Source organism: Pseudomonas sp. REB1044 (assembly GCF_038813925.1).
Taxonomy (GTDB): Bacteria; Pseudomonadota; Gammaproteobacteria; order Pseudomonadales; family Pseudomonadaceae; genus Aquipseudomonas; species Aquipseudomonas boreofloridensis.
Genome location: NZ_CP046139.1, coordinates 1,490,152 through 1,541,956, shown reverse-complemented (window position 1 = coordinate 1,541,956; position 51,805 = coordinate 1,490,152). Strand labels below are relative to the sequence as shown.

General features: G+C 61.7%; 72 protein-coding genes (2 of these 72 running past the window's edge). 25 read left to right on the top strand and 47 right to left on the bottom strand.

Annotated features, from left to right (window positions below):
- From GKC70_RS07330 to GKC70_RS07225, 22 genes are all read right to left on the bottom strand, one after another.
- Positions 1–499 carry the 5' portion of a hypothetical protein gene (locus tag GKC70_RS07330; protein ID WP_342650927.1) on the bottom strand. The gene continues 86 nt to the left of window position 1, outside the view, so only the first 499 of its 585 coding nucleotides appear in the window; its start codon is at positions 497–499; its stop codon lies off the left edge, out of view.
- A gap of 55 nt (positions 500–554) precedes the next feature.
- Positions 555–3,779: a phage tail tape measure protein gene (locus tag GKC70_RS07325; RefSeq protein WP_342650926.1), complete on the bottom strand. Its 3,225-nt coding sequence runs from the start codon at positions 3,777–3,779 to the stop codon at positions 555–557.
- Between the two features lie 56 nt (positions 3,780–3,835).
- Entirely contained in the window at positions 3,836–4,162 is a 327-nt protein-coding gene (locus GKC70_RS07320) for a hypothetical protein (protein ID WP_342650925.1), read from the bottom strand.
- Positions 4,163–4,463: 301 nt separating this feature from the next.
- The gene (locus GKC70_RS07315; RefSeq protein ID WP_342650924.1) at positions 4,464–4,802 is read right to left on the bottom strand and encodes a hypothetical protein; all 339 of its coding nucleotides are present in this window, start codon (positions 4,800–4,802) and stop codon (positions 4,464–4,466) included.
- A 12-nt stretch (positions 4,803–4,814) separates the two neighbouring features.
- Positions 4,815–5,309, bottom strand: a complete 495-nt coding sequence (locus GKC70_RS07310) for a hypothetical protein (protein ID WP_342650923.1) — start codon at positions 5,307–5,309, stop codon at positions 4,815–4,817.
- A gap of 54 nt (positions 5,310–5,363) precedes the next feature.
- Positions 5,364–5,750, bottom strand: coding sequence for a DUF3168 domain-containing protein (locus tag GKC70_RS07305; RefSeq protein ID WP_342650922.1), 387 nt, complete (start codon positions 5,748–5,750; stop codon positions 5,364–5,366).
- Positions 5,743–6,243, bottom strand: coding sequence for an HK97 gp10 family phage protein (locus GKC70_RS07300; RefSeq protein WP_342650921.1), 501 nt, complete (start codon positions 6,241–6,243; stop codon positions 5,743–5,745). The genes GKC70_RS07305 and GKC70_RS07300 overlap by 8 nt, the downstream gene beginning before the upstream one ends.
- A gap of 3 nt (positions 6,244–6,246) precedes the next feature.
- On the bottom strand, positions 6,247–6,429 hold the full coding sequence (locus GKC70_RS07295; protein ID WP_342650920.1) for a hypothetical protein: 183 nt from the start codon (positions 6,427–6,429) through the stop codon (positions 6,247–6,249).
- Positions 6,430–6,437: 8 nt separating this feature from the next.
- Complete coding sequence (locus GKC70_RS07290; protein WP_342650919.1) at positions 6,438–6,764, bottom strand: phage head closure protein; 327 nt, start codon at positions 6,762–6,764, stop codon at positions 6,438–6,440.
- On the bottom strand, positions 6,764–7,240 hold the full coding sequence (locus tag GKC70_RS07285; protein ID WP_342650918.1) for a head-tail connector protein: 477 nt from the start codon (positions 7,238–7,240) through the stop codon (positions 6,764–6,766). The genes GKC70_RS07290 and GKC70_RS07285 overlap by 1 nt, the downstream gene beginning before the upstream one ends.
- Positions 7,241–7,243: 3 nt before the next feature.
- Positions 7,244–7,633 carry a hypothetical protein gene (locus tag GKC70_RS07280; protein ID WP_342650917.1) on the bottom strand — a complete coding sequence of 130 codons (390 nt, stop codon included), beginning with the start codon at positions 7,631–7,633 and terminating at the stop codon, positions 7,244–7,246.
- Between the two features lie 36 nt (positions 7,634–7,669).
- Complete coding sequence (locus GKC70_RS07275) at positions 7,670–8,890, bottom strand: phage major capsid protein (RefSeq protein WP_342650916.1); 1,221 nt, start codon at positions 8,888–8,890, stop codon at positions 7,670–7,672.
- 19 nt (positions 8,891–8,909) lie between these two features.
- A complete protein-coding gene (locus GKC70_RS07270; protein WP_342650915.1) occupies positions 8,910–9,779 on the bottom strand; it encodes a head maturation protease, ClpP-related in 870 nt (289 codons plus the stop codon).
- 13 nt (positions 9,780–9,792) lie between these two features.
- Entirely contained in the window at positions 9,793–11,193 is a 1,401-nt protein-coding gene (locus tag GKC70_RS07265; protein ID WP_342651479.1) for a phage portal protein, read from the bottom strand.
- Positions 11,190–12,887 carry a terminase large subunit gene (locus tag GKC70_RS07260; protein ID WP_342650914.1) on the bottom strand — a complete coding sequence of 566 codons (1,698 nt, stop codon included), beginning with the start codon at positions 12,885–12,887 and terminating at the stop codon, positions 11,190–11,192. The genes GKC70_RS07265 and GKC70_RS07260 overlap by 4 nt, the downstream gene beginning before the upstream one ends.
- The gene (locus GKC70_RS07255; protein ID WP_342650913.1) at positions 12,884–13,357 is read right to left on the bottom strand and encodes a terminase small subunit; all 474 of its coding nucleotides are present in this window, start codon (positions 13,355–13,357) and stop codon (positions 12,884–12,886) included. The genes GKC70_RS07260 and GKC70_RS07255 overlap by 4 nt, the downstream gene beginning before the upstream one ends.
- 172 nt (positions 13,358–13,529) lie before the next feature.
- On the bottom strand, positions 13,530–13,868 hold the full coding sequence (locus tag GKC70_RS07250) for an HNH endonuclease (protein WP_342650912.1): 339 nt from the start codon (positions 13,866–13,868) through the stop codon (positions 13,530–13,532).
- Positions 13,868–14,026, bottom strand: a complete 159-nt coding sequence (locus GKC70_RS07245; RefSeq protein WP_342650911.1) for a hypothetical protein — start codon at positions 14,024–14,026, stop codon at positions 13,868–13,870. Before GKC70_RS07245 ends, GKC70_RS07250 begins: the two co-directional genes overlap by 1 nt.
- A gap of 12 nt (positions 14,027–14,038) precedes the next feature.
- Positions 14,039–14,269, bottom strand: coding sequence for a hypothetical protein (locus GKC70_RS07240; RefSeq protein WP_342650910.1), 231 nt, complete (start codon positions 14,267–14,269; stop codon positions 14,039–14,041).
- A 15-nt stretch (positions 14,270–14,284) separates the two neighbouring features.
- Complete coding sequence (locus GKC70_RS07235; protein ID WP_342650909.1) at positions 14,285–14,515, bottom strand: hypothetical protein; 231 nt, start codon at positions 14,513–14,515, stop codon at positions 14,285–14,287.
- Between the two features lie 3 nt (positions 14,516–14,518).
- The gene (locus GKC70_RS07230) at positions 14,519–14,731 is read right to left on the bottom strand and encodes a hypothetical protein (RefSeq protein WP_342650908.1); all 213 of its coding nucleotides are present in this window, start codon (positions 14,729–14,731) and stop codon (positions 14,519–14,521) included.
- Positions 14,732–14,781: 50 nt separating this feature from the next.
- Entirely contained in the window at positions 14,782–15,114 is a 333-nt protein-coding gene (locus GKC70_RS07225) for a phage holin, lambda family (protein WP_342650907.1), read from the bottom strand.
- Positions 15,115–15,271: 157 nt separating this feature from the next.
- Here GKC70_RS07225 and GKC70_RS07220 point away from each other — a divergent pair, with 157 nt between their 5' ends.
- Together GKC70_RS07220 and GKC70_RS07215 are read left to right on the top strand one after the other, a co-directional pair.
- Positions 15,272–15,454 carry a type II toxin-antitoxin system HicA family toxin gene (locus GKC70_RS07220; protein ID WP_016715573.1) on the top strand — a complete coding sequence of 61 codons (183 nt, stop codon included), beginning with the start codon at positions 15,272–15,274 and terminating at the stop codon, positions 15,452–15,454.
- 34 nt (positions 15,455–15,488) lie between these two features.
- Positions 15,489–15,890, top strand: a complete 402-nt coding sequence (locus GKC70_RS07215) for a type II toxin-antitoxin system HicB family antitoxin (protein ID WP_342650906.1) — start codon at positions 15,489–15,491, stop codon at positions 15,888–15,890.
- Positions 15,891–15,902: 12 nt separating this feature from the next.
- On the opposite strand, the gene GKC70_RS07210 is transcribed toward GKC70_RS07215, so the two are convergent.
- The 18 genes from GKC70_RS07210 to GKC70_RS07125 all read right to left on the bottom strand — a co-directional run bounded on the left by GKC70_RS07210 (position 15,903) and on the right by GKC70_RS07125 (position 25,423).
- Positions 15,903–16,070: a hypothetical protein gene (locus GKC70_RS07210; protein ID WP_342650905.1), complete on the bottom strand. Its 168-nt coding sequence runs from the start codon at positions 16,068–16,070 to the stop codon at positions 15,903–15,905.
- A 114-nt stretch (positions 16,071–16,184) separates the two neighbouring features.
- Positions 16,185–16,733, bottom strand: a complete 549-nt coding sequence (locus tag GKC70_RS07205) for a hypothetical protein (protein WP_342650904.1) — start codon at positions 16,731–16,733, stop codon at positions 16,185–16,187.
- Positions 16,730–17,029 (bottom strand): hypothetical protein, encoded by a 300-nt coding sequence (locus GKC70_RS07200; protein ID WP_342650903.1) that lies wholly within the window; start codon positions 17,027–17,029, stop codon positions 16,730–16,732. The genes GKC70_RS07205 and GKC70_RS07200 overlap by 4 nt, the downstream gene beginning before the upstream one ends.
- Positions 17,026–17,583: a hypothetical protein gene (locus GKC70_RS07195; RefSeq protein WP_342650902.1), complete on the bottom strand. Its 558-nt coding sequence runs from the start codon at positions 17,581–17,583 to the stop codon at positions 17,026–17,028. Before GKC70_RS07195 ends, GKC70_RS07200 begins: the two co-directional genes overlap by 4 nt.
- Positions 17,580–19,457 carry a replicative DNA helicase gene (locus tag GKC70_RS07190; RefSeq protein ID WP_342650901.1) on the bottom strand — a complete coding sequence of 626 codons (1,878 nt, stop codon included), beginning with the start codon at positions 19,455–19,457 and terminating at the stop codon, positions 17,580–17,582. The genes GKC70_RS07195 and GKC70_RS07190 overlap by 4 nt, the downstream gene beginning before the upstream one ends.
- Positions 19,454–20,254 (bottom strand): ATP-binding protein, encoded by an 801-nt coding sequence (locus tag GKC70_RS07185; RefSeq protein ID WP_342650900.1) that lies wholly within the window; start codon positions 20,252–20,254, stop codon positions 19,454–19,456. Before GKC70_RS07185 ends, GKC70_RS07190 begins: the two co-directional genes overlap by 4 nt.
- Entirely contained in the window at positions 20,235–21,044 is an 810-nt protein-coding gene (locus tag GKC70_RS07180; protein ID WP_342650899.1) for a helix-turn-helix domain-containing protein, read from the bottom strand. Before GKC70_RS07180 ends, GKC70_RS07185 begins: the two co-directional genes overlap by 20 nt.
- Positions 21,041–21,466 (bottom strand): GIY-YIG nuclease family protein, encoded by a 426-nt coding sequence (locus tag GKC70_RS07175; RefSeq protein ID WP_342650898.1) that lies wholly within the window; start codon positions 21,464–21,466, stop codon positions 21,041–21,043. Before GKC70_RS07175 ends, GKC70_RS07180 begins: the two co-directional genes overlap by 4 nt.
- Before the next feature lie 3 nt (positions 21,467–21,469).
- Positions 21,470–21,700: a hypothetical protein gene (locus tag GKC70_RS07170; RefSeq protein ID WP_342650897.1), complete on the bottom strand. Its 231-nt coding sequence runs from the start codon at positions 21,698–21,700 to the stop codon at positions 21,470–21,472.
- Entirely contained in the window at positions 21,697–21,987 is a 291-nt protein-coding gene (locus GKC70_RS07165; RefSeq protein ID WP_342650896.1) for a hypothetical protein, read from the bottom strand. Before GKC70_RS07165 ends, GKC70_RS07170 begins: the two co-directional genes overlap by 4 nt.
- Entirely contained in the window at positions 21,984–22,316 is a 333-nt protein-coding gene (locus GKC70_RS07160; protein WP_342650895.1) for a hypothetical protein, read from the bottom strand. The genes GKC70_RS07165 and GKC70_RS07160 overlap by 4 nt, the downstream gene beginning before the upstream one ends.
- Positions 22,313–23,107 (bottom strand): phage antirepressor KilAC domain-containing protein, encoded by a 795-nt coding sequence (locus tag GKC70_RS07155; RefSeq protein WP_342650894.1) that lies wholly within the window; start codon positions 23,105–23,107, stop codon positions 22,313–22,315. Before GKC70_RS07155 ends, GKC70_RS07160 begins: the two co-directional genes overlap by 4 nt.
- The gene (locus GKC70_RS07150; protein ID WP_342650893.1) at positions 23,104–23,547 is read right to left on the bottom strand and encodes a hypothetical protein; all 444 of its coding nucleotides are present in this window, start codon (positions 23,545–23,547) and stop codon (positions 23,104–23,106) included. The genes GKC70_RS07155 and GKC70_RS07150 overlap by 4 nt, the downstream gene beginning before the upstream one ends.
- Entirely contained in the window at positions 23,544–23,831 is a 288-nt protein-coding gene (locus GKC70_RS07145) for a hypothetical protein (RefSeq protein WP_342650892.1), read from the bottom strand. The genes GKC70_RS07150 and GKC70_RS07145 overlap by 4 nt, the downstream gene beginning before the upstream one ends.
- The gene (locus GKC70_RS07140) at positions 23,828–24,076 is read right to left on the bottom strand and encodes a hypothetical protein (RefSeq protein ID WP_342650891.1); all 249 of its coding nucleotides are present in this window, start codon (positions 24,074–24,076) and stop codon (positions 23,828–23,830) included. Before GKC70_RS07140 ends, GKC70_RS07145 begins: the two co-directional genes overlap by 4 nt.
- Before the next feature lie 17 nt (positions 24,077–24,093).
- Positions 24,094–24,411: a hypothetical protein gene (locus GKC70_RS07135; RefSeq protein ID WP_342650890.1), complete on the bottom strand. Its 318-nt coding sequence runs from the start codon at positions 24,409–24,411 to the stop codon at positions 24,094–24,096.
- Between the two features lie 197 nt (positions 24,412–24,608).
- Complete coding sequence (locus tag GKC70_RS07130; protein ID WP_342650889.1) at positions 24,609–25,148, bottom strand: KilA-N domain-containing protein; 540 nt, start codon at positions 25,146–25,148, stop codon at positions 24,609–24,611.
- Positions 25,145–25,423 (bottom strand): YdaS family helix-turn-helix protein, encoded by a 279-nt coding sequence (locus GKC70_RS07125; protein ID WP_342651478.1) that lies wholly within the window; start codon positions 25,421–25,423, stop codon positions 25,145–25,147. The genes GKC70_RS07130 and GKC70_RS07125 overlap by 4 nt, the downstream gene beginning before the upstream one ends.
- Before the next feature lie 124 nt (positions 25,424–25,547).
- Between GKC70_RS07125 and GKC70_RS07120 the strand changes: the two genes are divergently transcribed.
- The 17 genes from GKC70_RS07120 to GKC70_RS07040 all read left to right on the top strand — a co-directional run bounded on the left by GKC70_RS07120 (position 25,548) and on the right by GKC70_RS07040 (position 39,661).
- The gene (locus tag GKC70_RS07120; RefSeq protein WP_342650888.1) at positions 25,548–26,312 is read left to right on the top strand and encodes a helix-turn-helix transcriptional regulator; all 765 of its coding nucleotides are present in this window, start codon (positions 25,548–25,550) and stop codon (positions 26,310–26,312) included.
- A gap of 120 nt (positions 26,313–26,432) precedes the next feature.
- The gene (locus GKC70_RS07115; RefSeq protein WP_342650887.1) at positions 26,433–26,819 is read left to right on the top strand and encodes a LuxR C-terminal-related transcriptional regulator; all 387 of its coding nucleotides are present in this window, start codon (positions 26,433–26,435) and stop codon (positions 26,817–26,819) included.
- Positions 26,820–27,040: 221 nt separating this feature from the next.
- Positions 27,041–27,886, top strand: a complete 846-nt coding sequence (locus tag GKC70_RS07110) for a hypothetical protein (protein ID WP_342650886.1) — start codon at positions 27,041–27,043, stop codon at positions 27,884–27,886.
- 20 nt (positions 27,887–27,906) lie between these two features.
- Positions 27,907–28,614: a hypothetical protein gene (locus GKC70_RS07105; protein WP_342650885.1), complete on the top strand. Its 708-nt coding sequence runs from the start codon at positions 27,907–27,909 to the stop codon at positions 28,612–28,614.
- 80 nt (positions 28,615–28,694) lie between these two features.
- Complete coding sequence (locus tag GKC70_RS07100; RefSeq protein ID WP_342650884.1) at positions 28,695–29,117, top strand: carbon storage regulator; 423 nt, start codon at positions 28,695–28,697, stop codon at positions 29,115–29,117.
- Positions 29,107–29,334: an Arc family DNA-binding protein gene (locus GKC70_RS07095; protein ID WP_342650883.1), complete on the top strand. Its 228-nt coding sequence runs from the start codon at positions 29,107–29,109 to the stop codon at positions 29,332–29,334. Before GKC70_RS07100 ends, GKC70_RS07095 begins: the two co-directional genes overlap by 11 nt.
- Positions 29,321–29,884, top strand: a complete 564-nt coding sequence (locus GKC70_RS07090) for a hypothetical protein (RefSeq protein WP_342650882.1) — start codon at positions 29,321–29,323, stop codon at positions 29,882–29,884. Before GKC70_RS07095 ends, GKC70_RS07090 begins: the two co-directional genes overlap by 14 nt.
- Entirely contained in the window at positions 29,881–30,021 is a 141-nt protein-coding gene (locus GKC70_RS07085) for a hypothetical protein (protein ID WP_342650881.1), read from the top strand. Before GKC70_RS07090 ends, GKC70_RS07085 begins: the two co-directional genes overlap by 4 nt.
- 394 nt (positions 30,022–30,415) lie before the next feature.
- On the top strand, positions 30,416–31,150 hold the full coding sequence (locus tag GKC70_RS07080; RefSeq protein WP_342650880.1) for a hypothetical protein: 735 nt from the start codon (positions 30,416–30,418) through the stop codon (positions 31,148–31,150).
- Complete coding sequence (locus GKC70_RS07075; protein ID WP_342650879.1) at positions 31,147–31,467, top strand: hypothetical protein; 321 nt, start codon at positions 31,147–31,149, stop codon at positions 31,465–31,467. Before GKC70_RS07080 ends, GKC70_RS07075 begins: the two co-directional genes overlap by 4 nt.
- Positions 31,464–32,198, top strand: a complete 735-nt coding sequence (locus GKC70_RS07070) for a metallophosphoesterase (protein ID WP_342650878.1) — start codon at positions 31,464–31,466, stop codon at positions 32,196–32,198. The genes GKC70_RS07075 and GKC70_RS07070 overlap by 4 nt, the downstream gene beginning before the upstream one ends.
- 133 nt (positions 32,199–32,331) lie before the next feature.
- Positions 32,332–33,066, top strand: a complete 735-nt coding sequence (locus GKC70_RS07065; protein WP_342650877.1) for an ead/Ea22-like family protein — start codon at positions 32,332–32,334, stop codon at positions 33,064–33,066.
- 187 nt (positions 33,067–33,253) lie between these two features.
- The gene (locus tag GKC70_RS07060) at positions 33,254–34,444 is read left to right on the top strand and encodes a tyrosine-type recombinase/integrase (RefSeq protein WP_342650876.1); all 1,191 of its coding nucleotides are present in this window, start codon (positions 33,254–33,256) and stop codon (positions 34,442–34,444) included.
- A 36-nt stretch (positions 34,445–34,480) separates the two neighbouring features.
- Complete coding sequence (locus GKC70_RS07055; protein ID WP_342650875.1) at positions 34,481–36,268, top strand: N-acetylglutaminylglutamine amidotransferase; 1,788 nt, start codon at positions 34,481–34,483, stop codon at positions 36,266–36,268.
- Between the two features lie 4 nt (positions 36,269–36,272).
- Complete coding sequence (gene ngg / locus GKC70_RS07050) at positions 36,273–38,015, top strand: N-acetylglutaminylglutamine synthetase (RefSeq protein WP_342650874.1); 1,743 nt, start codon at positions 36,273–36,275, stop codon at positions 38,013–38,015.
- Positions 38,016–38,116: 101 nt separating this feature from the next.
- On the top strand, positions 38,117–39,301 hold the full coding sequence (locus tag GKC70_RS07045) for an osmoprotectant NAGGN system M42 family peptidase (RefSeq protein WP_342650873.1): 1,185 nt from the start codon (positions 38,117–38,119) through the stop codon (positions 39,299–39,301).
- 123 nt (positions 39,302–39,424) lie between these two features.
- Entirely contained in the window at positions 39,425–39,661 is a 237-nt protein-coding gene (locus tag GKC70_RS07040; RefSeq protein WP_029611959.1) for a YheU family protein, read from the top strand.
- Here the strand turns inward: GKC70_RS07040 and csrA are convergent.
- Complete coding sequence (gene csrA / locus GKC70_RS07035; RefSeq protein ID WP_029611960.1) at positions 39,649–39,849, bottom strand: carbon storage regulator CsrA; 201 nt, start codon at positions 39,847–39,849, stop codon at positions 39,649–39,651. The two genes, GKC70_RS07040 and csrA, sit on opposite strands and share 13 nt — an antisense overlap.
- Before the next feature lie 133 nt (positions 39,850–39,982).
- Positions 39,983–40,795, bottom strand: coding sequence for an SDR family oxidoreductase (locus GKC70_RS07030; RefSeq protein WP_342650872.1), 813 nt, complete (start codon positions 40,793–40,795; stop codon positions 39,983–39,985).
- Between the two features lie 224 nt (positions 40,796–41,019).
- Between GKC70_RS07030 and GKC70_RS07025 the strand changes: the two genes are divergently transcribed.
- Positions 41,020–41,172, top strand: coding sequence for a DUF3309 family protein (locus GKC70_RS07025; RefSeq protein ID WP_009682861.1), 153 nt, complete (start codon positions 41,020–41,022; stop codon positions 41,170–41,172).
- 73 nt (positions 41,173–41,245) lie between these two features.
- On the opposite strand, the gene GKC70_RS07020 is transcribed toward GKC70_RS07025, so the two are convergent.
- The 3 genes from GKC70_RS07020 to GKC70_RS07010 form a co-directional block, all read right to left on the bottom strand.
- Positions 41,246–42,910 (bottom strand): cation acetate symporter, encoded by a 1,665-nt coding sequence (locus GKC70_RS07020; RefSeq protein WP_342650871.1) that lies wholly within the window; start codon positions 42,908–42,910, stop codon positions 41,246–41,248.
- The gene (locus GKC70_RS07015) at positions 42,907–43,218 is read right to left on the bottom strand and encodes a DUF485 domain-containing protein (protein ID WP_029611961.1); all 312 of its coding nucleotides are present in this window, start codon (positions 43,216–43,218) and stop codon (positions 42,907–42,909) included. The genes GKC70_RS07020 and GKC70_RS07015 overlap by 4 nt, the downstream gene beginning before the upstream one ends.
- A gap of 183 nt (positions 43,219–43,401) precedes the next feature.
- Positions 43,402–44,262: a glycine betaine ABC transporter substrate-binding protein gene (locus GKC70_RS07010; RefSeq protein WP_342650870.1), complete on the bottom strand. Its 861-nt coding sequence runs from the start codon at positions 44,260–44,262 to the stop codon at positions 43,402–43,404.
- Positions 44,263–44,471: 209 nt separating this feature from the next.
- On the opposite strand from GKC70_RS07010, the gene GKC70_RS07005 reads away from it, so the two are divergent.
- On the top strand, positions 44,472–46,028 hold the full coding sequence (locus GKC70_RS07005; RefSeq protein ID WP_342650869.1) for a beta (1-6) glucans synthase: 1,557 nt from the start codon (positions 44,472–44,474) through the stop codon (positions 46,026–46,028).
- A gap of 22 nt (positions 46,029–46,050) precedes the next feature.
- On the opposite strand, the gene GKC70_RS07000 is transcribed toward GKC70_RS07005, so the two are convergent.
- Positions 46,051–46,827, bottom strand: a complete 777-nt coding sequence (locus GKC70_RS07000; protein ID WP_342650868.1) for an IclR family transcriptional regulator C-terminal domain-containing protein — start codon at positions 46,825–46,827, stop codon at positions 46,051–46,053.
- A 121-nt stretch (positions 46,828–46,948) separates the two neighbouring features.
- Here GKC70_RS07000 and GKC70_RS06995 point away from each other — a divergent pair, with 121 nt between their 5' ends.
- Positions 46,949–48,373 (top strand): amidase, encoded by a 1,425-nt coding sequence (locus GKC70_RS06995; protein ID WP_342650867.1) that lies wholly within the window; start codon positions 46,949–46,951, stop codon positions 48,371–48,373.
- A gap of 91 nt (positions 48,374–48,464) precedes the next feature.
- Positions 48,465–49,781, top strand: a complete 1,317-nt coding sequence (locus GKC70_RS06990) for an MFS transporter (RefSeq protein WP_342650866.1) — start codon at positions 48,465–48,467, stop codon at positions 49,779–49,781.
- 19 nt (positions 49,782–49,800) lie between these two features.
- On the opposite strand, the gene GKC70_RS06985 is transcribed toward GKC70_RS06990, so the two are convergent.
- Entirely contained in the window at positions 49,801–50,181 is a 381-nt protein-coding gene (locus GKC70_RS06985; RefSeq protein WP_342650865.1) for a hypothetical protein, read from the bottom strand.
- Positions 50,182–50,405: 224 nt separating this feature from the next.
- Between GKC70_RS06985 and GKC70_RS06980 the strand changes: the two genes are divergently transcribed.
- Entirely contained in the window at positions 50,406–51,704 is a 1,299-nt protein-coding gene (locus tag GKC70_RS06980; protein WP_342650864.1) for a serine/threonine protein kinase, read from the top strand.
- Positions 51,697–51,805 carry the 5' portion of a VacJ family lipoprotein gene (locus GKC70_RS06975; protein ID WP_029611966.1) on the top strand. It continues 707 nt past the right edge of the window, so only the first 109 of its 816 coding nucleotides appear in the window; its start codon is at positions 51,697–51,699; its stop codon lies beyond the right edge, outside the window. Before GKC70_RS06980 ends, GKC70_RS06975 begins: the two co-directional genes overlap by 8 nt.

Sequence of the window (51,805 nt, the reverse complement as noted above, 5' to 3'; positions counted from 1 at the left end):
CGCAGTAGGGGTTTCGGTACTCGACAGCAGAGCCAATCGGTATGGTCTTGCGGATACGCTTGTTGACCTGGATCGTGGCGGCGCCAGCGGCGTCACTGTCGACGTTCTCCACCACTTCGAACATCTCGCCGAGGATGGTGATGTGGTCGCCGCGGCTGAACACCCTGGTGCTGGCGGTCATCCCGCGCAGCTGGATGCGCGTAGCCTGGGCAATCGCCGAAGCCACCACCGGCACCCCGATGTTGTCCGTCCTGGTCCGGGTAATCGACGGGATGTTCACCGTGCCGAACATGCCCTGCAGGCGACCCAACAGCGAAGTCAGCTCGCGCTCATCCTCTTCGTAGAGAACGCCGAAGTTGAGCGTGCAGGTCCAGTACGCACCAGCATGGGAAGCGATCTGCTGCGCGTTGGTCAGCGATGAGGTGAACGCCCGATTGTTGTAGACCACACCCCAGGTCATGTCAGTGGGCTCCAAGTCTTCGGGCCATGCTTCCGCCATTTGGCAGCTCCAATGAAAAACCCGCCGAAGCGGTTTGTGTGCTGTGAGTGCCGAGTTATCGCTTGGACAGCAATTGCCGCCCGGCACCGTTCGTTTTGAAGTCGCGCAGCATCATCTGGTAACCGTCATTGGTTGCCTGGCGCGTGACCCTGGCCAGATCTTCCTTGCTCACACCGTCAGGGCTGCCGTTGAAGTGGAAGTGCTGGGTGATGTTCCCCATGGTGATGGGCGCTTGATCGCCGCTACCGTTCCCGGTGCCCATCGATACCACACCAAGCGAACCGTCCGGGCCGCGCGCCAGCGGCATGATCGCCTCAGGCCCTGCCTCGGCAAAGATGCCCGCGCCCTTGGCAAAGGCGAACATCTGCGGCGAGTCGTGAACCTGGTTCGAGAATGACGACAGACTGGGCGAGTCGTAGACGCCGCCCTTGGCATTGGCCACGAAAGAGCCCTCGCTGAAGCCGGTCATGGTGCCCTGCCCCAAGGCCGAGCCTCCGCCACCCAAGAAACCAAATGCCGAGCTGAGGAAACCTGCAGCCGCTTGACGCACCTGAATGCGGATCAAGTCCTCGATGACCGCGTCAGCGAAATCCTTGAACTCGAACTTGCCAGTCTTCACGAACTGGACAACCCCATCCTCCAGGTTACTGAACGCATTCGCGAACAGTTCCTGTGTCTGACCCGCCACGTCAGCCGCGCTGTCGAGGTAGTTCTCAAGCGCAGCCGATGCACCATTACTCCAGTCAGATTGGGCCGCATCAATCTTGCTGAAGGTCTCCTCCTGGACCTGCACCAGCTTCGCGCCGTATTCCTGCCTCAGTGCGATCTGCTTCTCGAGCTCCTGACGTTGCTTCTCGTTCGAAGCGGTGGCCAGTTCGTCGCGCAGCGCAAGAATCTTGCTGTTGTTTTCCTGCTCAAGCGCGAGACGCGACTGAGCGCGGCCGGCTCGCTTGTCGCCCATTCCGACCGCTGCCGCTGCGGCATTACCTTGCTGCTGAGCGATCGCCAACTGACGCTCAAGGTCGGCCTGGTACTTCATGGCCTGGGATAGGCCGGTGGAAGCCTGCACCGCCTGGTTGAACTGACCGGCCAACGCGGCTATCGCACGGCCGTAATCTTCGGTGGTGATCTTCTTCTTGCTGAGCAGCAGATCCAGGGCCTGAGTCTGCTTCTTGAACTCGTCAGCTGCTGCGCCAACAGGATCGTAAACCTTCTTCAACTGCTGGTAGGCGGTCTCCGCTTCTTTCAACTGCTGATTCAGCTTGGTCTGTGCTGAGGTGGCGTCTTTGGTTTCCTGCTTTGCGCCTTGGTTGGCTTTCTTCTGAGCCTCAATGGCGTGGGCCGCCGAAAGAGCGGCTTGCCGATCCGTCTCTGTCAGCTCGGTGTGCTCAGCCAGGTACCGATTGACGACCTTGATCATATCGCCGTTGTCTTGCAGACCCGCCAGCTGCTTCTGCAGCGTATCTAGGTAGGTCTGGCCGGCAGTGCTCATCCCCGTCTTCGCCGCGTTGTTGGCCTGGGTCGACGCCGTGTTGCGATCGGTTTCGCCGGTCAGCTCCGCCAGCTTGGAGCGCAGGTTGACCAGCTCGACGCCGAGGCCGGATGCTTTGATCTGACCGGTTTCGATCGCCTGGGCCATGGCCTCGGTGACACCTGGCATGACACGTACCTGATCGGCCACGGCCTTCCAGTCGACCACCGCACCCGTAGCGGCCTGGTTCGCCGCCTCTCTTACCAAATCGAGCGCCGTCTGCGCCTCCTTCGGCATCGGCGCCAACGCGGCGATGAAGCCATCGACACCCGCGGCGCCCATGCCGCGCAGGTCGTTCTCGAACTTGTCAGCGATCGCGCCCGTAGTCTGGCTCAGTTGGCTCTGTAGGTCATCGACCTTGCCCTGCAGTTCCCTCAGCGCCACCGCCTGGGTCGCCCTGTTCAGCTTGCCGAAGCGCTCCACCAATTTGTCGAGCGGATCGCTTAGGTCGCCGAGTTTCTTTTCGAGTGAGTCGGAGTTGTCCCTCAGCAGCAGGAAGCTTGCTGCAGCTGTGCCAGCGAGCAGTGCCAGCCCCATCGGCCCGCCCAGGGCCGAGAGCAGGCCGCCCGTGGCCGCCCGCGTGAGATTCGCCTGGGCGATGGTCAGCGCTTCGGTTGAAGCAGTGAGCGCCGCCTGCTTGGGCAGAAGCTGGGTCTGTACCAGTGACAGCCGCTGCAGGCCCGTGGCAGCGGCGACAGAGGCCTCTGCCTGCTGAACCTGCGCCTGAGCATAGATCCTCTGAGCCTCTGCTCCGCGCAGCGCTGCGCGTGCATTATCCAATTCTGCTGCGCGCTGGACCAATGCTGCCTTTGCCGCTGCATACGCTTTCGCAGCGTAGATTGTCAGGGCTCCTGCGCCGGCTGCTCCCATGGCAGCGGCGACTAGGTCAATGTGTTCGGCCAGGACTAGCAACAACTTGGAGAGGCCTGCTACAGCTCCCGTTTCATCCTCGAGCCCGCCCAAGAAATTGCCGACTGCATTGCCGATGTTGTTCAATGCGTCCTGGACGCTTGTCGACATATCGGCTGCGGCTTTTCGATTTAATTCGACCGATTTGAGCAACCCAGTGTTGAGATCATCAAGTGACAGCTTTCCAAGCACTCCAAGATCACGAATCTCTTTCGCGCTCTTACCTGTAGCTCTTGCGATTGCATCCACAATAGTCGGCATCGCGGTCTGGATTGAGATCCATCCATCCGCATCGACTTTTCCGGTTGCGAGAGCCTTAGAGTATGCATCAAGAGCCGAGCCTGCCTTGTCGGCGGACGCAGCATTGGTAACAAGAAGGAAGCTAAAACTATCGGTGATGTCCAGAGTTTGTTGGGTATTGAACCCCAGAGTGCGCATTACATCGGCGGTGCGAATATAGAGCTCTTGCGCCTCGGCAAGAGGTCGGTAAGTTTCTTGGGCGGTCTGTAGAAGGTGCTGTTGAACCTCTTGATATTCGCCAGCACTGCCCGCCGCCGCTTTCATCCGGTCGGACATCTGACCGTAGGCATCTACCTGCTTGATAATGCTGCCAATCAGCCCGGCGCCGGCAACAGCCGCAAATGCGCCACGAATCAGGGTTCCCGCTTGCTGCGCCGCGCCGCCGGCGCGATCAAAGGCCGAGTCAACAGTAGCCAGGTTGCGGTCAATCGCCTGACTGCTGCGCGAAACTTGCTGTTCGGCACTGGCCAGCTCACGGCGCAACTGTGCCGTGGTAGCCTCAATCTGGACGAGCATTCCTTGAATTTGTTGATCAGCCATTTCATCGCCTACAAAAAAGCCCGCTCAAAGCGGGCTTTAACAAGTTGGAAGGGAGGTCAAATACCTTTCTTTGAGCAAACTTGTCCAGCAGCCTCCCCCACATCAATAACAAGGAACTTACCGCTAGAGAGTTTAACCGCCATGAAAGGCTCGAATCCAACATAAGCACCATATGAATTTTTTGAATTCACAAGACCGCAAGTTGCTTTATCTTTGCCAATCCTGACATTTTTTAGCTTTGCACTATCAGCGTCCTTCAAACGATCTTCCATCGCTACTTTCAGTGCCGCCAGTTCATCATTTGATGCCGGGGTGCCGGCGGCGGAGGCGAGCGAAATAACGGCGCACTGGGCAAAAACTCCCAAGACAATCTTCCTGATCACGGCAGGCTCCTCTCGAAAAATGACTACCATACCAAGAAGACGGTCAATGCGCTTTGTTAGCAAGACTGTCTCCCAGTCAGAGCATGACGCAGCTTGTCGGCCACTGCCGAGGGCTTGGGCTTGCCGCCCTTCGTCTCAGCCTTGGCGCCGGAGGCGAATGGGTGGGTCATCCTAGCCCACTCCACTCGCGCATCCATGGCCAGGAACAGCTCAGGAAGCGGCGTGTTCCAGGCGACCTCAGGGGGCCAGCCCAGCCAGCCCACGGCCACCGAGTACATCCGGTCGACGTAGCTGCCGTCCTCTACGGCGCTGACTCCTTCTCCGCTTTCTCCTTTCCCGGTTCGCCGCCTCGTGGGTTGTAGAGCGCGCTCAGGAAAGCAATGGCGCTGGGCGTCAGTTGGGGAGCGCCCTGGTGCCACACTTCTTCCGTGAACGCCTCAATATCCTCGCCCTCGATACCCGCCCCCGCGGCGATTACAAGCGCTACCGCTTCTACGCTCACCGCATGGAGGCTTTGGGAGGCCGCTCGTAAGCCGCCGAACCGGCTCTCGATGAAGCGCACGGCCTTGAGGGTTGGCTTTAGCACCAGGGTGCGCTTACCTACCTGTACTTTAGCGGTACCGTGAAGCGTCTTGCTCATGGTGACCCCCTATCAGGCAGCGGCGGCCGGCAGCAGCTCGAGGATGTCCGAGTTGATGCCGATGGTGACGTTGCGGCGCACGACGTTGTCGGCGGCACCCGGGGCGACGGTGTTGTTCATCACCTTGCCGCGCATGTAGAACGTGGTGGGCTTGATCGCCGGCGTGGCCGTTGGGTCGCCATCGTTGAGGGTGATCTTGATGTTGTAGTCGCCCTTGCTGCGATCCTTGTGGGCGGTCTTGACGGCCTTTTGGCCCGCATCGCCGTTATCGAAGCCAACGGTCAGGGTGAGGTCGCCAGCGTCGGCGGTGCCCTTGTACTTGCGCACGCGGCCATCCTTGAGCGACGTGAAGGTCACGCTGCTGAAGGTGTCGCCGAACTCGCCCAGGTCCTCGATCTCGCCGACCTCCACGTAAGTGTCGGCCTCATACAGGGCCTGGGTGTCAGCGCCAGTTTTACCGCCGAGCCAGAATCGGCAGCCGGCGGCGGTGTTCAGATTGTCGGTCATGGGTGTTCCTCCAAAGGCACATTGGATTGAGCCGCTGGGCGGCCGGTAGGTGAATCAGTGGGTGGTGATGACGCGGACGGTGATCGATCCCTGGTACGTGACGCCATCGGCATCGCGCTGGGCGTCGGACTGGATCACGCGCACAGAGACCGCGCGGCCAACCGTCAGCGCCAGCGGGCGCTCATCCAAGGCGGCGATCACCTCCCCGTTCAAGCGCTTTACCTCAGCCTGGCCAACCGCATCAGACCAGACCGACAGGTACAGCAGGCGCTGCTCGCGCTTGCGGCCCGAGATCGGGCTGACGTTGACGGAGACCTCGCGGTCGATCGATACGTAGGGCATTGGCTCGTTGACGCCCGCCCCATCAAGAATCGGGCAGCTGACCTCGGCGCGGAGCCTGGCGAACAGCGCCTCCTGCAGCGCGACCGAGGGGTCAGCCATCGCCCACCCCCTGGCTTGCCTTGCGCAGGGTGCGCCGCACTGCCGTCTCGATATCGGCCATCACATACTCGCGGTTGACATCGATGGAGGGCCGAAGCCACGGATGCGCCGGACGGGCCGGAATGTCCGGGTACTTGCCGAAGAAGTGCTCGCCGTCGCTCTTGTTGGTGGCTTGACGGTTACGGTTGCCAGCGCGCTTGCCGCCGATGTAGCCCTTGGTGCCGTACTCGATGAAGCGCAGGTAGAAGAACTTGCGGTTGTCGCGCTTGCCGCGAATGCCGATCTGCGCATCCAGGCCGCTGGGCGCGACGTAGATCTTCAGCGCGGCGGCGGCGGCACCCGTGTCCTTGGGCATCATCTGCTGCTGGGTGGCCAGCACCCGCTCAGCGGCCTGGCGCATGGCCGGGGCCAGTTCGTTGTCCATCGTCTTGTGGATGTTGCGCAGCGTTCGCCGAAGGCGGATATCGCCGCGCATCTTCGAGCGGCGGGCCATGGCCTACTCCTTGGCCTGATCGGCCTTGCCTGGCTTCGCAGCAGGCGCAGCTGCAGCCTCGGTCACTTCCTCGGCATAGCCTCGAGCGATCAGGCCCTCGCCGTAATCCTTGGCCACGGTGAATTCCTCACCCTTCTCGCGTTCGCCCGAGGCGCCGGACAGTGGACCCAGTGCACGGATTTTCATGTTTCACCTCATGGGTTGGGGACGCTGGAGCACAGTAGTCGCAGCATGTCCCGTTCGTTGTTGAGCAATGCGGCCTCGACCTTGTAGGTAATGCCGGTGCGCTTTTCGGTGACCCGCCAGCCGGCAGCGATATCCTTTCGCGGCCGGATGCGGATCTCGGCAGTGACTGTCGCCTTCAACTGCTCCGCTACGGGCATGACCCGACCGGTTGGCATGGCCACCTCTGCCCACACCTCAGCCACTGCCGGCCAGGTCTCCTTGAAGCCGCCGGTGCTGTTCTGCTCGCGCACAGACTTGGCCAGGATGCAGCGGTGACGCAAAGGGCCTGCCCTCATCACACACCCATCCTGACGCGATAAGGCATCAGCAGGTGCTGGGAGGCCAGCGGCAGCTCGGTGGCCGAGCCAGTGGTGACCACCTCCTCGCGATTGGCATACAGGTGGCCCAGCTTCAGCAGGCACGCGGCCTGTATCGCTGGATTGAGCACCATCCCATAGGCTACCGCGTCGGCCCGGTCGTAGGCTTCGGCCAGGGCCTGGCGGGCGTGCTCGTGCAGACGGCAGCGCAAGGTATGGTCTTGCTCCGCATCGGCGGCGGTCGCCTCTGCGGCATTCGCCGTCCTGGCCTGCTGCATCGTCAGCTGGACACCCGCACGGGCCTGGTCAAGTGACACCTGATCCAGGTAGAAACGGCGATTCAGGAACTCCATCGCCGCCTCCTCTGCCGCGTCGAGTTGTGACTGCACCAGTACCTGATCGTCAGGGTCAGCCCGCAGGTGGTCCATGGCGATGTCGATTGCAATGACTGACATACGCTACTCCTGCTCAGGCTTGACCTGGGCAGCCAGACGATCCATCTCCTTCTGGGCTTCAGCCTTGTTGCCCAAGAATTCGCCGACCTGGTTGCCGTCTTCGCCGACGACGATCCATTTGCCATGCCCCTCTTGCTTGAGACTGAGAGGCCCGACTACACCAAGCGGGACGGGCGGCGGAGTCAGAACGTTCAGGCTGCTGGAAGTCAGCACGCCCGCGCCGACCGCATCTTCCTGCGAAATGGTCACCACCACCTCGCCATCCGAGTCGTCCAGTTCGGCATAACCTTTCTGGATCAGTTCGCGGCCGTGCTGCTCGATGGTCTCGAAAGGCGTGCTGGCGGCCAGCGTCTGGCCGCCCAAATACAGTGGTTTCAAGGTCTTCAGTTTCATGAATGCCTCCGGGGCCGCCACGAGAGCGGCCAGCACTTAGGATTTCGGGACGACCGGTGCGGCGAAATCACCGAAGATGAATGCCTCGGGGCGTTTCACCGCCAGGGCTGCACGCTCCTCGCAGCGGACCGAGATCAGGTTCTTCTCGAAGTCGTCGGCGTTCTCGGTCGAGATGACCACGTTGGCGTCTTCACGGTCGAACAGCTGAGCGCCGGTTTGGAAAGCACCGGTCAGGAACTTGCCCATGAACGCGGCGACCTCGGTGGCCACCACCGGCAGGCCCCACAGCACAGGGCCTGCCAGGCCCAGCGGGTTGGCCAGGATGTAACGGCCCAGGGTGTCCTTGGTCAGTTCGATCTTGGCCCAGTCCATGAAGTGCAGGACGTGACCGGAAGCCGGCAAGCGCGCCAACTGGGCTTGCAGCATCGCCAGGCGCAGGTCATCGATACCCGAACGCTCGTCCACCTCGAACGCCGGCACATACTTCGAAGCCTGCGGGACGATGCCATGCAGATGCACGCCGGTGCCGTCACCGAACAGGATCTCCTGCTCTTCGACGTACTTGAGGCCGTAGCGCATCTCGACGTCGATGGTCGAACCCAGCTGCGCGAAGTCGTCCAGGATCTGCTTCGAGGCCTTGAACATATGGGCGATGGTCGACACAGCGGTGAGCTTCGAAGCGAATTCGATGCTCGAGTACGGCTTGGCGGTGCCCTCGGCCACGACCTTGGCAGCGTTGGTGAAGCCGGTCTGCTGCACCCAGAAGATGGCCGGTGCGGTGGTGCGACCCGGCGCGATCAGATCACGGATGAACAGGCGCTGCTTCGGCGCGGTGTCGATGCCGGGCAGACGCTGAGGCTCGACGATGCCGGCCGGAACGTCGGTGGACAACAGGGCGGCACTGACCGGAATGTTGACGCGCTTGCCGCCTTCGATGCTGGCGGCAAACTGCTTGAGCGCTTCGCTTTTGATCACAACCCCGCCCAGGCTGTCCTGGGTCTGCGGGGAGCCAGCCGAAGGCAGGCGCGCGAACTCCTGTTCGAGCTCGCCCAACTGTGCTTTCAGTTGCTTTTCAGCCTCGGTCAGGCTGTTGAACTTGGTCGCCATCTCATCGACGGCCGCCTTGGTTTCTTCGGACAGGCTGCCGGCCTTCTTGGCCTCGGCCAAGGCGTTTTCGGCCTGCTTGCTGAAATCGCTGGTGGCCTGTTTGAGCTCGGCGGAAACCTGCTTGAGCAGGTCAGCGGTATTGTCTGCCATGGGATTCTCTCCGGTTACTTTAGGGCTGCTGCCGAGAACCGCGACATTGCGGCCTGTAGATCGGCAAAGTGGTTGGCCAAATCGGCCGGGGTTTCGGCAGCGCTGCGCGTACCGGTGGGGGCAGCGCCAGGCGTGCCCCCTTGAGTTCTTGAATCAGGGATCGCCGCTCGGAACGGGGCATGCCCTGCTTCGCCAGAATCGCGTCCAGTCTGCGAGCGGCGATCTGGTGGGGCGCCTTGGCCTGCGGGTCTTCCTGCGCGGCGTCTGAAGGGAGAAGGCCGTCGGCGAAACCAGCCTCGACGGCCGTGCTCCCACCCATCCAGGTTTCGACATCCATGAGGGCACGCATCGCGGCGGCCTCATCGCCGGTTCTGACCGAGTAAATCTCAGCCAGAGTGCCGTCGATCTGGTCGAGGAAATCAGCGACCTCCGCGAAGTCGTTCCGGTCACCTGCTGCGATGGTCCAAGCATTGTGGATCATCATGAAACCGGCCCGGGCGATCTGGATTTCATCGCCGGCCATGGCAATGAACGATGCAGCAGATGCGGCCAGGCCCAGCACCTGCACGGTCACCTTGCCTTTGTGCTCGCGCAGCAGGTTGTAGATAGCCAGGCCTTCAAACACATCGCCGCCTGGGCTATTGATCTTCACGGTGATGTCTTTATCGCCGATGCTGCGCAGCGCTGCGCTGACGCGCTTGGCGGTAACGCCCTCGCCCGTCCACCAGTCCATGCCGATCGGGTCGTACATGGTGATGGTGGTGGAGTCGTCCCCGGTAGCGGCCTTGATCGCTGGGTTCCAGCGCTCCATCGCCTTGGGCAGCAAGTCGGATTCGACGCGCGCGTGCGGTCGCACCGCCGGCGCCGCCGGTAGTGTCTTGAGAGTCATGGGTTACTCCAGGTCAGGCCGCTTTAAGCAGCGGCATCGAGATCAGCGCGTGGGCCATCATGGGGCCGTCCGGATTGCCAGTTTCTAGGGCCTCGGAGGCCAGCTCGACCGCTTTGTTGATGGCCTCTCGGTCGTCGTTGTTGCGCGCCGAGATCAGCCTGAGCATGAATGCCGAGGCTGCCGGCGACACGCCTGCTGCCGGTTTGCCGAGTTCCTGCAAGGGCACGAGTGCGGACTGGACAGTGTAGGTGTCGCCGCCTGGGATCGGCGGATAGTTCTCAAGGCGCCGCACCTCGTTGCGAGACATCCAGCCGTTTTGCAGCGCGGTGTTGTACCAGGCTGCGCGACCCGCGTTGTCAGCGCGCAGCAAGCCGTCTACTGCGAACTCGGCATAGTAGTCGTCGGCATCGGCCTCGCCGATCAGGCAGCGCGTGATCTCCTGCTCGATGTTGACCAGCAATGGCCGCAGGCTGTTGGTGAGGAAGTGCAGATTCTGCGCCTCGACCGAGGCCGCCCAGCTGGACTGCTTGTCCATGTGGCCAACCATGAACGGCGGAACGCGGAACCAGCGGCACATTTCCTCAATCCCGAAGGACCTGGACTCCAGCATCTGTGCAGCTTCAGGGTTCATCGTGATGCCCTGGTACTTGAAACCGGCCTCAGCGACCATGATCTTGCCGGCGTTCTTCGAGCCCATGAATGCCTGCATGCTCTTCCGCAGCTGCTCGCGCTGCTGCGGCGTGATCTTGGCATCGCTGCTCAGGATGCCGGACGCCTGCATGCCCTGTGCAAACACCTTCGCCGCGGCCTCCTCGATCGCCATCGCCGAGCCGAAAATCTCACGCCCGGTGGTGACCGGGAGCATCCCGCAGACCCCATCCAGGCCGAAGCCACGAATGTGCATCAGGTTCTTCTCGGGAATGTCGCGATCCACGCCATTCTCGGTGTACGTGTACTTCAGGCGCCCGTTGTCCTGGCGCTTCACCCTCATGCACTGAGGCAGAAGCGGTACCAGAGCGATGATCCTGCTGCCGATCATCTTCTTCTCGATGAAGGCGTTACCTCGAAGGCAAATGCTTGCCACCACCAGCAGCATGAAGCGCTGCGGGGTCATCTCGGCGTTGGGGATGCGACACAGCACGCGGTACAGTGGATGGTCTTTGGCGACCTCACGAGATCCATCAGGGAGGCGCCGGTACAGCTTGAGCGGAAGTGTTGAGACGGATTCCGACAGCAATCTCACGCACGCCCAAACAGTGGACAGCTGCATGGCCTTGTCGACCGATACATGCTTTCCAGATGCGGAGCTGCCGAACCACTCCTGCCAAAATGCGCCATCTTTCAGGCCGATAGGCACACCGAGCCAGTTTTGCAGCGCAGCCTTCACCCGGCCAGGTTTCTTGTCGGCCATCAGATTCCTACCATGATCGGGTTATCAAAGAAGCCCTGAAGGTCACCAGAACCTTCTGGATTCAGGGCCATCAGGGACACAGCGTCGAACGTCGACATCAGAGGGTCGATCTTTGCCGAGCCGCTGGCCTGCTTTGTGATGGTGATTGCGTTGCCTTGGGGGACGATGCGCGCATTGCCGACACACCAGTTCATCATCGCGCTGCCGCAGTGAACGATTTCACCGCCGGCCACCTTGCGCTCGGTGGTCTTGATGGCGCCGTTGAGTTTCCAACCCTGCGAGACCGCCACGATTTGCTCCATGGTGATGCCGCGCTCTTGAGTCGTCAGCTCGTCGACGATGTCACCGATGCCGGCCGCATCGACGCCGATAGCCAGTTTTTCAGGAAGCAAGCCACGATCCCTGATGTCGCAGATGATGTCAGCAATCTGCTGAACATCGTCGCCTGGTCGATCAACAACTGTCAGGTCGCCGGCCTTCTCGAAGTCCATCAGCACGCTGGCGATATCCTTCCGCCGCTCGAACACGATGTTGTGCGCCCAGGCATGCGACCAGTGAAGCCACCGACGGGATACGGGCTCTCGGCCAAGTACGGTCAGACCGAGCAAGTCGTCAAGGCCACCGCCGTCGATGCCTACCGTCACTACCTCGGAGCGTTCCAGCAGACCTTCTAGGCTCAGTCCTGCCTCCGCTGCAGACTCCCAGTGATCAGAACCCGCCCAGCGGTCTGACCGCAAATCAAGGCCGATCTCGACATTGAGATGCTTGGCCAGGAAGCCGCGAACAGCACTCTCGCCCACTGCCTGAGCTTCCTGATACTTCTGCTCGATCACCTCTTGGTCGACAGAGAGCCCCCAGTTGGGATTCGTTACATGAGCGTTTTCCAGATCGCGGTGCTCGTTCCGATCAATCATGGCCTTGGGGAATTCGTAGATCACAGGCAGGAAACGCCGGTCTTCGATTTCGCCGTCGCGCACTTTCCGCGCGTAGTGCAATTTGTCCTTAAAGGCACCAGCCGGAGGCTCGTCAGATTGAGTTGTGCAGTAGAACACGAATCCTTCAGGACGAGACGCCAGGCCTCCAGTGGCCTCGACAAGCATCTTCGCCGACTTGGCTTGCTTGCCGAACTCCCAGAGCTCGTCGATGAACACGCCGGTGGCCTTCTTGCCGGTTACGGTAGCCGAGTCAGCCGCCACCACCTTCAAAGTCGCCTTGTTCAGATTGTCGGTGACGATCCGGTTGTACTCCTGCACATGGAACCTGGCCTGCAGGTCCTCATCGGCATCAATCATGTCTCGGATCGGCTTGAAGGCGTTGTCAGCCGCTTCCTTCGTCGGCGCCAGGATCAGGAACTCGCCAGAGGGTCGGGTGTTCAGGATCAGAGCCGTGAGCATGATGCCCGCAGCAATCGTCGACTTGCCGTTCTTCTTGCTGACCATCAGGAAGTAGTTCGTGATCAGCCTGCGACCGGCCTCGGCGTCATACGCGCCGAACAGCGCGCCAACCACGTCTAGCACCCAACTACGACAGGTTTCACCCATCAAGGGGCTGCCGTCAGCATCCACCATGCGAAGGTTGCCAAACACATCAAGCGCGTCTTCTGCCTGCTCTGGGAAGATGGGTTCAAGCGGGACAAGCGACTGTCCGCGAACGATTCGGCTTTCCCAGTCAGGGCATGCAGTAGTCCACTTGATCATTTGACAGCCTTCAAATGACGTTCACGCAGCGCGAAACGGTTGCCGCTGGCCCCCACCTTAGCCGCGTCTTCGAGCTTCTGCTCTTTCTTGCCAAGGCTCGACTTCTTGCCGTGACAGTAGGGCAGCGCCGCCTGGGCAGCATTGCGGCGGTCGAAGACTTTAGCCTCCGAATTGTTCATCAGAGCGATCAGCCAGAGCAGTGGATCTTCGGTGCAGGGCAGGTTAACCAACTCACCGGACGATTCGTCCGCCGGGGCTGGATCAGCGTCTTCACTCTCGAGCTCGGGTTTAACATTTCGGCCCGACTTTAACTTTTCGAGGGCAGCAACCACCTCAGGGTCTTTTGCGAGTCGAGAGCCTGCCGCCGATGCGCTGCCCGCCGCGTATCCTGCGGCCTCAGCCGCTTCGCGATTCGAGGCACCAGATGCCTTGGATTCGACAAAACGGCGTTTTTTGGATGTTAACGCCATTAACAAAAACCTCTGAAACGGGGAAAAAATTCACACGTGGGGGCAAGGGTGGTCTAGCTAGGTGAGATTCCCTAACATTTATCCCACCCTCCCCCTGCGGCACGCCACTGACGTGCTTCGACCCCTCCTGCAGCACGCCTCTGACGTGCTTCACAACCCCGCGGGTACCTCTTCACACCGGCTGCCCGGCGCGCTCCTCGGCCTGCTTGACCGACGAGTGGCAATGGGTGCACAGCGAGACCCACTGGCTGCGGTCCCAGAAGACCTTCATGTCGCCGCGATGTGGAGTGCTGTGGTCAACGACAGTCGCCGCAGTCACGCGCCCCTCACGCTGGCAGTACACGCACAGCGGATGCGCCTCGAGCCATGCAGCTCTGGCGACCTGCCACTTGTACCCGTACCCACGTTGGGCTGCTGTCCCCTTCGCTGCACGCCAGGAGTCAGGGTTGACAGTGGCAAGCTTCGAAGGCTGGGCCTGCACTGCTGGCTTCAACGACTTGAGCCTGGCCATCAGCGCACCTCGGTCACGATGCCGCGCTCGATCCAGCGCATGACGCGAGCCAAGTTCGGTTCGCGACCCGTGATGTGGGACATGGCCATGACGCCGGCCAGGTAGTACTTCAGCCACCAGCGATGGCGGCAGACGATCGTGGCGTAGACCTTAGCCATGGCCGGTGCTCCTCATCTCTTGTACCAGGTCAGCTGGTAGCACCGCGCATCAGGCGGCACCTCAGCGATCGGCCAGCGCAGGCAGTCCATGTGCTTGCGCACGGGCCGTGTGCGGCTCACCCGCAGCGTCTGCACCAGGTAGGCAGAGCCTGCAGCCGTAGTGATGAAATCACCGACCGCGATGCCCTCGGCGCCGTCCACGTAGAGCTTGCAGGGTGTGTAAGGCGCTCGCGTTCTGGCCATCGTGTGCTCCCTGCGCTACTCGCCGCTCCAGCCCAGCAACTTGAGCTGGTCATCAATCGCGGCCAGCTCAGCCCTGAAGTGATCCGCCAGGGGCTCGGTCACCGAGTGCAAGACAGCCTCGTTTTGGTAGTCGCCGGTTATGGCCAGTGCCACACCCTTGCCGCTCAGCACCGTATCCAGCCGGCGCTGCACCTGGTCGCGGGTATGGAAAAGACTGGACGCGGTCGCGATCTGGTTTCGGTTCACTGGTCAGCCCTCGATCGGCACCAGCCGGTAGCGCGCGAGGTCGTTGCCCAGCTGTTCGCCTTGGACTTCCTCGATCAACTGGGCGATCTCGACGACCGCGGCCTTGTTAGGCTCGATGTGGATGCTCATGGACATGATCTTGGATGCATCCAAGCCGAGCGCCTTGCACACAACCTGACCAAGCTCATGGCCAGCAGAAATCTTGAGGTCAGACATGTTTCTCTCCTTCGCGCCACGAAACGGCGCATATCGATTTTGTGGCGCGGTCATTCCGCTTTGCGATTTGGCAGCTTGAAGTCGGTGAATCGGTCCGCGATGTTGCGTACCTTCTCCACTCCCAAGAAGCCGATCCAACCACCGACGAAGGTGGACATGCTCTGCGGTAGGCCAAAGAACTCCAGGCCACTGATGATGGTGAGCGTCAGGCCGCCGCAGATGGCCCCTTCCACCAGCATCTGGCGGCGCGTGCCACCGCCGTAGGTAATTCGCAATACGGCCATGGCGCAGGACAAGCTGGCGGCATACAGAAGCGGCGCGTGCTGGCTCAGCCAGGCGAGCAGCCAAGCCCAGGTGTCCGGTTTGTCTGGCATGTTGGGCATCCGATTTCCTCCCTTTCGGGGAGCACAAATGAAAAAGCCCGCCGTATGGCGAGCCCGTTGAACGACCACTAAAAAGTAACCCTAGGCGCATCTTTTCTCTTTACGAGTTATGCGCCTAGGGTTATAATTATCCCATCAACCACACAAGGAGACGGAGGTGCAAAGTAGGCAGTTGATCAAGGAGCTTGAAGCCGCTGGATGGGTTCTGAAACGAGTCACCGGAAGCCACCACATCTTCAAACACCCCAACAACCCAAACTCGATACCAGTGCCCCACCCCAAGAAAGACCTACCGATCGGCACGGTAAAGAGCATCAAGGAACGAGCCGGGTTGAAATGACCCGGCTTCACCCTTTGCACCCCGAGGAGAACACATGAACTATCCAATCTGCATCGAGTGGGGCGACGACACTACCGCCATCGGTATTCAGATCCCCGACATTCCAGGCGCTGCCACAGCAGGCGACACCTTCGAGGAAGCATATGCAGCAGCTGTCGAGGTTGCCCACATCATGCTCGAGGAGATCGCCGGCAGTGGCCAGGCCATCCCGATGCCCACCAGCGCAGCAGCGCACCGGGGCAACCCTGACTTCGCCGACATGGGCTGGGGCATGCTGGAGATCGACATCACTCCGTACCTGGGCAAGACCGAGAAGGTCAATGTCACCCTGCCCGGCTTCGTCATCCAGCAGATTGACCGGTACGTGAGGGACCACAACGTGAAAAGCCGGTCGTCATTCCTGGCTGATGCAGCCCTGGAAAAGCTGGGGCGATAAGGCAACTAGGAGCTATGCCGACAGACCGAGTCTTACCGCGTGACACTCGGTCTCTCCGCCAGGCGCTTTCTGATACTCGCGCACCAAGTCCAAACCTGGGCCAATGATATCGATGTTCTTCCCCTCGGCCGCCCGGATCTCGGTCAGTCGAGCGATCAGATCGTCCAGTGTCTTTTCCATTTTCGCTCTCCAGAAATGAAAAAGCCCCGGCTGAAAGGCCAGGGCTTTAGGGGTTCTCATCAACAAGACACAGAACCGCAATGTGGTGAATTAAATTCTCATTTTCTCACCAAGTCAAGCGGCTTCTGCAATGAGGCCGGCTTCGTCGAGAATCACCGCTGCCGAAGCGAATGCAGCGTCCAATTCCTGCTTGAGCCAGCGCCTGATATCGGACCTCCATCGGTACAGCGTTTTCTCAGGGGTGGGCGAGTCGAGATTGTCCCAGGTATGGAGAACCATGAAACCCGCTGGCAAGTTGGTGACGGCCCAGGCTGTAACGCACTTCTGCCGGAACAGCCAATGCGCCTTGCCCGGCGCCGCCCTGGCCACATACTGGATGGCGAGCGCTCTTTCCTGCTGCAAAGACTTGCTGGTGTCGACCTTGTAGAACGCCTCCAGCATGTTCCAGTGCAGCGGGGAAAGCACCCTGTGCAGCAAGGAACGGGTCATGGCGTCCTGTGTGAGCTGGTCAAAGCGATCCAGAGGGCACGGGTTGTCACCCTTCCCCGCCTGCGCGCCAGGGGGCTGGTACTTGCCCTGCCACGCTTGGCCCTTGTGCAGCGAAATTGCGTCGAGCGTCATCGCCCTGACTACGCCGTGTTCGGCGTCACGATAGACCGTCATGCAGCTCTCCGAATGCGGCGTGGTGGTGGGTTGTCGTCGAGGCCCAGCAGGTCGCGCAGCAGTCTGTCTGCCAACTTGCTCTTGGCGTTACCCTCCAGCACCCAGCGCTTGCAGTACTCGCCGAACTCGACATTGACCCGCGTTGCGTGCCAGCTGGCGACCATGTCGAGCAGGCAGGCCATGGCCGCAGCGCCACCCAGCTTTTCCTCGGCCAGATGCTGGCCGGCGATCTTCAGGAACTGGCGCTCATGCTCCTGGAGGACTTTGCGCGGCAGCGCCGCAGTTACCTTGCTCATTGTGCGGCACTCCATACGTGCAGAATTTCACCAGGGCGCTGGTCGGTGCGCGCCTCCACCGATACGGCCCTGGCCCAGGAGCGATATGCCGCCTCCGGGGTATCGCCAGCACCAGCCCACGGGTGCTGCTCGGACATGCAGCGCCAGGTGCCTGCGTAGCGCCAGATCTTCACCTTGGGCAGCCGGCCGGTGAAGCCGACCTTGTGCGCGGCCAGCCAGGCCTCGACAGCAGGCCAGATGATCGCCTGCTCGTCCTCCTTGAACTTGGACTTGTGGCCGCTCGACACCTCGGCGAGGCCCCACGATTCGTTGGCTACCCACATCACGAAACCGGTCGGCGCGTGCTCCAGCTCATAGCCCTTGTGGCGCCAGCCCCAGTCGCCTGGGAAGTCGCGCAGTGAGGCGGCGATGCGCCCGGCCTCGGGGTAGGCAGTGGCCTTGGCCATCGCTGCGCCTGGCGGCAGAATCGCGACACCATCAGATACAAGCGGCTGGTAGCCAGCGGGCTCGTGCACGGGCGCCAGCAGCCTGGCGATTAGCTTCAACGGGTTCATCGCTGCACCTCCAGGTCTTCATCCACCACGCGCACGCACTCGTCAAATACCTCCTTGGGCACCCGGGCGTTGAGTTCGCGCAGAATGGCCTTGTCGCGGGCCTGCCACGCTGGGCAGTTACGTCGAGCCTCCACCCGCAGCGCCTTCATGTGCTGCATCAGGCGCTGGCGGTCGCGGTTGATGTGCTTGAGCGCCGCCTTGGCCCGGTGATACCAGAAGGGGTCGGCATACTTGCCTTCCGCTACCGCCTTACCCTTGGCCTGGCCGATCTGGCACTCCAGGCGAATGGCATCGCGGCACAGCACCTCCTCCAGCACCTTGCACTCGGCCAGGGTGGCGGGGAGTTCGACCGGCCCGCGCGGGGCGCTGCTGGGTGCCGGGGTGTTGCCAGTGGCAACAGGCTGCTCAGCACCAGCACGCTTGGTCACCTTGACCGATACGACTGGTGCTGCAGATTTGCCAGCGCCAAGGCGCGGCCAGATATCAGAGAGATTCATGGTTGTTCCCCTTGTAGCGCTGGGCATAGCTTCCCCGCCCCATCTCGACCTCATCGTCGCTTGGGGGGCTCCTCGGAAGTTTGCGAACCGGCTGTATTGGCCTTGCCGGTGAACCAAGCACGTCCCTGTGCGGCCGTGGCGGTTTTTGTCGACGATCAGCTCTGTGACGCCCTGCTGGCCGGCCTCAGACTCGGGGTCGTGATGGACCAGAACAATCACATCAGCATCCTGCTCAATCTGCCCGCTGTCCTTGAGGTCACTGGCCTGCGGCTTCTTGTTGGGCCGGCTCGATGGGCCGCGATTGACCTGGGCCAGTGCGATGACGGGTATCCCCAACTCACGACTCAGGTTCATGACCGCCGTTGAGTTGCGGGCAACGGCTTCGGTCCGGCTCGCTGCGCGAATGTCAGAACCGATAATCTGCAGGTAGTCGATCAGCAGCACGTCGAGCCCCTTCTCGCGCATCAAAGATCTGGCCTCGGCCCTGATCTCAGGCATCGTCATCCCCGGACGGTCAATGAGGTACAGCTCAGCTTGCTTGATCGCTCCAGATGCAGCGCCCACCCTGCTCCACTCGTCCTCGTCCAAGTCCTTGACGTCTCGCAACCGTTTGAGGTCCACGCCGCCGAGGGAGGCGATAGCACGAAGGGTCAATTGCTCGCTCGGCATTTCCAAGCTGACAGCCAGGCCCACCCCATTGCCCCGAGTAGCGATATGCTGGAGCACCTGCAGCCCAAGCATTGTTTTCCCCGAGGCAGGGCGGCCCCCGATCACGACCATCGACTTGGGCGCCAGGTAGTCCACCAGCTTGTCCAGGTCGGCAAGCCCGGTGGACATCTTTGCCGGGATCTTGTCGTCGAGAACGTCCTGCATGTGCTCGAGCACGACCGGCAGAACCTCGCTCATGCGCTTGTAGCTTCCCCCTCCACTGTGAAGGTCTCTCAGATCTGCCATGGCCTGCTGGGCGGCGGCGATCACCTCGGCGGTTGGGGCGCCTTGCTCGACCATGCCGCGCGCCTGGCCACCGATATCGATGATGTGCCGGATCACGCCCCACTCCTTGACGTGCTTGGCGTAGGCCTTCCAGTTCGCCGCCGACGGCACCTTGCTGGCCAGCTCTGCAGCGTAGGCGATCACAAGGTCACCGCTGGGCAGCGTGCGGCGCACATTCCCCACGGTTATCGGATCAATGGGAATGGACCTGTCGTTGCACTCAACCATGGCGTCGAACAGCGCGGCGTTGTCGTCGCGGTAGAAGTCGCCCGAGGTGATCTGCCCCAGAATGTCCTCGACCAATCCTGTGTCTCGCTGCAGGCCGGCCTGCAGGACAGCCCCGAGAACGCCGTGCTCGGCTTCGTCACTGAATAGCTCCCTCATGCCACAGCCCTCATCGAGGACCATGTGAAGCCAACGGCCATGCCGCCGTTCTGCCGCAGGCGATCCAGGGCGCGGTCGCCGATGTAGGCCTTCAGGCCCTCAACGCTCAGGTTGCTGATAAGCACCGTCGGCAGCACGGCCTGGTAACGACGATCGATGATGGCGTGCAGCAGCCCCAGTTCGTAGTCGCTGCCCTTCTGGCAACCAACCTCGTCGATCACCAGCAAGTCCAGGCCGCCCAGGTGCAACACAACATCGCGGTCGGTGTATCCAGATCCGGGCACCATCGAGGCGCGGGCAATGCTGATGATCTCGCTCGCCGGGACGATCAGTGCGCGGCACTGGTCCGCCACCACGGTGCGCACGATCGCACTGGCCAGGTGGGTCTTGCCGCACCCAACATTGCCAGTCAGCAGCAGTGAGCGGCCGGCCCGGAAGTGGTCCGGAAACTGTTCGGCATACACGCGGCACCTGGCCAGGGCCTTTCGCTGCGCTTCGGTTTCGGCGATGTAACTCTCGAACGTCGCCTCGGCGAAGCGCGGAGTGATACCAGCGGCGATAAGCGCGGCTGTGGCGTTCTCAGCCTTGCGCTGGGCGCTGGCCTGGGCATGCTGCTGGGAATCGCGAGGAGCCATATGCAGGGCCTCCCAGGCGCATCGTTTGCAGCCACGCGGCAGCATCGAGCCGTCGACCTGCTCAACTTCGCTCATGTCGACATCGCCGTGGACAGGGCACACACCCGCGAAGATGCGCTTAGCTGGGGCGCGGTGGAACAGGTCAGAAATTTGCTCGACCATCTTGGGCCTCCTGATACATATCCGGGGTGTGCTGGGGGAGGTCGTTGAGCCTCGAAGGCTTACCCCCTCTTGCGCCAGCGCCAGGCAGGACAGACTCCGGATAGATATCCGACCAGCTGTTGGTGGTGGACTTGTCCAGTACTGCGTCGGGCTCGGGATGGTTGGCCAGCTTTTTGGCGATCAGCTCACAAGCGCGAAGCGTCAGTGGCGCCCGCTTGGCTTTGCGCATTTCGCAGAAGTCAGACCATGCTTGATCGGATGCATTGGCGGGCTTAGCAGTCAGTGGGTCGAACTTTGATTTGCTACCCTTCTGGCTAGGCGTTTTCTCGCCTATTGGTTTATTAACGGTTAATTGACGGTTATATGACGGATTGGGTGCAGCTGCTGCACCCCGTTCTGTCTTCATTTGCACCCCGTTCTGTTGTGAGCTGCACCCCGTTGCTACTTCATTTGCACCCCGCTCTGCATTCTCATTGTCTCGGGGTGCAGTTGGTGCACCCCGTTTTTCCACCATGTCATACACAACCGGGCGCCGGTCATGGCGGTCAATGTGGGCGGCCGCGATAGCCTGATTCCCACGCCGAATCAACCCAGCGGATTCCAAGGCATCTAGCTTGTAACGCACGGTGCGCTCCGACAGGCCCGTGTCGATAGCCAGCGTCTGCGCCGAAGGAAACGCGCCACGGCCATCAGGGCCGGCATAGTTGGCCAGACACAAAAGGACGTGCCGGGAGGTGGGCTCTTTGACCTCTTGCTGCTCCAACGCCCAGACCATGGATTGGATGCTCATGACCGCTGCCTCCGAGCCCGCTCGATGTAGCCTGGGCTATGAAGGCTCTGCTCGAACCACAGCGGACGGCTCCGCCACATGCAGCCAGGGTTTCGGGCCTCTTTTGCTTCATCCGAATCCCAGCTCGAGATGAGCTCTCCGTCACCCTCTACGGCACGGATGATGTCGATCAGCGGCCCCAGAAAGAACTCGCGATTCTCCGATACGCGACGATCAGCAAGATTGGCGTGTACCGACTGCTCCCAAGCCAGCGCGCTCTCATGCTCGCCGTAGAAGAGCACGCGGTACTCAGACGGTACGCCGGTTCCCCGCGAAAGCTCCACAGCACGCCGGCACGGCGAGTGGGCGGTCATACCGACCTTGTAGACTCCCGGCATAGCTTCGCTGCCCATGATGTAGATGAACCCGTAAGTGCTACTCATTGTTCAAATCTCCAACTCGGCGGTCACCCGCCGGACAAACTGGTCGTAGCTTTCGGCCATCTCGAAGCCCTTGTCTTCCATGGCCTGGCGCCCAGCCTTGGCTAGTTCGTAAAGCGTCCAGCGCTCGCGCTCTGGAAAGCCTTTGAACTGGATGTAGGTAGGCCAGGGCCCGGCGACGATCGTTGCCCCAGCGCGCTGCTGGAGCGCCTGGGCGGGGTTTGGGGTCGGGGTCATTGAAGAGTCTCCCCTGGCAAAGGGTAGATACCAGCGGACAGCGCTTCGGCAGCGCTACTGCTCAGCCTCACCACCAGGACGCGAAGGGCCATGTTCGAGTTCGCGATGGATACAGAAAGATTCCAGGCCGTGTCATCGTCCAGGCGCTGATCCTGCGTATGGGTCAACAGATCGTAGCTCTCGTCGGTCAGGTTGAACGCCATGGCGGCCAGCGTGAGATTGTCGAACTGCTCGAAGTAGGCCAGATCGTGGGAGACCTGGCGCTCGGCTTTCAGTGAGGTCGTCATGCCTCACCTCCTTCGCTCGGGATACCGAGCTTTTGGAATATGCGGCGAGTGATCGCCATCTGAATCTCACGGGGCTCTGCACCGATCATTCGCCTGACAAGAACTCGAGCGCAAATCTGCGCCTCAAGCGCGTTACAGAAGGCTTCCTGATGGTTGAAATGCCAGTGGTCTCCTGACGTCGGGTCGTTCGGATTGCCGATGAAATCAACGGTGCTTTCAAGCAGGTCCCAGATCCGGTAAATGAGCTGATCGCTCGTCAGCAGGCTCATGGTCTCGTCGTTGATGTGCACAGCGGCCTCGGGCCGAGGGAAATTGAGGACATTGCTCATTGGGAATCCCCCAGCAGATCTGCATCACGGCTTGCCCACAATGCCTGGATCTTGGCGAAGCCTTTACCCGTTACTCGGCAGGTGAACTTCGTGCGCCGCTCGTCTGTGTCAGGGTCTTTGTAGGAGCTTGCGGATGCGACCAGGTACCCTGCCTCGATCTTGGCCTGATAGGGCTGGCCGTACCGGTCAACCCAGCGCTTTTGCTTGAGGAAATCGAACAAGCGGTTCTGCCCGGTGCCTATTGCCTGGGCTACTTCGCGCACATACATGACGTTGTGGGAAACCACCACCTGATCATGAAACTCGACCTTTGGGGCATCTGCAGCCACCTTCTGCTCCAGCAGTAGGTTTTCGCTGGACAGCTCCCTGTTATCGCCTTCCAGCGCCAGGCGTTTCTCGACGTTTTCCAGCAGCAAACCCTTGAGCACGGCCGGGTCGGAAAGAGCGGCCATTACGTCAGTAGGCGACTTGGCAAGCTTCTGCTCGAGCTCGGTCATATAGTCGAAGACAGCCGCCTGAAGCTCGTAGCTGTACGACATGGCCATGAGGCAAGACTCGCGCTTCGGGAAGCGATAGCAAGGCGCAGATCGATAGCCGCCGCGAGGACCAGGGACTTGATATGTGGTGGAAAAACTTCCGGCACATGCGCCAAGCACTTTTGGCACCTTCTTGAGGAAGTCGCCGTGATCCAACGCCGGGTCACCAGGGGAGCGGCGGCTGTTGATGAAGTCGACCAACTCCAGGCTGGTCATGGTGACGGCATCGCCGCCTTGGAATTTGACGATGCTCATGCAGTTGCTCCTTCGAGCACCATCCAGCGCTCTTGAATGATTTGCTCACGGAAATCGCAGCCGACGACCCAGGACAGCAGCTCCTGGACTTCACGCTGCGCTTCAGCGGTGGTGATATCGCCGCCCATTTCTTCGATGCGGATGGCGGACATGACACAGCGCCAGGCGGGATTGACGCTCATGCCGGTGAGCGCCATAACCTGGCGGTAGATCGCCATCGAAATGTGCTCGAGGTCGATCAACTGAGCTTGGTTGAGAGGATGGCGGCGGGTACGCGCCCCATCCTCTGGAGCATCGATGATCCCGCTCACCTTCCAGTAGGCGCCGACCAGCGACGGCAGATCTCCGCCAGTCGCAGTGGGTTCGGGGACGTTGATATGGCGGCGGACCATCGCTGCAAGGTCGAGGGAAAGCCTGGCGATAGCGGGTGAGTTCTTCATGCCGCACCTCCCGCGCCACGTTTTGCAGTGGCAGGCTTTTGTGGCGCGCACTCCGACAGGCGCTGCTGAAGATCCTCCCGTGCGCAGTCGAAACCGTTGGCCTGATCAGCCGCTGCGTAGATGCCAAGATCGACCAAGCGAGCCGCCGCAGTGTGATCGCTCACTGTGGGTCGGGCTGCTTTTAGCAGAGCCTCAAGTTGCAGGATGGTCTGCACGGCGGCGGCCAGTTGATCCAAGGCGTCGCGCGCTACCAGGTGCTGGGTACCACAGAGGTCGAGGGTCATGCTGCACCTCCCTGCTCGGGATCAACACCGGCGTGGGCGCTGTACACCAAGGCGAGGGCAGATTCGGCAGCGAAAAATGTCAACGTGGCGAGCTGCGTCACTGCCGGCTCCTGCATCAGCTCGCGCAGGCCGGCGACAACTGCCTCGAGGCGGTCAGTTGCAGCATCCAGAGATTCGTGAACGGGAATGCCGCCCACTGCCTCGAATACCGAATGAAGCTGCTGGGTGTGGAACTCGTGGGACATGGTCATTGGCTGGGTAGTCATGGCTGCTCACCCATCTTTTGCAGCGCATACTGGCTTGCGCGAGTTAGCGTACTTGCAACCTCCCCCAAGAACGCCAGGGCGCGAACCTCAGAGAGATATGCCAATTCACCATCGTTGATGGACGCGGCCAGTCGATTAGCCAGTTGGTGGACGCCATCGCCAAGGTCAGCTGCAAAACGCAAACCCTCGACCAGGTCGACACCTTCCTTGATGACAAACAGCCTGATCCCCTGCAAGTCCGGGTCGCCGAACTCCATCTTGTTTAAGGTTGGCAGTTGCGCCAGTGCTGGCGCGGTGGTATTTTTCGGGTGCATCTCGTCCTCCTACAGAACGAAGATTCAAAAAGTCCCTTGCAGGGGACTGGTTAAAGGACCCGCCTGGCAGCGGGTTTTTTGTTGCCTGCGATTTAGCCGGACAACAAAAACTGGGATGCCGAGGCCGTCATCAGGAGGCCTTCAGGCGAGGTTGATTTGGGTTGTTCAGACCGAGCACCATTTGCAGCGAATCAAGCTCACGCTCGATGTCGCCTAGCAAGCATCGGCTTGTCGCGCTTCCACTCACAAAGGCCGCGCCCGTAGATGCTGGCGAGAGATTCGCGGTCGTCGAAGATCTTGCAAGCGCGATTGAGTCGATCCAGCTTCGACGGAGCGCCGCTCAACAGAGCCTCAATTTTCGTGTCGCACCAAACAGCGAACTTGGTGCTGATCCAGCGACCGAAATAAACCCTGATTTTCGGATGCAACCATGTTCCGCCACTGCCGCCAGCCTTGGTCATCACGAGGCCGGTCCTTTTCGTGAGAGCGAGGATCTTGGAGCGAACCCAGGATTTAGATGCGTCTAACTCTTTGATTTCATTGAATTCTGTCAGAGTGACAGAATTGACCCCGAGGGCATCTCCCATGATGCAGAGGTATTCGAGGGTTTCGATTTGACGAAGCCAGGCGGTAGGCTCCTTGCCGAACTGCTTGGCGATTTTCGTGGCGTTCAGCCAGCCGTCAGCGCTGAGATCGACCTGGCGCCCTTCGAAGTCGAGATGAACTACGTTACTCACTGCGCACCTCCGGTACTGGATAAATTTACAGAGGGATTGCCCGGCTGCCCCTCAAGCTCATACCGAAGTAAGCTTTGGTTCAGGGTCGGGGCAGCCTCCGGGTACAGATCGGGACGAAGAAGGGTGCGAGATACGCCAGATGCTGACTCAATGCGCAAGACATGCTTGGGGGGTACGTGGCCGGTCGCGCACATGCGCTGAACGTTTTGTGGGGTGCACTTCAGAATCTTCGCAAGAGCGGTTTGACTACCCACTGCTTTGATCACCGAAGCCATGACCTGGATGTTCATGAGATTTCTCACGGTCTTGTGACATTACCCGAGAGACTACAGCCGTAATTTTCAATTTACAAACAATATTTGCAATGAAACCTACAACATGAGGTTGTATTCTTGAGCCATGAAAACAGTCGCTGAACTCATCTCATCGGGGAGAAAAGCCGCCGGCATCAACCAGTCCGAGCTGGCGCGCCGTTTAGGCATCACTCCTCAATCCGTGCAGGCATGGGAGTCGGGGCGCTCTAAACCGCGGGCGCACATGCTTGCAGATATCGCCCAAGCGATTGGCGTTTCACCCGAGCTCCTCATCGGAGCCACCATCGAAACTGGAGGCGGCTCGGGCGGTGGCAGCAGGACCTTGAGCCTTATTAGGGAAATGCTTGAAAAAACCAGCCCGGCTCACGAAGCCAGCATGGCAGGGAAGCTGTCGCCCTGGGACGATGAAACCCCTCTTGAGGATGATGAGGTCGAAGTACCTTTCTTGCGTGAGGTGGAGCTTTCGGCAGGCTCAGGTAGGACTGCTGTAGAGCTTTCGTCCAAGAGGAAGATCCGCTTCGGGAAGCTGACTCTACGGAATCAGGGAGTGCAATTCGAGCAAGCGGTGTGCGTTTCGGTTCATGGCGACAGCATGGCGCCAGTGCTCCCTGATGGGAGCACTGTGGGCATCGACACCGGATCAACCGTTGTGCGTGATGGTAAGATTTACGCCCTCAATCAAAATGGACACCTTCGGATCAAGACACTGTATCGCTTACCGGATGGGGGTATACGTTTGCGAAGCTTCAACCGAGAAGAGTATCCAGATGAGGAGTACACCCTCCAGGACATGGTTGATAAGGACATCACGATAATCGGCAGGGTCTTCTGGTCATCTGTTTTGTGGTAGCCGTCAAAGAAAAGCCAGGCATTGCCTGGTTTTTTTTGATCCGAATTACAAATATCATTTGCAAAATACAAATTCTGTTTGTAGTCTGATCTCCATCCTTCCTGAGCATGGAGCTTCTCAATGACCGCCAACACCATCACCTCCAGCGGCTGGACCGGACGCCTCGACATGGGCTTGGCTCCGCGTGAGCTGGAGGCCACCTTACTTGCGGCAGCTGACCTGACCGTTAAGCAGGTTGCCCAGGTGATGGGGATTGCTCCGAAGACCGTTGAAAAGCGCTTGGAGGCGGCACGCCTGAAACTGGGCGCCAAAACCATGCGCGGCTTGGTTCTCGAAGCATTCCGACGCCAGATCATCAGCCCTGTGGCGGCGACCATGACCCTGGTGCTGGCTCTGCATTCGATGATCGGTGATGACGTTGCGCTTCGGGTGCGCCGAGGCGGCGGCGAAAAGCGGGTCGAGCTTCGCGTTGCGGCGCGGCGGATCGAGCAGCAACTGGTGGCGTAGCAGCGGCGAGCGCCTTCGATGAGGGGGTTGTCCGGTGCGAATGCATCATTTGGCTAGGCGAGCAGCGGTCGGGTACGGCGTGTTAAGGCGTGGCGGGCTACGGCGCGGCGAGGGCTGACAACAGCGTACAGCCACTTTGATTCTGAGGTGGCTGTGCGGTGACCAAGCCTGAGCAATAGCGAACGGATTCGCACAACCTCAATTTTGTGGAGCTCCACCAGATGAACTTGACTACCCAGGCAACAATGACCAGCGTCGAGCTGGTTGAAGTGATCAATGCATTTCGCAAGGAGAAGGCCGAAGCTGCCGGGCAGAAGTTTCCGTCCGAAGGCTTTGCCAAGCTTGAGCATGGTGATTTCTTGAAGAAAGTGCCCGAAGTTCTGGGCAAGGAAGTAGCAGGAAATTTTTCCGGCTACTACACCGCCAGCAACGGGAAGAAAAATCCGTGCTACATCCTCCCAAAGCGGGAGTCTTGCTTGCTGGCGATGAGCTACTCGTACGAGCTGCAAGCCCGGGTCTATGACCGCATGACAGCGCTGGAAGAACACGCTGCGCCAGCACTGCCCGGCCCGAATTCACGCGCCACCGCCGACACCCCAGACAAGCGCCTCACTGCCGCCGAGCGCGGTTTCCGGGCAGGGCTGAAAATCGCCAAGCTGGCCGGACTGTCTGGCAATCAGGCGACCTTCGCTGCTGACCGTCTTGTTCAACGCGAGATGGGCTGCTCGCCGCTGCGCATGATAGGCGTCACTTCGATCGCCACTGAGGATAACGAACGAACCTACACCCCGAGCGAGCTGTGCGCCAAGCTCAAAGGTTCTTGGAACCCTCGCGCTCTAAATAAGAAGCTCGAGGAAATGGGCCTGCAAGAACATGTTGACCTTGGCGGAAAGAGCAAGGAGTGGGAGTTGACTGAGTCAGGCAGGGAGCACGGCGTCATGAATGACACCGGAAAAGTTCACACGACTACGGGGCAGAGCGTGTTCAGTGTTCGCTGGAAGCCGTCGGTTCTGGCTTTGATTAAAGATACGGCAGCACTGCCTATTCAAGGCTCCATGAATGTTTGATGTTGTGCCGGGAGTACGATATGAAAATATCTGCCAAGTACGAAAAACGTTTACTTGAGATTTTTAGCGGAAACAACTTGTCTCTCCGCGATACGCTGACTACTTGTAGGCGCCTCTCACGACACGCGGCTCAAGTCAGAGACGGTGAGCGCGAACAATACCGCGTAGAGATAAGGCAAGCTGAGAAAGGATTGCCGTTCACTAAAGCGAAAGTAGATGCTCTCAAGGATCGAGATCGTGAATCACACGATCGATGCGAAGCAATTCTTCTGCCGATCGGGAAATGGCTCGCAGGCTCAGGGCCTGAAATTGAAAGGGCTTATGGGTTTGAGGGCATTTGCGACTTGCTCAACGTGAACCCAGTTCACAGGGGAGGCATCAAGGCAGATCATGACGGACACTCCAATGCTCTTGTATCAATAGCCCACTTTGAGGGGCTTGAAGATAGCGCAGAGCAGCTCAGCGGCAGGAAGGAGCGCGAGTGGAAAGATGGCCCATTATTCTGGTGCTACATGGAAGTCCTCAGTGACTATATTGCAAAAAACCCAGGATCTTTCTTTGGCGCCATGTCGAAGCCTGGCGGTCCTTTGCACGGCATCCCCGCCTATCGAGTTACGCAAGATGGAATGGTTACCATCGAGAGGCCGTCACTCGAAGTTCATGAAAACAACGGAAACACGACAACAGTTCAGCGAAAGCCTGAAGTTATTGGTCGAATAATTAAGTAAAACTCAGCTAACACCGCAACTTCACTCGAAAGCCAAGTTACTCGGCAGGCCCCCGGCTTGCCTGAAATAGGGAGATTCACATGCTTATGCTCACACGCAACGTCGGAAAGGCAGTCGTCATCGCCGGCAACATCCGCGTGATGGTGTCAGCCGTAAACGGCCATCAGGTCCGCCTTGGCATCGCCGCTCCTGCCGGCGTGGTCGTTGATCGCGAGGAGATTCACCAGCGCCGTGTTGCCGAAGGCACTGCACAGGAGGCGCCAGCGTTCGACATCGACGACCACGTCAGCCTGGCCAACGACGCGCGCCGGTACCGTTACCTGCGTGATCGCGAGCGCCTTGAAGATCCTGACCACGACCTGCTGGTCGTACGGGGGAATAAGTGGTTCTGCACTGAAGAACTGGATCGCGAGATCGATACCGCGCTTCGCCTGGAAGCCTTGGAGCAGCCGGTGGTGCAGAGCATGGCAGCCAACCCGTTGGAGGTGTCCCATGGCCTTTGAACACGACAGCCGCACTGCCGATAAATTCGTCGTCCGGCTACCCGACGGGATGCGCGACCAAGTTGCAGCAACTGCGGCAGCCGATGAGCGCTCGATGAACGGCCTGATCGTCATCGCGATTCGTGAATACCTGGATCGTGGCCAGCGTGCAAACGCCCTGCTCGACGCGCTGACTCAGGCAGCCGAAGCCAAGGGGGTCAACCATGACGCAGCCTGACCGCATCACGCTGGTGCTGCGTCCGGCCGAGGGCGGCACCCTGGAACACATCCTGCCGTTCGCCAAGCTGGGCGCTCACGTGTACATCGGGCGCGGCCTGGCGGTGATCGCTGGCGCCAGCGACGGAGATCTGCAGCAGGAGCTTGAGCACGCCCAGGCCGGGAAATCGAGCGAGGCTCTGCTGTACGAGCCCTGGACCGACAAGCAGGTGCTGGACTTTCTATCGGTCGCGCTACGACACGTTGTGGTCGAGGGCGATCTGAAATTCAGCGACATCAACGACGCCATGTTCTACATGGCCGAGAAGGGCGAGCCGGCATTCCGCAAGGCTATCGGGATCGACGAGCACGTCCGCATGGCTGCAGATGCGCGCCGGTACCAGTGGCTTCGTGATCAGGCCCTGACTACCGGCAGCGGATTCACCCCTGCTGTGTACGACAGAGCTGGCGGTATCGGCACGGCTCGCGTTGGCGAAGACCTTGATCAGCGCATTGACTGCGCGATCCGGAACTTCATCTGTGGGCAGTCCCAGCAGGAGCAGCAGCCGTGAGCCGCGCATCCCTGCTGTTGCAACTGTGGGATGCCCTCCAGCATCGCGAAACCACTTTCGGCCAGGTCGCCGCTCTGTCCGCCGCGTGCGGCCTGGACGGGCGCCGGGTGCTGGCTGACCACTTCCGGGGGCTGTAATGAAGCCCGGACACGAGCGTCCCGTAAATCGTTTGGCAGCGATCGTCGTCGGAGCTGCTGACAGCTACGAGTTCAAGATGAGTGACGGAGCCGTCAACTCGTTCCTACCTTTGCCAACTAGAGCGGTTTCCAGGGCGGAAGCCTGCCAGCCCTGCTTCACGGATCTGAAAGGCGTAAAGCTCGGCAGGCTCACTGTTGTCGGGATATCCGCAGAAGTGCCCGCTCGCTGGGTGGTGCGATGCACATGCGGAACTTATGGCCTCAGAACGGCCAAGGCGATCAAGGCTGCAGCACCGGACGCTTGTTGCCACCAGTGCCACTTGCTCGCTATCGCCAAGCGCAATGACATCAAGCGTCGAACCGGAAAGTTTGTACCAGTCGAGGACATTCTCAAATGAAGCGCCGATCAATCAACCCCGCCGCCCTCCCCGCCGTGGGCCAACCCCTGGGCGGCGGCTTCTTCGCCGGACGGATCTTCTTCGACGGCGCCGAGCATGCGGTTATCGATGCAGGCCGGGAGTTCGAGGTTGCCGCCCACTGGTGGCAGGAAGAAGGCCCGCGCCCGCGCATCCGTGGCGCCACATCGCGATTCGACGGGATGGCCAACACTCAAGCCATGGCCGCCGAGGGCAGCGCCATCGCCCGCAAGGTGCTGGACATGAATATCCGTGGCACCTGGGGCTGGCACATCCCGTCGATCGAGGAACTGCAAGTGCTGCGCTGTAACCTGCTCCAGCTTGACGACTGGGGCCGGTCAGGCCTGTACCTGGACAAGGACGCCGCGCAGGCCTTTGTCTGCGCACACGACTACTGGACCAGCAGCCAGAAGGCAAACTCGGCCACGGCCTGGTACATGGCCATGCTGCCCTGGTGCACGCCTGAGACGAACTGGGTGAGTCGGGTCAAGGGTATCAGGCCGGTGCGCACCCTGCTGATCAGTCAGGATTCCTTCGTACACGCGCCATCGACAGACACGCCTACCACCGAGGCAGATCTGCGCGGACTGGCCAACCAGCACGCCGTGGCCACCGTGCTCGAGCGCTTCGTGAACGAGGACGCCGGGAGGTTCTACGGGCGCACCGAGGCGCTGGTGGCTGAGCTGGCGGCGCTGGCGGGGGGTCGACCATGATCCAGACCCTGATCTCCACAGGCATCAGCGCCATCATCAGTCTGTCATTACTGTTCGGCGGCGCCCAGCTCCACCAGTTTGCGTTCTACGTCGTGATGGCCTTCAACATCATGGCCTGGTTAGGCGTGCTGGGCGGCATGGTCACTGGCGATGCCGCACAGCGGATCATGCAGTACTGGTGGATCAGCCTACCCAGCACGTGCTTCCAGCTCTACGCGCTGATCTACAGCATGCACCCCATGCTGGCAGCGTCCGTTTTCTTCGTGTCGTTCTTCATCGTCGCAGCGGCAGCAAAGGCCACGGGGGTGCTGTCGTGAGTATTTTGCAGCGGTTCCCCATCAACACCGCCGGCCGAGACTTCGCCGTGGGCGACATTCACGGCCACTTCACCCGCCTGCAGCGCGCCTTGGACGCGGTCAGCTTCGATCCTGCTGCTGATCGGCTGTTCTCTGTAGGCGACCTGGTGGATCGCGGGCCCGAGTCTGATCAGGTGGATACCTGGCTGGCCAAGCCATGCTTCCACGCCGTGCGCGGTAATCATGAGCAGATGGCGATCGAGGCTTATCGGTTCGATCCGTCCGGCCGCATCGGTGACGTGCACCTCTCCAACGGCGGGGCCTGGCTCTATGCCAGATCCTCCGTGGAGCAGGCGTGCTATGTCGAGCTGCTGGCCGACCTGCCGCTGATCATCGAGGTGATGACGCCCCAAGGCCTAGTCGGGATCGTGCATGCCGACTGCCCATTCCCAACCTGGCAGATGCTCCAGTCCTGGGCTGATGGCTGCATGCCGGGCATGCGCAATGTCGAGGAGGCCGTGCAGTGGTCGCGCAGCCGGATCACCCACGAGCAGCACCACGGTGTCGGCGGCGTGCGCGCAGTGGTGGTGGGGCACACCCCTGTCCGGCGTCCGGCGTTGCTGGGCAACGTCTACCACATCGACACAGGCGGCTGGATGGACGGCCACTTCACGCTGCTGGACCTGCACACCCTGCAGGCGCACCCGCCGATTGACCCGAAGCTGAGCTGGGACTGGGAGGACAGAACGTGACCATTAACGAATTGAGGTGCCAACACTGGAGCCGGTGCTACGCCGCCTCTCTGGCGCGCGGGGCGAGCCACGATGCTGCGGTGGCGGTGGCTGACCGCGCGATGAACGATTTCAACCGCCGGTGGAGCGTGTCATGAGCATTGATCGAGACAAGCTGAGGGCGCTGGCTCAAGCCGCTACTGGCGGCCAGTGGGTGACTGACGGCGAGCACATCAATCAGCACGGCCACCTCCTGTACGCCTACGTGGCTCACAAGAGCAGCGGGATGATTGCCCAGGCATTCGCCAATTGCCGGGTTAAGACGGATGCTGAGTGCCGCGCCAATGCCGCCTTCATTGCGGCCGCGAACCCAGCAAATATCCTGGCCCTGCTGGCCGAATTTGAAACGCTGCTTGAGCGGGCCGCGTACTGGCGCCAGCGCGCCAAGAGCGCCGAGGGCCATTTCTGGAATGGAGACTGCCGGGCCGCCTTCGAGGAAGTCCACCGCGCCAGCAACTATGCCGAGACGCCCGTCGATCAGCTGGAGGTCTGGCAGGTAGCCAGGATCGAATCAGTGGTGGTTGCAGTGTTGCGGACGGTCAACGCCCAGCGACAGCGGCGCAGGCCGGCCGACTTCGTAGCCTGGCGTGAGGATCAGTCTGACCTGGCGGCTTTGCGCAAGGATGCCGAGCGGTATCGGTGGCTGCGCGAGCGGTGCGGCGTCGACTTCATCTTCGGCGACTACAACCCTTGGCTTCTAGCCGAGGGTGTCGAGATGGAGCAGGTTGAGCGTGACACCACTGATTCGGCCATCGACTCGGCCATTGCCAAGGATGCTGACGCAACAGAACGGCGTGACAACCAGAACCTGACGCATCAGGAGGAGTAGCGATGGCAGCAGCAGAGAATCTGCCCGACGACCACGCGCAAGACAAGGTCACCGAAAAACGGATGGGCGAGTTGGTGGGGTGTACTGCGAAGGCGCTACAGCGCAAGCGGGAGAAGGGCATCATCCCCAACTGGGTGTGGATGAAGATCAACGGCAGGATCATGTACAGCAAACGGAGATATGACGAATGGATCGAAAGCCTGTGGACCTGCCGGCCGGAGTCGAGCTTGTCGGGCGCTCTATCCGAATCAGGTTCACCTGGAACAAGAAGCGTTGCTGCGAGACGCTCCCCCTCCCTCAGACAGCGAAAGGGATCGCAGCAGCAGCGAGTCTACGTGCTCAAGTAAGAGGGCTGGATAAGCTCGGCGCGCTGACCCCAGACAAGTACGTCGAGCTGTTCCCGAACACTCGTAGCGTTGCAGTTGTCGAGCAGACGGCGCCGATCTTCTTCGACTATGCGCAGGACTGGCTCAACAGCCTGCAGATCGTTGAGGGAACCCGGAAGAATTACAGGTCCGCCCTCCAGGTCTATTGGATTCCCTACCTGGCCGAGATGCCCATCGACACGATCACATCGGTCAAGCTGCGCAAGATCATGAATGACATCGAGTGGACTTCCCCAGTCCGGCGCAAGGGCGTGGTTGGCCTTCTTGTCTCAATCTTCCAGCAGGCGGTGGCTGACGAACTGGTCGTACGGAACCCGGCACTGTCGATCCCAGGTGCGAAAGTTCCAAAGCGGGAGGTCGACCCGTTTACCAAGGAAGAAGCCGATTCGATCATTGACCATCTGTACGAATCGACGAGCGGTCTGACGGTGATCTACGCCGCATATTTTGAATTCTGCTTCTACACCGGCATGCGCCCGGGAGAGGTGATGGCTCTGCGCTGGAGCGAGGTTGAGCGACGGACCAGGACTGCCCATGTGTGCCGCATCCAGATACGCGGCGTGATCCAAGATCGCACCAAAACGAAGCGCTCGAGGAAAGTTCTGTTGAACGATCGGGCCATGCATGCGCTCGAAAAAGCCAGACCGCTCACCGAGGCTCGTTCAGATTACGTGTTCGCGCCCAGTGGGACGGGAGACCGCTCGGAGATGTACATCCGCTCCGAGACGAGTCAAAAACGCTACTGGCTGGCGACCCTGCGGAAACTCGGTATCAAGCGCCGCAGGATGTACGACACGCGCCACACGTACGCGACCATGTGCCTGATGGCCGGCATGAACCCGGCATTCATCGCCGCGCAACTCGGGCACAGCGTGCAGGTGCTGCTCTCCACCTATGCCAAGTGGATCAGTTCACCCAACGACTGGGCCGAGCTCGAGAAGCTGAAAATGTTGGAAAGTGGTACAAAAGTGGTACGAGCTAAAAGCCAGTAGCGCCAAGAGTGCCGAAACTCAAAGGGCCTACGCTGTATGTGCGGATTAGCAGGAGAGTTGCGTTTCACCCCCCTCGACCAAGCCCCTCGCCCGGCGGACCTCGCCGCGGTGGAGCGCATCACCCACCATCTGGCGCCCCGTGGCCCCGATGCCTGGGGCTTCCACAGTCAGGGGCCTATCGCCCTCGGTCACCGACGACTGAAGATCATGGACCTGTCCGACGGCTCGGCGCAGCCCATGGTCGACAATACCCTGGGGCTGTCGATGGCGTTCAACGGCGCCATCTACAACTTCCCTGAACTGCGCCAGGAACTGCAGGACCTGGGTTACAGCTTCTGGTCCGATGGCGACACCGAGGTGCTGCTCAAGGGCTACCACGCCTGGGGCGCAGCGCTGCTGCCCAAGCTCAACGGCATGTTCGCCCTGGCCATCTGGGAGCGCGACAACCAGCGCCTGTTCCTGGCCCGGGATCGCCTGGGCGTCAAACCGCTGTACCTGTCGCGCAACGGCGAGCGCCTGCGCTTCGCCTCGACGCTGCCCGCGCTGCTCAAAGGTGGCGACATCGATCCGATGCTCGATCCAGTGGCCCTCAACCACTACCTGAATTTCCACGCCGTGGTCCCAGCACCGCGCACCCTCCTGGCCAACGTGCAGAAGCTCGAACCGGGCACTTGGATGCGCGTCGACCGGCACGGCGAGGTAGAGCGCCAGACCTGGTGGCAACTGCAGTACGGCCCCAAGCCCGATGAACGCGAACTCGACCTTGAAGGCTGGACCACCCGCGTATTGGATGCCACCCGCGAAGCGGTCGCCATTCGCCAGCGCGCCGCAGTCGATGTCGGCGTGCTGCTCTCCGGCGGTGTCGATTCAAGCTTGCTGGTCGGCCTGCTACGCGAAGTGGGCGTAGAGGATCTGTCGACCTTCTCCATCGGTTTCGAAGACGCCGGCGGCGAGCGCGGCGACGAATTCCAGTATTCGGACCTGATCGCCCGGCACTACGGCACCCGTCATCACCAGTTGCGCATTGCCGAGCACGAGATCATCGATCAACTGCCAGCCGCCTTCCGCGCCATGAGCGAGCCGATGGTCAGCCACGACTGCATCGCCTTCTACCTGCTCTCGCGTGAAGTGGCCAAGCACTGCAAGGTGGTACAGAGCGGCCAGGGCGCCGACGAACTGTTCGCCGGCTATCACTGGTATCCCCAGGTCGATGGTGCCAGCAACGCCTTCGGCGCCTACCGCAATGCCTTCTTCGACCGCAGTCATGACGAGTACCGCGAAACGGTGCAGGCGCCCTGGCTGCTGGACAACGACGCGGCCGGCGATTTCGTCCGTGAGCATTTCGCCCGCCCGGGCGCACCGGATGCGGTGGACAAGGCCTTGCGCCTGGACAGCACGGTGATGCTGGTCGACGACCCGGTCAAGCGCGTCGACAACATGACCATGGCCTGGGGCCTTGAGGCGCGCACGCCGTTCCTCGACTACCGCCTGGTGGAACTCTCTGCACGCGTGCCAGCGCGCTTCAAGCTGCCGGACGGCGGTAAGCAGGTGCTCAAGCAGGCCGCGCGGCGGGTCATTCCGCACGAAGTGATCGACCGCAAGAAGGGCTATTTCCCGGTCCCCGGCCTCAAGCACCTGGACGGCGCCACATTGAACTGGGTGCGCGAACTGCTCACCGACTCGAGCCAGGATCGCGGCCTGTTCAACCCCGCGATGCTCGATCGCCTGCTGAGCAATCCCCAGGGTCAGCTCACACCACTGCGCGGCTCGAAGCTGTGGCAGTTGGCAGCCCTGAACCTGTGGCTCAGCGAACAAGGAATCTGATCCGATGAAACCCCAAAGTGCCTATGAACAGCGCTTGCTGCGCGGTCAGGCGCCCTCCTACGAGCGCCTGCAGGCGCGTCTGGCTGGAGATGGCAGCGAACCGCACGATCAGCCACGCGCCGTGCACTGCGGTTGGGGCAGGCTGCTGATCGGCCACACCTACCCGGACCCGGCGCAACTGGCCCAGGCGCTGCTGGAAGAGCAAGCCGGCGAGCGCGACATCGCCCTGTACGTCGCGGCGCCTCACCAGTTGTTGGCCCAGGCGCCGCAGCAGTTGTTTCTCGACCCGTCCGACACCTTGCGCCTGTGGTTCAGCGACTACCGCCCGGCGCAGCGTGTGTTTCGCGGCTTTCGTATCCGTCGGGCGCAGAACGACGCGGACTGGCAAGCGATCAATGCGCTGTATCAAGCGCGCGGCATGATGCCGGTGGTGCCCGAACTGCTCACCCCGCGCCATCTCGGCGGCCCGGTGTACTGGATCGCCGAGGACGAAGACTCCGGTGCGGTGATCGGCAGCGTCATGGGCCTGAACCACAGCAAGGCGTTCGACGACCCTGAACACGGCAGCAGCCTCTGGTGCCTGGCGGTCTCACCGCAGTGCAGCCGCCCAGGTGTCGGCGAAGTGCTGGTGCGACACTTGGTGGAGCACTTCATGAGCCGTGGCCTGGCCTACCTGGACTTGTCGGTGATGCACGACAACCGCCAGGCCAAACGGCTTTACGACAAGCTTGGCTTTCGCAACCTGCCGACCTTCGCCGTCAAGCGCAAGAACGGCATCAACCAGGCGCTGTTCCTCGGCCCAGGCCCTGAAGTGGGGCTCAATCCCTACGCCAAGATCATCGTCAACGAAGCACTGCGCCGGGGCATCGAGGTGCAGGTAGACGACGCCAACGCCGGTCTGTTCACCCTGAGCCTGGGTGGACGTCGGGTGCGCTGTCGCGAGTCGCTGAGCGACCTCACCAGCGCGGTGACCATGACCTTGTGCCAGGACAAACGCCTGACCCGCCAGGTGTTGCACGCGGCGGGCCTGCAAGTGCCCGCCCAGCAATTGGCAGGCAATGCCGACGACAACCTGGCGTTTCTCGAAGAGCACGGCTCACTCGTGGTCAAGCCGGTGGACGGTGAGCAGGGCCAGGGCGTGGCCGTCGACTTGCGCGCGTTCGACGAGGTTTCCCAGGCCGTCGAACAGGCGCGTCAGTTCGACAGCCGAGTGCTGTTGGAGAGCTTCCACGCCGGACTCGATCTGCGCATCCTGGTGATCGGTTTCGAGGTGGTGGCCGCAGCCATTCGCCATCCCGCCGAGATCATCGGCGACGGGACGCAAAGCATCCAGGCGCTGATCGAGGCGCAGAGCCGCAGGCGTCAGGCCGCCACCGGCGGCGAGAGCCGCATTCCCATGGACGAGGAAACCGAACGCACGGTGCGTGCGGCAGGCCTGGGCCTGGCCGATGTGCTGCCGGCCGGGCAGCGCCTGGCAGTGCGCCGCACCGCCAACCTGCACACCGGTGGCACGCTGGAGGACGTCACCGAGCGTCTGCACCCGGTGCTGGCAGACGCGGCCGTGCGTGCCGCCCGAGCCCTGGAAATTCCGGTCGTGGGCCTGGACTTCATGGTCCGCGATGCACAGCAGCCGGACTACGTCATCATCGAGGCCAACGAACGCGCCGGGCTCGCCAACCACGAACCACAGCCCACTGCGGAGCGATTTGTGGATCTGCTATTCCCGCACAGTCAGGCCCTGACCTGAATCAATGGCGGTTCATCGCGGCTACACCCAACGTGTAGCCGCGGCATCGGGCCGCTGCGCCTCAGCCGCGCTGAACCGATCGCACACACCAAGGAGTACCCATGTCCGAACGCCTCCCCGAACCTGACCTGGACTACCTGAAGAAAGTCCTGCTGGAGATGCTCGCCATTCCCAGCCCCACCGGGTTCACCGACACCATCGTGCGCTACGTCGCCGAACGCCTGGACGAACTGGGCATTCCGTTCGAGCTGACCCGCCGCGGCACCATCCGCGCCACCCTCAAAGGTCGCCAGAGCTCGCCCGACCGCGCCGTGTCCGCGCACCTGGACACCATCGGCGCCAGCGTGCGCCAAGTGCAGGACAACGGCCGCCTGGCACTCTCGGCAGTCGGCCACTGGTCCAGCCGCTTCGCCGAAGGCAGCCGGGTCAGCGTATTCACCGACACCGGCGTGTTTCGCGGCAGCGTGCTGCCCTTGATGGCCAGCGGGCACGCCTTCAATACCGCGATCGACCAGATGCCTGTCAGTTGGGAGCACGTCGAAGTGCGCTTGGACGCCTACTGCACCACTCGCGCCGATTGCGAGGCGTTGGGTATCGGTATCGGCGACTTCGTCGCGTTCGATCCGCTGCCGGAGTTCACCGACAGTGGCCATATCAGCGCCCGTCATCTGGACGACAAGGCCGGCGTCGCAGCATTGCTAGCGGCACTCAAGGCGGTGGTGGAAAGCGGCCAGCAGCCACTGATCGACTGCCACCCGCTGTTCACCATCACCGAAGAGACCGGTTCGGGCGCCGCGGGCGCCTTGCCTTGGGATGTCAGCGAGTTCGTCGGTATCGATATCGCGCCGGTAGCGCCGGGGCAAGCGTCCAGCGAGCATGCGGTGAGCGTGGCCATGCAGGATTCGTCCGGGCCCTACGACTATCACCTGTCGCGCCACCTATTGAAGCTGGCCGGGGACAACGAGTTGCCCGTGCGCCGCGACCTGTTCCGCTACTATTTCAGCGATGCCCATTCGGCCGTGATCGCCGGGCACGACATCCGTACCGCGCTGGTCGCCTTCGGCTGCGATGCAACCCATGGCTACGAACGCACCCACATCGACAGCCTGGCGGCGCTGACCCGGCTGCTGTCAGCCTACCTGCTGAGCCCACCGGTGTTCGCCAGCGATTCGCAGCCGGCCAATGCCTCTCTCGAGCGTTTCAGTCATCAACTGGAGCACGACACGCAGATGGGCAGCGACACTCCAGTACCTGCTGTGGACAGCTTGCTCGGCAACAAACTCTGATCCCAGGCGAACCGGGCCGCCCCTGCAGGGGCGGCCTCGACCCTGTTCGCATCACCCCCCGATTACTGCGACATGCAACTTTCCAGTAGCATGCAGCCATCTCCTTTCCAGCCGACAGCGACCATGCTCATTCCCTACGATCAACTCGAAGCCGACACCCTCACCCGCTTGATCGAAGATTTCGTCACCCGTGACGGCACCGACAATGGCGACGACACGCCACTGGAGACCCGTGTACTACGGGTGCGTCAGGCCTTGGCCAAAGGCCAGGCGTTCATTCTCTTCGATATGGAAAGCCAGCAGTGCCAGTTGCTCGCACGCCACGACGTGCCCGCCGAGCTGCTCGATCAGGCCGAGTGACCGGACGCCGGCTCCTGTTCGAGCGCCTGATCCTTGATGCGCTTGTGGATTTCCGCCCGGTGCACCGCCACTTGGCGCGGTGCGCTGATACCGAAGCGCACCACCCCGCCTTCGACGGCCATCACCTTGATGCGGATGTTGTCGCCGATGGTGATCACCTCGCCGACTTCGCGTCCCATTACAAGCATGCTCCGATCCTCCAGACCGAGGGAAAATCCGAGCCTGCTCCGGGCCTTGGCGCTTATCAATCAGACCCGTCTTAAATAGACCGACCCTACACCGCAAGGTAAAAAGCCTTACAGACGGCTCCTCAATCCAGCCCTATTGAGACGAGCGCCCCTTGGCGCGCATCTTCACCGCCATGCTCGCCATTTCATCGTAGAGCTTCTCGGGCGCTGCGCATTTGAGGCGCCAGGCCTCACGCCCCGCTTCGTGGGGCAGGATCAGGAACTCGCCCGCTGCCACCTGCGCATGGATATGCTCGGCGATCTGCGCGGCGCTGATGGGCGAACCTTTCAGCAGCTTGCCGACCTGCGCCTTCATGGCCGGGTTCGGCCCCCGGAAGGAATCGAGCAGGTTGGTCTGAAAGAATGACGGGCATACCACATGCACGCCCACGTCCACCTGCCGCAACTCCACCAACAGGCTTTCCGACAGCGCCAGCACGCCAGCCTTGGCCACGTTGTAGTTGCTCATGCCCGGTCCTTGCATGAGCGCGGCCATGGACGCGATGTTGACGATGCGCCCCTTGCTGCGCTCGAGCAGCGGCAGAAACGCCTTGCAGCCCTTGACCACACCCATGAGGTTGACCGCGATCTGCCAGTCCCAGTCCTCCAGCGACAATTCGGCGAAAAAGCCCCCGGAGGCGACCCCGGCGTTGTTGACGATCACGTCGATTCCGCCGAACTGCGCCTCGCAGGCTTGGGCCAGCGCAGTGAGCTGGCTGTAGTCGCGCACATCGCAGCGCTGCACGAAGCCCTCGCCACCGGCGGCACGCACCTGTTCGAGGGTTTCGCGCAAACCGATCTCGTTGACATCGGCCAGCGCCATGCGCCAGCCCTCGCGCGCCCAGCGCAGGGCAATCTCGCGGCCCAGGCCTGATCCTGCGCCGGTGATCATGATGCGGTCTTGCATGGTGCCTGGCCTTGTGCTGACTGAAGTAGCGCCGAGTCTAATCAACGCGCAGCCGTCGGGCAGGGTTCATCAGGCCCGTGAATGCAGCGGCATGACCCGGCAGTCAGTGCCCTGTGACAGTGTCCACGACACCCGATGGAATCTTTCGCAAGCGGCGCCAGTCGGAGCTTACAAGAGGCCAGCAATTCGTGGCCCTTGACCCCCAACCATGCAAGGACTCTGTCATGACCACGATCCTCATCATCATCCTCATTCTGCTGCTGATCGGTGGCCTACCGGTCTTCCCCCACTCGCGCAGCTGGGGCTATGGCCCGTCCGGTATCGTCGGCGTGGTGCTGGTCGTGCTGCTGGTACTGTTGTTGCTCGGCAGAATATGACCCACCCGCAGGCCCGCAAATGAAGACGCCCCGCAATGCGGGGCGTTTTCATGGGTGCATCACCAAAGAGGAATCAGTGCGAGACAGCGCCTGAAGCACCCAGGCCGGTCTGCGAGCGAACGAACTGCGGGTAGAACAGCGCACGCTCCTCATCGGCCGCCTTGGACTTGTCGGTGATCGAGAAGAACCAGATACCGACGAAGGCGATGAGCATCGAGAACAGCGCTGGATACTCATACGGGTAGATGGCCTTCTCGTGACCGAGAATCTGTACCCAGATGGTCGGGCCGAGCACCATCAGGCCCACCGCGCTGATCAGGCCCAGCCAGCCGCCGATCATCGCGCCGCGGGTGGTCAGCTTCTTCCAGTACATCGAGAGCAGCAGTACCGGGAAGTTGCAGCTGGCGGCGATGGAGAACGCCAGGCCTACCATGAAGGCGATGTTCTGCTTCTCGAACAGGATGCCCAGACCGATCGCCAGCACGCCCAAGGCGACGGTGGTGATCTTCGACACGCGGATTTCGTCCTTGTCGTTGGCTTTGCCTTTGCGCCAGACGCTGGCGTACAGGTCGTGGGATACCGCCGAGGCGCCGGCCAGGGTCAGGCCGGCGACCACCGCCAGGATGGTGGCGAAGGCCACCGCCGAGATGAAGCCCAGGAATACGCTGCCGCCCACCGCGTTGGCCAGGTGCACCGCCGCCATGTTGTTACCGCCCAACAGCGCGCCGGTGGCGTCCTTGAAGTCCGGGTTGGTGCTGACCAGCAGGATGGCGCCGAAGCCGATGATGAAGGTGAGGATGTAGAAATAGCCGATGAAGCCGGTGGCATACAGCACGCTCTTGCGCGCTTCCTTGGCGTCGCTGACGGTGAAGAAGCGCATCAGGATATGCGGCAGGCCGGCGGTGCCGAACATCAGCGCAAGGCCCAGCGAGAAGGCCGAGATCGGATCCTTGACCAGACCACCCGGACTCATGATCGCCTCGCCCTTGGCGTGCACCTTGATCGCTTCGGAGAACAGCGTGTTGAAGTCGAAGCCCACATGCTTCATCACCATCAGTGCCATGAAGCTGGCACCGGAGAGCAGTAGCACCGCCTTGATGATCTGCACCCAGGTGGTGGCGAGCATGCCACCGAACAGCACGTACAGGCACATGAGGATGCCGACCAGCACCACTGCGACGTGGTAGTCCAGGCCGAACAGCAACTCGATCAGCTTGCCCGCGCCGACCATCTGCGCGATCAGGTAGAACGCCACCACCACCAGCGAGCCGGAGGCCGACAAGGTGCGGATCTGTTTCTGTCCGAGGCGGTAGGAAGCGACGTCGGCGAAGGTGTACTTGCCCAGGTTACGCAGGCGTTCGGCGATCAGGAACAGGATGATCGGCCAGCCCACGAGGAAGCCGATGGAGTAGATCAGGCCGTCGTAGCCGGAGGTGAAGACCAGCGCGGAAATCCCCAGGAACGAGGCGGCGGACATGTAGTCGCCGGCAATCGCCAGGCCATTCTGAAAGCCGGTGATGCGCCCGCCAGCAGCGTAGTAGTCCGAGGCCGACTTGTTGCGCTTGGAGGCCCAATAGGTGATGCCGAGGGTGAAGCAGACAAAGGCCAGGAACATGACGATCGCCGAGACGTTCAGCGGTTGCTTGTGCACCTCGCCGGTGATCGCATCGGCAGCCCACACGGCGGGTGCGAAGGCACCGCAGGCAAGTACGGCCAGGGTTTTGGCGTGACGGATCATTGCTGCGCCTCCTTCAGGATCGCCTTGTTCAGCTCATCGAATTCGCCGTTGGCGCGCCGTACGTAGATGGCGGTGAGGATGAAGGCCGAGAGGATCAAGCCCACGCCCAGGGGGATGCCCCAGGTGATGGACGAACCGGCGCTGATCTTGGCGCCGAGAATCTGCGGGCCATAGGCGATGAGCAGGATGAAAGCGCAGTAGAGGCCGAGCATGATCGCCGAGAGGATCCAGGCGAAGCGCTCGCGCTTGCTGACCAGCTCCTTGAAACGCGGACTTTCTTGTATCGATCGGTAGATGCTGTCGTTCATTGTTTTTGTCCTAGCAGCAACACAGTAAGGGGAGAACCCGCCTTAACTTTATGCTGCCGGTGGACGTCAACCAGACGACCTTAGTCTTAGATGCAACAGTGTTTTACATGGACTGCAATAAATAAAGGCCGGCGCGCCTGGATCGCGGGTTTGCCCACGGTCCAGGCGCGCCGGCCCTGACGGTTACTTGCCCGTCCACTCCTTGACGCGCTCTGGATGCTTGGCCACCCAGTCTTTGGCTGCCGCTTCAGGCTTGGCGCCATCCTGGATCGCCAACATCACCTCGCCAATCTCGTCTTTTGACTGCCATTGGAATTTCTTGAGGAATTCGGCCACTTCCGGCGCCTTGGTGGCCAGTTGAGTACTACCGATACTGTTGACGGTCTCCGCAGCGCCGAATACGCCCTTCGGATCTTCCAGGAATTTCAGTTTCCATCTGGCGAACATCCAGTGGGGCACCCAACCCGTGACCACAACCGAATCTTTCTTGTTCTCGGCACGGGTCAACTCAGCGATCATCCCGGCACCCGAACTGGCGGTCAGTTTGTAACCGGTCAGGTCATAATCCTTGATAGCTTGCTCGGTCTTGATCATCACACCGGAACCGGCGTCGATCCCGACGATCTTCTGCTTGAAGCCGGTGTCGGTCTTGAGGTCGGCGATACTGTTGGCTTTGACGTACTCCGGCACGATCAGACCAATCTTGGCGTCTTTGAAGTTGGGGCCGTAGTCGACGACGTTGTCCTTGTTCTTGGCCCAGTACTCGCCATGGGTGACCGGCAGCCAGGCCGAGAGCATGGCGTCGAGTTTACCGGTGGCCACGCCCTGCCACATGATGCCGGTGGCAACCGCCTGCAACTTCACGTCGTAACCGAGTTTCTGCTTGATCACTTCGGCGGCCACGTTACTGGTTGCCACACTGTCGGACCAGCCCTCCACGTAACCGATGCTGATTTCCTTGGCCATGGCTTGCCCTGCGCCCATGGCGAGCACCAAAGCACCGGCCACACCCAGGAAACGTCGCGTTCTTTTGATTGTCGCCATCGAAAGCATCCCCTCGTCAGGTCTTGGAGATTCCATCATCGACCTGCCGGACCGCGCGACCTGCTCCATCAACGACCTTCACCGAGCGATCAGCGACAGCACTTGGCCATTAGCGTCATCGGGCCGAAGTCTTCTGCGCGATCCTTGCATGCCAAATGCTTGGCGCCGGGCTACTATCCACCGCTTACCCCGATCACTCGCGCCAGACGATGGACCGCTCGATGCCCAGCCCACCCCACATCACCCTCTCCTACTGCCTCGCTTGCCTGATCGCCGTGCTCGGCCTCGGCGCCCTCTGGTACGGGCTTGGCAGGCCGATCCACCTGCCTGATGCGGCCAGCCCCACGCACAAACTGCAATGCGCCTCCTACACCCCGTTCGACAAGGATCAGTCACCCTTCGACCAACCCTTCCGATTGCGCCCGGCGCGCATGGACGCCGACCTGGCGCTGCTGGCCGAGCGATTTCAGTGCATCCGCACCTATTCCATGAGCGGCCTGGAAGCCATACCGGCCCTGGCGCGCAAGCATGGCTTGAAGGTGATGCTCGGTGCCTGGGTCAACGCCAACCCGGTGGACACCGACAAGGAGCTGGCGCTGCTGGTCGAAGCGGCCAACGCCAACCCGGACGTGGTCAGCGCGGTGATCGTCGGCAACGAGACGCTGCTGCGCAAGGAGGTCACCGGCCAGCGTCTGGCCGAATTGATCACGCGGGTGAAACGTCAGGTCAAGGTGCCGGTCACCTACGCCGACGTGTGGGAGTTCTGGTTACAGCACCCGCAGGTGGCGCCAGTCGTGGACTTTCTGACCATCCACCTGCTGCCGTACTGGGAGGACGACCCACGTGGCATCGACGACGCCCTGGCCCATGTCGCCGAGGTACGACGAACGTTCGGCGCGCGTTTCGCGCCCAAGGACATCTTCATCGGCGAGACCGGCTGGCCCAGCGAAGGGCGTCAGCGGGAAACGGCCGAGCCCAGTCGGGTCAACGAGGCGCGCTTCGTTCGCGGCTTCGTCGCGCTGGCCGAGGCCAACGGCTGGCACTACAACCTGATCGAAGCCTTCGATCAACCGTGGAAGCGTGCCAGCGAGGGCGCCGTGGGCGGCTATTGGGGGCTGTACGACGCCGACCGGCAGGACAAGGGCGTGCTCGAAGGGCCGGTCAGCAACCTGCCATTGTGGCCGCAGTGGTGGTTGGCCAGTATCGCACTCACGCTGCTGATCCTGACCCTGGCCGGTCGCCCGGCACAGGCCCGTGCGGCGTGGCTGCTACCGCTGCTGGCCGCCACCGGTGCCGGTTGCCTGGGCCTGTGGGGCGAGCTGGCGCGGACCAACGCGCGCTTTGCCGGAGAGTGGCTCTGGGTGCTGCTGCTGGCGGGGTTGAATATGGTGGTGCTCTGCCATGGCGCGCTGGCGCTGGCGCAGCGCGACGGCTGGCGTCAGCGTCTGTTCCTCTGGCTCGAGGCGCGTGCCGGTGGCTGGCTGCTGGCGGCCGGATTTGCCGCCGCGGTGAGCATGCTGGCGATGGTCTTCGACGCGCGCTATCGCAGTTTTCCCAGTGCGGCCCTGCTGGTGCCAGCTCTGGTGTACCTGCTACGCCCGGTGCCGACGCGACGGGCCGAAGCGGCGCTGCTGGCCTTCATCGTCGGCGCCGGCATTGCGCCGCAGCTCTATCAGGAGGGCCTGTACAACCCTCAGGCGTGGGGCTGGGCAGCCGCCAGCCTGCTGATGACCGCAGCGCTGTGGCGCAGCCTGCGCACGCGATGAACGACGCGCGACCTGGAAGGACTCAGCCAACGATCACCGATTGGCTGACCTCCATGAGCAAGGGCAGCAACTCCTGCCGCACCCGCTCCACCGGCCAGACACTCAACTGCGCGGTGATATTGATGGCCGCCACCACCTGGAAGTGCACGTTGCGAATCGGCGCCGCGATGCCCACCTGACCGACCAGTACCTGTTCCTGGGTCAGCGAGTAACCCTGCTCGGCGGCCTGGCGGATGCACTGCAGCAACGTCGCCTTGTCCGTTTCCGTCTGCCCGGTGAACGCCGTCGGCACCACCTGTTCCAGGCTGGCCTGCACGCGCTCAGGCGGTAGATCGGCGAGCAGCACCCGGCCGGCCGAGGTGCACCAGGCCGGCATGCGCCGGCCCGGCAGCATTTCGGCGAAGGTCTGGTTCGGCCCCGGCACTCGCAGCACATAGACGATGTCGTGCCCCGACAGCACGCTGAGATTGACCGTGAGGTTGCAGCGCTCGCGAATCAACTTCAACGCGGGCAGCGCGCGGCTGACCAACGGCGAGGCGTTCAGGTAGAGAAAGCCCAGCTCCAGCGCCTTGTGAGTGAGACTGTAGCGGCGCGAAGACTCATCCTTGGCCAGATAGCCCAGCTCGCACCAGGTATGGGTGAAGCGCTGCGCGGCGCTCTTGGTCATGTCGCAGGCCTGAGCCAGCTCTGTCAGCCCCAGCGATGACTGCCCTGCCCGGAACACTTCCAACACACGGATACCTTTGTCCAAGGTCTCGATGAACTGCGGATGCTGCTGGCGGGTAGCGCGGTCATTCATATCTGGCGGGTTCCGTAAAAGGAGGAGCAGCTTACCCCATATTGACCCGCACTCCAGCACGGGGTATACCTAGTATCAATAAACGATAATAAGTATTGTAGAACGATACATGGAGCTTAGTATGGATGATGACACCGATACCGGCCTAGCCACCCGACCGGCCTGGGAGCTGGCGGCCGAAATCCGCGCCGGGCATCTGTCCGCACGTGAACTGACGCAGGCGTGCCTGACACAACTGGAGCGCTACAATCCGACGCTCAATGCACTGGTCACAGTGGATGCGCAAGGCGCACTCGAGCGCGCCGAGGCCGCCGATCAGCGACAGGCCAAGGGCGAAACGCTCGGCGCGCTGCATGGCTTGCCGGTGGCGCACAAAGACTCGTTCCTCACCGCAGGCATGCGCACCACCTGGGGCTCGAAGGTCTACGCCGAGCATGTCCCCGATCAGGACTCACTGATCGTGCAGCGCCAGGCCGCCGCCGGCTCGATCCTGCTGGGCAAGAGCAACCTGCCGGAATTCGGCGCAGGTTCGCAGACCTTCAACGAAGTGTTCGGCGCCACGCGAAACCCTTACGCACCGGAGCTGACCTGTGGCGGCAGCAGCGGCGGATCGGCCGTGGCCTTGGCCACCGGCATGGTGGCACTGGCAGACGGCACCGACATGGGCGGTTCTCTGAGAAATCCGGCGAGCTTCTGCAACATCGTCGGTTTGCGCCCGTCCATCGGTCGGGTGCCGAATCTGCCCAACGCCAACAGCTTCGGCCAACTGACCGTGGCCGGCCCCATGGGGCGCTGCGTGGCCGATGTCGCACTGCTGCTCAGCGTGATCGCAGGCCAACACCCGCGCGACCCCCTGTCGCTGCAGTCGCACACCTATCCAGTGACGACGCTGGCAGAGCACGATTTCAAAGGCGCGCGCATCGCCTACAGCCCCGACCTGGGCGGGCTGCCAGTCGATCCGCAGGTACGCGCCGTCACCGAGGCTGGCGTGCGACGCCTGGACGAGCTGGGCTGCACGGTCGAACTGGCAGAGCCCGACTTCACAGGCGGCGCACGGGCCTTCCAGGTCTTGCGCGCGCTCACCTACGCCGGCGGCTATGCCGACCTTCTGCAGGGCAATCGCCACCTGCTCAAGGACACCGTGATCTGGAACATCGAGCAGGCCAGCACCTTCACGGCCCAGGATGTGATGGACGCCGAAGCAGTCCGTGCACGGCTGTTCCGAGAGCTGCAAGCACTGCTGGAGCGCTTCGACTTCCTGGTCGCTCCGGTCAGTCAGGTGCTGCCCTTCCCGGTCGAACAGCCTTACGTGACACAGATCGGCGAGCAGCCGATGCAGACCTACATCGACTGGATGAACAGCTGTTCGCTGATCACCCTGACCGGCCACCCGGCCCTGTCGCTGCCTTGCGGCTTCAGTGAGCAGGGCCTGCCGGTGGGGTTGCAGATCGTCGGCCGCTACCGCGACGAGCAGCGATTGCTGGCGTTCGCGCACGCGCTGGAGTCGATCAACCGTCCCTACACCACTCGCCCGCTGGCGCGTTAACCCGCAGCGCCGGTACAGCGCGACAGACGCAGAAACCAACACCGGCTTGATTCCTTTTGACAATGCCAACAACAAATCAAAGGTAGCCACGATGTCCAGTTCCAGTACCCCGCGCGCCCAAGCGCAGCCCCGTGCCCGGCAACCCATAAGGGCTGCCGCCGGCTCATTCCTCGGCACCCTCATCGAGTGGTTCGACTTCTATATCTATGCAACGGCCTCGGCGCTGATCTTCAGCCACGTGTTCTTTCCAGGCAGCAGCCAACTGGTCGGCACCTTGTCGTCCTTCGCCACGCTGGCGGTAGGCTTCGTCGCTCGACCGTTGGGCGGCATCATTTTCGGTCACCTGGGCGATCGCTTCGGACGCAAGTACTCGCTGATCCTGACGCTGGTGCTGATGGGCGTCTCGACGGTGGGCATCGGCCTGTTGCCCTCCTATGCGCAGGCAGGCTTCTGGGCACCGGTGCTGCTGGTGGGCCTGCGTATCCTGCAGGGCATTGCCGTGGGCGGCGAATGGGGAGGCGCGGTGCTGCTGGCCAGCGAGCATGCACCGGAGGGCAAGAAGAGCTTCTACGCCTCGTTCGCCCAGTTGGGCAGCCCGGCGGGGCTGGTGCTGTCGCTGATGGTGTTCCGTTTCATCACCGAGATGCCTGAGGCCGACATGTACGCCTGGGGCTGGCGACTGCCGTTCATCGGCAGCATCGTGCTGCTGTTGCTGGCGTTCGTGATCCGCCGCGGCGTGCATGAGTCACCTGAGTTCGAGGCGCTGGCCCAGCAGGGTCAACCGGCGAAATCGCCGGTCAAGACCGTGGTCCGTGATGCCTGGCCATTGATCCTGCTGGTAATGGGTGCCTGCACCATCGGTATCTCGTCGGCCTACTTCACCAACACCTTCATGATCGCCTACGCCACCCAGTACATGGGCATCAAGAGCTCGGTGATCCTCGAATGCCTGTCGGTGGTCGCACTCGTGCAGTTGATTAACCAGCCGATAGCCGCCTGGCTCGCTGACAAGGTGGGTGCAGGTCGCTTCCTGCTGGTGACCTCGGGCATCAGCATACTGGTGCCGTACGTCATGTTCAGCCTCGTTTCCACCGGACAAGGAACGATGATCATCCTCGGCATCGCGCTGGCCAAGGTGTTCTCCTCGGCGTTCTATGCCGTGATCGCCGGCTACATCACCGATGTGTTCCCAGTCGCCCAGCGCTATTCGGGCATTTCGTTGGCCTACCAAGCCTGCGGCGCGCTGATCGGCGGGACCACGCCGATGGTCGGCACCCTGATTGCCGGGCAGGCGGCAGGCCAATGGTGGCCCCTGGCGGTGTTCTACTCGGCGCTGGCGCTGACGTCGTTCCTCTGTGTAGGGGCACTGACATGTCGGCGCAGCGTGCTCGCGCCTGCCGTTGCCTGAGGCGGCGCAAGCTGCTCCCTCAGCCGGCGCGATTTCGCGTGCCGGCATCGCGGACCAGGCGCAGCCCAGCCAGCACCACGGCGAACACGGCCAGGCTGGCCGTGTACAGCACCAAGGCCGACAGCCCGGCCAGCAGCGCCAGCACGGCCAACCACCAGCCTGCGCGCCCGCGCAATACCTGGCTTAGCAGCGCCAGCCCCAGCCCCAGCCAGCCGATCCACTGGAAGTGAATCCACAACCCCAGCATTGAGCGCACCTGGCATTGCCAGTGCGCGGCCGGCACGCTGCACAGGCCCACCCACTGGCTGTCCTCCATCAAGCCGTAGCGCACTCCATAACTGGCCGCCAGCCATAACGGCAGCAGCAGCAACAGCGCAACTACAGGCATCGAGCGACTCATGCACAGCTCCGGAAGAATGTCATCGGCGCTCAGGATAATCCCCCAGACTCATGGCGCAAGGCCCAATCTCTGAGCGTGGCCAGAATCGTCATGCCGACCATTGCCGCGCCAGCCACTTTCACGGCAACATCAGCCACCATAAACGACCGCGCGCCAAGCAACTTTGCCATCATCCTGATGGTCCTAGCTCCACATTGCCTTTGCCGTCTCCTGGGGGACTCTCCATGCTTCGACCGTTGCGCCTCGCCGCCCTGCTGTGCGGCCTGCTCCTGGCTGCGGCTGCTTCCGCGCGGGACATAGATCCGGCCACCTACGGCTATCCGCTGACCAACCCGTTCGAAGCGACCATCGCCACGACACCGCCGGACCAACGTCCGACGCTGCCCAGCGATGACGACATCGACCAATCCGACTACAGCCTGACGCTGCGCCCTGAGCGCGAATTCACGCTGCCGGACAACTTCTGGCCGGTGAAGAAGCTGCGCTACCGCCTGGCGCGTCAGGATCACAAGGCGCCGCTGGTGTTCATCATCGCCGGCACCGGCGCGCCCTACAGCAGCACCATCAACGAATATCTCAAGAAACTGTTCTACCAGGACGGCTACCACGTGGTGCAGTTGTCCTCGCCGACCAGTTGGGACTTCATGAGCGCCGCCTCGCGCTTCGCCACCCCCGGCGTCAGCCGCGAGGATGCCGAAGACTTGTACCGGGTCATGCAGGCCGTGCGCGCCCAACATCCGCGCCTGCCGATCAGCGACTTCTATCTCACCGGCTACAGCCTCGGTGCGCTGGACGCTGCGTTCGTCAGCCACCTGGACGAGACCCGTCGCAGCTTCAATTTCAAGCGCGTGCTGCTGCTCAACCCGCCGGTGAACCTGTATACCTCGATCAACAACCTCGACAAGATGGTGCAGACCCAGGTCAAAGGCATCGACCGCAGCACCACCTTCTATGAACTGATGCTGGAAAAGCTCACCCGCTACTTCCAGGACAAGGGCTTCGTCGACCTCAATGACGCCCTGCTGTACGACTTCCAGCAGTCGCGCGAGCACCTGTCCAACGAACAGATGGCCATGCTGATCGGCACCTCGTTCCGCTTTTCCGCCGCCGACATCGCCTTCACCTCAGACCTGATCAACCGCCGCGGCCTGATCATTCCTCCGAAGTTTCCAATCACCGAAAGCACTAGCCTGACGCCGTTCTTCAAGCGCGCCTTGCAATGCGACTTCGATTGCTACCTGACCGAACAGGTCATTCCCATGTGGCGAGCGCGCACTGACGGCAACAACCTGCTGCAATTGATCGACCAAGTCAGCCTCTACGCCCTGACCGACTACTTGCGTGACAGCCCGAAGATCGCCGTGATGCACAACGCCGACGACGTCATTCTCGGCCCCGGCGACATCGGTTTCCTGCGCAAAGTGTTCGGCGATCGCCTGACCCTCTACCCACACGGCGGCCATTGCGGCAACCTCAACTACCGTGTCAACGCCAAAGACATGCTGGAGTTCTTCCGTGGCTGACAGACTCGTACTTGCCCTCGCCCTGCTCATCAGCACCAGCGCCCTGGCGGCTGAAACCGCCCCGCGTACCAGCGTCATCGAGGCTGACGTGACGGCCGCCC

Excerpts from the sequence above, each read along its gene's own strand:
- GKC70_RS07325 (WP_342650926.1), bottom strand. The coding sequence starts at position 3,779 with ATGGCTGATCAACAAATTCAAGGAATGCTCGTCCAGATTGAGGCTACC.
- GKC70_RS07315 (WP_342650924.1), bottom strand. The coding sequence starts at position 4,802 with ATGAGCAAGACGCTTCACGGTACCGCTAAAGTACAGGTAGGTAAGCGC.
- GKC70_RS07310 (WP_342650923.1), bottom strand. The coding sequence starts at position 5,309 with ATGACCGACAATCTGAACACCGCCGCCGGCTGCCGATTCTGGCTCGGC.
- GKC70_RS07305 (WP_342650922.1), bottom strand. The coding sequence starts at position 5,750 with ATGGCTGACCCCTCGGTCGCGCTGCAGGAGGCGCTGTTCGCCAGGCTC.
- GKC70_RS07300 (WP_342650921.1), bottom strand. The coding sequence starts at position 6,243 with ATGGCCCGCCGCTCGAAGATGCGCGGCGATATCCGCCTTCGGCGAACG.
- GKC70_RS07295 (WP_342650920.1), bottom strand. The coding sequence starts at position 6,429 with ATGAAAATCCGTGCACTGGGTCCACTGTCCGGCGCCTCGGGCGAACGC.
- GKC70_RS07290 (WP_342650919.1), bottom strand. The coding sequence starts at position 6,764 with ATGAGGGCAGGCCCTTTGCGTCACCGCTGCATCCTGGCCAAGTCTGTG.
- GKC70_RS07285 (WP_342650918.1), bottom strand. The coding sequence starts at position 7,240 with ATGTCAGTCATTGCAATCGACATCGCCATGGACCACCTGCGGGCTGAC.
- GKC70_RS07280 (WP_342650917.1), bottom strand. The coding sequence starts at position 7,633 with ATGAAACTGAAGACCTTGAAACCACTGTATTTGGGCGGCCAGACGCTG.
- GKC70_RS07275 (WP_342650916.1), bottom strand. The coding sequence starts at position 8,890 with ATGGCAGACAATACCGCTGACCTGCTCAAGCAGGTTTCCGCCGAGCTC.
- GKC70_RS07270 (WP_342650915.1), bottom strand. The coding sequence starts at position 9,779 with ATGACTCTCAAGACACTACCGGCGGCGCCGGCGGTGCGACCGCACGCG.
- GKC70_RS07260 (WP_342650914.1), bottom strand. The coding sequence starts at position 12,887 with ATGATCAAGTGGACTACTGCATGCCCTGACTGGGAAAGCCGAATCGTT.
- GKC70_RS07255 (WP_342650913.1), bottom strand. The coding sequence starts at position 13,357 with ATGGCGTTAACATCCAAAAAACGCCGTTTTGTCGAATCCAAGGCATCT.
- GKC70_RS07250 (WP_342650912.1), bottom strand. The coding sequence starts at position 13,868 with ATGGCCAGGCTCAAGTCGTTGAAGCCAGCAGTGCAGGCCCAGCCTTCG.
- GKC70_RS07245 (WP_342650911.1), bottom strand. The coding sequence starts at position 14,026 with ATGGCTAAGGTCTACGCCACGATCGTCTGCCGCCATCGCTGGTGGCTG.
- GKC70_RS07240 (WP_342650910.1), bottom strand. The coding sequence starts at position 14,269 with ATGGCCAGAACGCGAGCGCCTTACACACCCTGCAAGCTCTACGTGGAC.
- GKC70_RS07230 (WP_342650908.1), bottom strand. The coding sequence starts at position 14,731 with ATGTCTGACCTCAAGATTTCTGCTGGCCATGAGCTTGGTCAGGTTGTG.
- GKC70_RS07225 (WP_342650907.1), bottom strand. The coding sequence starts at position 15,114 with ATGCCCAACATGCCAGACAAACCGGACACCTGGGCTTGGCTGCTCGCC.
- GKC70_RS07215 (WP_342650906.1), top strand. The coding sequence starts at position 15,489 with ATGAACTATCCAATCTGCATCGAGTGGGGCGACGACACTACCGCCATC.
- GKC70_RS07210 (WP_342650905.1), bottom strand. The coding sequence starts at position 16,070 with ATGGAAAAGACACTGGACGATCTGATCGCTCGACTGACCGAGATCCGG.
- GKC70_RS07205 (WP_342650904.1), bottom strand. The coding sequence starts at position 16,733 with ATGACGGTCTATCGTGACGCCGAACACGGCGTAGTCAGGGCGATGACG.
- GKC70_RS07200 (WP_342650903.1), bottom strand. The coding sequence starts at position 17,029 with ATGAGCAAGGTAACTGCGGCGCTGCCGCGCAAAGTCCTCCAGGAGCAT.
- GKC70_RS07195 (WP_342650902.1), bottom strand. The coding sequence starts at position 17,583 with ATGAACCCGTTGAAGCTAATCGCCAGGCTGCTGGCGCCCGTGCACGAG.
- GKC70_RS07190 (WP_342650901.1), bottom strand. The coding sequence starts at position 19,457 with ATGAGGGAGCTATTCAGTGACGAAGCCGAGCACGGCGTTCTCGGGGCT.
- GKC70_RS07185 (WP_342650900.1), bottom strand. The coding sequence starts at position 20,254 with ATGGTCGAGCAAATTTCTGACCTGTTCCACCGCGCCCCAGCTAAGCGC.
- GKC70_RS07180 (WP_342650899.1), bottom strand. The coding sequence starts at position 21,044 with ATGAGCATCCAATCCATGGTCTGGGCGTTGGAGCAGCAAGAGGTCAAA.
- GKC70_RS07175 (WP_342650898.1), bottom strand. The coding sequence starts at position 21,466 with ATGAGTAGCACTTACGGGTTCATCTACATCATGGGCAGCGAAGCTATG.
- GKC70_RS07170 (WP_342650897.1), bottom strand. The coding sequence starts at position 21,700 with ATGACCCCGACCCCAAACCCCGCCCAGGCGCTCCAGCAGCGCGCTGGG.
- GKC70_RS07165 (WP_342650896.1), bottom strand. The coding sequence starts at position 21,987 with ATGACGACCTCACTGAAAGCCGAGCGCCAGGTCTCCCACGATCTGGCC.
- GKC70_RS07160 (WP_342650895.1), bottom strand. The coding sequence starts at position 22,316 with ATGAGCAATGTCCTCAATTTCCCTCGGCCCGAGGCCGCTGTGCACATC.
- GKC70_RS07155 (WP_342650894.1), bottom strand. The coding sequence starts at position 23,107 with ATGAGCATCGTCAAATTCCAAGGCGGCGATGCCGTCACCATGACCAGC.
- GKC70_RS07150 (WP_342650893.1), bottom strand. The coding sequence starts at position 23,547 with ATGAAGAACTCACCCGCTATCGCCAGGCTTTCCCTCGACCTTGCAGCG.
- GKC70_RS07145 (WP_342650892.1), bottom strand. The coding sequence starts at position 23,831 with ATGACCCTCGACCTCTGTGGTACCCAGCACCTGGTAGCGCGCGACGCC.
- GKC70_RS07140 (WP_342650891.1), bottom strand. The coding sequence starts at position 24,076 with ATGTCCCACGAGTTCCACACCCAGCAGCTTCATTCGGTATTCGAGGCA.
- GKC70_RS07135 (WP_342650890.1), bottom strand. The coding sequence starts at position 24,411 with ATGCACCCGAAAAATACCACCGCGCCAGCACTGGCGCAACTGCCAACC.
- GKC70_RS07125 (WP_342651478.1), bottom strand. The coding sequence starts at position 25,423 with ATGGCTTCGGTGATCAAAGCAGTGGGTAGTCAAACCGCTCTTGCGAAG.
- GKC70_RS07120 (WP_342650888.1), top strand. The coding sequence starts at position 25,548 with ATGAAAACAGTCGCTGAACTCATCTCATCGGGGAGAAAAGCCGCCGGC.
- GKC70_RS07115 (WP_342650887.1), top strand. The coding sequence starts at position 26,433 with ATGACCGCCAACACCATCACCTCCAGCGGCTGGACCGGACGCCTCGAC.
- GKC70_RS07110 (WP_342650886.1), top strand. The coding sequence starts at position 27,041 with ATGAACTTGACTACCCAGGCAACAATGACCAGCGTCGAGCTGGTTGAA.
- GKC70_RS07105 (WP_342650885.1), top strand. The coding sequence starts at position 27,907 with ATGAAAATATCTGCCAAGTACGAAAAACGTTTACTTGAGATTTTTAGC.
- GKC70_RS07100 (WP_342650884.1), top strand. The coding sequence starts at position 28,695 with ATGCTTATGCTCACACGCAACGTCGGAAAGGCAGTCGTCATCGCCGGC.
- GKC70_RS07095 (WP_342650883.1), top strand. The coding sequence starts at position 29,107 with ATGGCCTTTGAACACGACAGCCGCACTGCCGATAAATTCGTCGTCCGG.
- GKC70_RS07090 (WP_342650882.1), top strand. The coding sequence starts at position 29,321 with ATGACGCAGCCTGACCGCATCACGCTGGTGCTGCGTCCGGCCGAGGGC.
- GKC70_RS07080 (WP_342650880.1), top strand. The coding sequence starts at position 30,416 with ATGAAGCGCCGATCAATCAACCCCGCCGCCCTCCCCGCCGTGGGCCAA.
- GKC70_RS07075 (WP_342650879.1), top strand. The coding sequence starts at position 31,147 with ATGATCCAGACCCTGATCTCCACAGGCATCAGCGCCATCATCAGTCTG.
- GKC70_RS07065 (WP_342650877.1), top strand. The coding sequence starts at position 32,332 with ATGAGCATTGATCGAGACAAGCTGAGGGCGCTGGCTCAAGCCGCTACT.
- GKC70_RS07060 (WP_342650876.1), top strand. The coding sequence starts at position 33,254 with ATGGATCGAAAGCCTGTGGACCTGCCGGCCGGAGTCGAGCTTGTCGGG.
- GKC70_RS07055 (WP_342650875.1), top strand. The coding sequence starts at position 34,481 with ATGTGCGGATTAGCAGGAGAGTTGCGTTTCACCCCCCTCGACCAAGCC.
- ngg (WP_342650874.1), top strand. The coding sequence starts at position 36,273 with ATGAAACCCCAAAGTGCCTATGAACAGCGCTTGCTGCGCGGTCAGGCG.
- GKC70_RS07045 (WP_342650873.1), top strand. The coding sequence starts at position 38,117 with ATGTCCGAACGCCTCCCCGAACCTGACCTGGACTACCTGAAGAAAGTC.
- GKC70_RS07040 (WP_029611959.1), top strand. The coding sequence starts at position 39,425 with ATGCTCATTCCCTACGATCAACTCGAAGCCGACACCCTCACCCGCTTG.
- csrA (WP_029611960.1), bottom strand. The coding sequence starts at position 39,849 with ATGCTTGTAATGGGACGCGAAGTCGGCGAGGTGATCACCATCGGCGAC.
- GKC70_RS07030 (WP_342650872.1), bottom strand. The coding sequence starts at position 40,795 with ATGCAAGACCGCATCATGATCACCGGCGCAGGATCAGGCCTGGGCCGC.
- GKC70_RS07025 (WP_009682861.1), top strand. The coding sequence starts at position 41,020 with ATGACCACGATCCTCATCATCATCCTCATTCTGCTGCTGATCGGTGGC.
- GKC70_RS07020 (WP_342650871.1), bottom strand. The coding sequence starts at position 42,910 with ATGATCCGTCACGCCAAAACCCTGGCCGTACTTGCCTGCGGTGCCTTC.
- GKC70_RS07015 (WP_029611961.1), bottom strand. The coding sequence starts at position 43,218 with ATGAACGACAGCATCTACCGATCGATACAAGAAAGTCCGCGTTTCAAG.
- GKC70_RS07010 (WP_342650870.1), bottom strand. The coding sequence starts at position 44,262 with ATGGCGACAATCAAAAGAACGCGACGTTTCCTGGGTGTGGCCGGTGCT.
- GKC70_RS07005 (WP_342650869.1), top strand. The coding sequence starts at position 44,472 with ATGGACCGCTCGATGCCCAGCCCACCCCACATCACCCTCTCCTACTGC.
- GKC70_RS07000 (WP_342650868.1), bottom strand. The coding sequence starts at position 46,827 with ATGAATGACCGCGCTACCCGCCAGCAGCATCCGCAGTTCATCGAGACC.
- GKC70_RS06995 (WP_342650867.1), top strand. The coding sequence starts at position 46,949 with ATGGATGATGACACCGATACCGGCCTAGCCACCCGACCGGCCTGGGAG.
- GKC70_RS06990 (WP_342650866.1), top strand. The coding sequence starts at position 48,465 with ATGTCCAGTTCCAGTACCCCGCGCGCCCAAGCGCAGCCCCGTGCCCGG.
- GKC70_RS06985 (WP_342650865.1), bottom strand. The coding sequence starts at position 50,181 with ATGAGTCGCTCGATGCCTGTAGTTGCGCTGTTGCTGCTGCTGCCGTTA.
- GKC70_RS06980 (WP_342650864.1), top strand. The coding sequence starts at position 50,406 with ATGCTTCGACCGTTGCGCCTCGCCGCCCTGCTGTGCGGCCTGCTCCTG.